Annotated in this window: 82 protein-coding genes and 1 riboswitch (2 of these 83 only partly in view); of the genes, 5 read left to right on the plus strand and 77 right to left on the minus strand. The window is 71.1% G+C overall.

The genetic code is table 11. The features are described from left to right. The 53 genes from ACTWPW_RS00625 to ACTWPW_RS00885 form a co-directional block, all read right to left on the minus strand. Nucleotides 1-129: the start of a hypothetical protein gene (locus tag ACTWPW_RS00625; RefSeq protein WP_443167628.1), read on the minus strand. The gene continues 348 nt to the left of window position 1, outside the view; the window shows 129 of its 477 coding nt (coding positions 1-129); it begins with the start codon at nucleotides 127-129; the stop codon falls past the left edge of the window. Beyond that, the gene (locus tag ACTWPW_RS00630; protein ID WP_443167629.1) at nucleotides 119-253 is read right to left on the minus strand and encodes a hypothetical protein; all 135 of its coding nucleotides are present in this window, start codon (nucleotides 251-253) and stop codon (nucleotides 119-121) included. Before ACTWPW_RS00630 ends, ACTWPW_RS00625 begins: the two co-directional genes overlap by 11 nt. Before the next feature lie 88 nt (nucleotides 254-341). After that, a complete protein-coding gene (locus ACTWPW_RS00635; protein WP_443167630.1) occupies nucleotides 342-833 on the minus strand; it encodes a hypothetical protein in 492 nt (163 codons plus the stop codon). Further along, the gene (locus ACTWPW_RS00640; protein WP_443167631.1) at nucleotides 826-1410 is read right to left on the minus strand and encodes a hypothetical protein; all 585 of its coding nucleotides are present in this window, start codon (nucleotides 1408-1410) and stop codon (nucleotides 826-828) included. The genes ACTWPW_RS00635 and ACTWPW_RS00640 overlap by 8 nt, the downstream gene beginning before the upstream one ends. Continuing rightward, nucleotides 1403-1597, minus strand: a complete 195-nt coding sequence (locus ACTWPW_RS00645; protein WP_443167632.1) for a DUF397 domain-containing protein — start codon at nucleotides 1595-1597, stop codon at nucleotides 1403-1405. The genes ACTWPW_RS00640 and ACTWPW_RS00645 overlap by 8 nt, the downstream gene beginning before the upstream one ends. After that, on the minus strand, nucleotides 1594-2145 hold the full coding sequence (locus ACTWPW_RS00650) for a hypothetical protein (RefSeq protein WP_443167633.1): 552 nt from the start codon (nucleotides 2143-2145) through the stop codon (nucleotides 1594-1596). The genes ACTWPW_RS00645 and ACTWPW_RS00650 overlap by 4 nt, the downstream gene beginning before the upstream one ends. Further along, the gene (locus tag ACTWPW_RS00655; RefSeq protein ID WP_443167634.1) at nucleotides 2124-2333 is read right to left on the minus strand and encodes a helix-turn-helix domain-containing protein; all 210 of its coding nucleotides are present in this window, start codon (nucleotides 2331-2333) and stop codon (nucleotides 2124-2126) included. The genes ACTWPW_RS00650 and ACTWPW_RS00655 overlap by 22 nt, the downstream gene beginning before the upstream one ends. Nucleotides 2334-2348: 15 nt before the next feature. Continuing rightward, entirely contained in the window at nucleotides 2349-2549 is a 201-nt protein-coding gene (locus ACTWPW_RS00660) for a hypothetical protein (protein ID WP_443167635.1), read from the minus strand. Beyond that, a complete protein-coding gene (locus ACTWPW_RS00665) occupies nucleotides 2542-2718 on the minus strand; it encodes a hypothetical protein (RefSeq protein WP_443167636.1) in 177 nt (58 codons plus the stop codon). The genes ACTWPW_RS00660 and ACTWPW_RS00665 overlap by 8 nt, the downstream gene beginning before the upstream one ends. After that, nucleotides 2715-2942: a hypothetical protein gene (locus ACTWPW_RS00670; protein WP_443167637.1), complete on the minus strand. Its 228-nt coding sequence runs from the start codon at nucleotides 2940-2942 to the stop codon at nucleotides 2715-2717. Before ACTWPW_RS00670 ends, ACTWPW_RS00665 begins: the two co-directional genes overlap by 4 nt. Then, nucleotides 2939-3247: a hypothetical protein gene (locus ACTWPW_RS00675; RefSeq protein ID WP_443167638.1), complete on the minus strand. Its 309-nt coding sequence runs from the start codon at nucleotides 3245-3247 to the stop codon at nucleotides 2939-2941. Before ACTWPW_RS00675 ends, ACTWPW_RS00670 begins: the two co-directional genes overlap by 4 nt. Next, on the minus strand, nucleotides 3244-4335 hold the full coding sequence (locus ACTWPW_RS00680; RefSeq protein ID WP_443167639.1) for an RNA ligase: 1092 nt from the start codon (nucleotides 4333-4335) through the stop codon (nucleotides 3244-3246). Before ACTWPW_RS00680 ends, ACTWPW_RS00675 begins: the two co-directional genes overlap by 4 nt. Then, nucleotides 4332-5039, minus strand: a complete 708-nt coding sequence (locus ACTWPW_RS00685; protein WP_443167640.1) for a hypothetical protein — start codon at nucleotides 5037-5039, stop codon at nucleotides 4332-4334. Before ACTWPW_RS00685 ends, ACTWPW_RS00680 begins: the two co-directional genes overlap by 4 nt. Beyond that, nucleotides 5036-5533, minus strand: a complete 498-nt coding sequence (locus tag ACTWPW_RS00690; protein ID WP_443167641.1) for a RusA family crossover junction endodeoxyribonuclease — start codon at nucleotides 5531-5533, stop codon at nucleotides 5036-5038. Before ACTWPW_RS00690 ends, ACTWPW_RS00685 begins: the two co-directional genes overlap by 4 nt. Continuing rightward, nucleotides 5530-6639: a DNA-methyltransferase gene (locus ACTWPW_RS00695; RefSeq protein WP_443167642.1), complete on the minus strand. Its 1110-nt coding sequence runs from the start codon at nucleotides 6637-6639 to the stop codon at nucleotides 5530-5532. Before ACTWPW_RS00695 ends, ACTWPW_RS00690 begins: the two co-directional genes overlap by 4 nt. Continuing rightward, nucleotides 6636-8039 (minus strand): helicase-related protein, encoded by a 1404-nt coding sequence (locus ACTWPW_RS00700; RefSeq protein ID WP_443167643.1) that lies wholly within the window; start codon nucleotides 8037-8039, stop codon nucleotides 6636-6638. Before ACTWPW_RS00700 ends, ACTWPW_RS00695 begins: the two co-directional genes overlap by 4 nt. Then, entirely contained in the window at nucleotides 8036-8569 is a 534-nt protein-coding gene (locus tag ACTWPW_RS00705) for a hypothetical protein (protein ID WP_443167644.1), read from the minus strand. The genes ACTWPW_RS00700 and ACTWPW_RS00705 overlap by 4 nt, the downstream gene beginning before the upstream one ends. Beyond that, nucleotides 8566-8964, minus strand: a complete 399-nt coding sequence (locus ACTWPW_RS00710; protein WP_443167645.1) for a hypothetical protein — start codon at nucleotides 8962-8964, stop codon at nucleotides 8566-8568. Before ACTWPW_RS00710 ends, ACTWPW_RS00705 begins: the two co-directional genes overlap by 4 nt. Next, nucleotides 8957-9157: a hypothetical protein gene (locus ACTWPW_RS00715; protein ID WP_443167646.1), complete on the minus strand. Its 201-nt coding sequence runs from the start codon at nucleotides 9155-9157 to the stop codon at nucleotides 8957-8959. The genes ACTWPW_RS00710 and ACTWPW_RS00715 overlap by 8 nt, the downstream gene beginning before the upstream one ends. Beyond that, nucleotides 9157-9600, minus strand: coding sequence for a hypothetical protein (locus ACTWPW_RS00720; RefSeq protein WP_443167647.1), 444 nt, complete (start codon nucleotides 9598-9600; stop codon nucleotides 9157-9159). The genes ACTWPW_RS00715 and ACTWPW_RS00720 overlap by 1 nt, the downstream gene beginning before the upstream one ends. Continuing rightward, a complete protein-coding gene (locus tag ACTWPW_RS00725) occupies nucleotides 9600-10259 on the minus strand; it encodes a 3'-5' exonuclease (RefSeq protein WP_443167648.1) in 660 nt (219 codons plus the stop codon). Before ACTWPW_RS00725 ends, ACTWPW_RS00720 begins: the two co-directional genes overlap by 1 nt. Then, on the minus strand, nucleotides 10256-10501 hold the full coding sequence (locus ACTWPW_RS00730; RefSeq protein ID WP_443167649.1) for a hypothetical protein: 246 nt from the start codon (nucleotides 10499-10501) through the stop codon (nucleotides 10256-10258). The genes ACTWPW_RS00725 and ACTWPW_RS00730 overlap by 4 nt, the downstream gene beginning before the upstream one ends. Then, the gene (locus ACTWPW_RS00735; protein WP_443167650.1) at nucleotides 10501-11517 is read right to left on the minus strand and encodes a hypothetical protein; all 1017 of its coding nucleotides are present in this window, start codon (nucleotides 11515-11517) and stop codon (nucleotides 10501-10503) included. Before ACTWPW_RS00735 ends, ACTWPW_RS00730 begins: the two co-directional genes overlap by 1 nt. Continuing rightward, complete coding sequence (locus ACTWPW_RS00740) at nucleotides 11507-11812, minus strand: HNH endonuclease (RefSeq protein WP_443167651.1); 306 nt, start codon at nucleotides 11810-11812, stop codon at nucleotides 11507-11509. Before ACTWPW_RS00740 ends, ACTWPW_RS00735 begins: the two co-directional genes overlap by 11 nt. Continuing rightward, complete coding sequence (locus tag ACTWPW_RS00745; protein ID WP_443167652.1) at nucleotides 11812-12147, minus strand: hypothetical protein; 336 nt, start codon at nucleotides 12145-12147, stop codon at nucleotides 11812-11814. Before ACTWPW_RS00745 ends, ACTWPW_RS00740 begins: the two co-directional genes overlap by 1 nt. Beyond that, the gene (locus ACTWPW_RS00750; protein ID WP_443167653.1) at nucleotides 12147-12440 is read right to left on the minus strand and encodes a WhiB family transcriptional regulator; all 294 of its coding nucleotides are present in this window, start codon (nucleotides 12438-12440) and stop codon (nucleotides 12147-12149) included. The genes ACTWPW_RS00745 and ACTWPW_RS00750 overlap by 1 nt, the downstream gene beginning before the upstream one ends. 332 nt (nucleotides 12441-12772) lie before the next feature. Continuing rightward, nucleotides 12773-13201, minus strand: coding sequence for a helix-turn-helix transcriptional regulator (locus tag ACTWPW_RS00755; protein WP_443167654.1), 429 nt, complete (start codon nucleotides 13199-13201; stop codon nucleotides 12773-12775). Then, a complete protein-coding gene (locus ACTWPW_RS00760) occupies nucleotides 13198-13437 on the minus strand; it encodes a hypothetical protein (RefSeq protein ID WP_443167655.1) in 240 nt (79 codons plus the stop codon). The genes ACTWPW_RS00755 and ACTWPW_RS00760 overlap by 4 nt, the downstream gene beginning before the upstream one ends. A gap of 73 nt (nucleotides 13438-13510) precedes the next feature. Further along, nucleotides 13511-13969: a hypothetical protein gene (locus ACTWPW_RS00765; RefSeq protein WP_443167656.1), complete on the minus strand. Its 459-nt coding sequence runs from the start codon at nucleotides 13967-13969 to the stop codon at nucleotides 13511-13513. After that, nucleotides 13966-14469, minus strand: coding sequence for a hypothetical protein (locus ACTWPW_RS00770; protein ID WP_443167657.1), 504 nt, complete (start codon nucleotides 14467-14469; stop codon nucleotides 13966-13968). The genes ACTWPW_RS00765 and ACTWPW_RS00770 overlap by 4 nt, the downstream gene beginning before the upstream one ends. Further along, complete coding sequence (locus tag ACTWPW_RS00775) at nucleotides 14466-14687, minus strand: hypothetical protein (protein ID WP_443167658.1); 222 nt, start codon at nucleotides 14685-14687, stop codon at nucleotides 14466-14468. Before ACTWPW_RS00775 ends, ACTWPW_RS00770 begins: the two co-directional genes overlap by 4 nt. Next, complete coding sequence (locus ACTWPW_RS00780; RefSeq protein WP_443167659.1) at nucleotides 14680-14901, minus strand: hypothetical protein; 222 nt, start codon at nucleotides 14899-14901, stop codon at nucleotides 14680-14682. Before ACTWPW_RS00780 ends, ACTWPW_RS00775 begins: the two co-directional genes overlap by 8 nt. Next, on the minus strand, nucleotides 14898-15050 hold the full coding sequence (locus ACTWPW_RS00785; protein WP_443167660.1) for a hypothetical protein: 153 nt from the start codon (nucleotides 15048-15050) through the stop codon (nucleotides 14898-14900). Before ACTWPW_RS00785 ends, ACTWPW_RS00780 begins: the two co-directional genes overlap by 4 nt. Then, entirely contained in the window at nucleotides 15047-15277 is a 231-nt protein-coding gene (locus ACTWPW_RS00790) for a hypothetical protein (protein WP_443167661.1), read from the minus strand. Before ACTWPW_RS00790 ends, ACTWPW_RS00785 begins: the two co-directional genes overlap by 4 nt. Further along, nucleotides 15274-16215, minus strand: a complete 942-nt coding sequence (locus ACTWPW_RS00795) for a hypothetical protein (protein ID WP_443167662.1) — start codon at nucleotides 16213-16215, stop codon at nucleotides 15274-15276. Before ACTWPW_RS00795 ends, ACTWPW_RS00790 begins: the two co-directional genes overlap by 4 nt. Next, nucleotides 16212-17084: a PD-(D/E)XK nuclease-like domain-containing protein gene (locus ACTWPW_RS00800; protein ID WP_443167663.1), complete on the minus strand. Its 873-nt coding sequence runs from the start codon at nucleotides 17082-17084 to the stop codon at nucleotides 16212-16214. The genes ACTWPW_RS00795 and ACTWPW_RS00800 overlap by 4 nt, the downstream gene beginning before the upstream one ends. After that, nucleotides 17084-17380, minus strand: a complete 297-nt coding sequence (locus ACTWPW_RS00805) for a hypothetical protein (RefSeq protein ID WP_443167664.1) — start codon at nucleotides 17378-17380, stop codon at nucleotides 17084-17086. Before ACTWPW_RS00805 ends, ACTWPW_RS00800 begins: the two co-directional genes overlap by 1 nt. After that, nucleotides 17377-17850, minus strand: a complete 474-nt coding sequence (locus ACTWPW_RS00810; RefSeq protein ID WP_443167665.1) for a hypothetical protein — start codon at nucleotides 17848-17850, stop codon at nucleotides 17377-17379. The genes ACTWPW_RS00805 and ACTWPW_RS00810 overlap by 4 nt, the downstream gene beginning before the upstream one ends. Then, a complete protein-coding gene (locus ACTWPW_RS00815) occupies nucleotides 17847-18185 on the minus strand; it encodes a hypothetical protein (RefSeq protein WP_443167666.1) in 339 nt (112 codons plus the stop codon). Before ACTWPW_RS00815 ends, ACTWPW_RS00810 begins: the two co-directional genes overlap by 4 nt. Further along, the gene (locus ACTWPW_RS00820) at nucleotides 18182-18496 is read right to left on the minus strand and encodes a hypothetical protein (RefSeq protein WP_443167667.1); all 315 of its coding nucleotides are present in this window, start codon (nucleotides 18494-18496) and stop codon (nucleotides 18182-18184) included. Before ACTWPW_RS00820 ends, ACTWPW_RS00815 begins: the two co-directional genes overlap by 4 nt. Further along, nucleotides 18496-18900, minus strand: a complete 405-nt coding sequence (locus ACTWPW_RS00825) for a hypothetical protein (RefSeq protein WP_443167668.1) — start codon at nucleotides 18898-18900, stop codon at nucleotides 18496-18498. The genes ACTWPW_RS00820 and ACTWPW_RS00825 overlap by 1 nt, the downstream gene beginning before the upstream one ends. Continuing rightward, on the minus strand, nucleotides 18900-19337 hold the full coding sequence (locus ACTWPW_RS00830) for a hypothetical protein (protein ID WP_443167669.1): 438 nt from the start codon (nucleotides 19335-19337) through the stop codon (nucleotides 18900-18902). The genes ACTWPW_RS00825 and ACTWPW_RS00830 overlap by 1 nt, the downstream gene beginning before the upstream one ends. Continuing rightward, nucleotides 19334-19591: a hypothetical protein gene (locus ACTWPW_RS00835; RefSeq protein ID WP_443167670.1), complete on the minus strand. Its 258-nt coding sequence runs from the start codon at nucleotides 19589-19591 to the stop codon at nucleotides 19334-19336. The genes ACTWPW_RS00830 and ACTWPW_RS00835 overlap by 4 nt, the downstream gene beginning before the upstream one ends. Beyond that, nucleotides 19588-19878, minus strand: a complete 291-nt coding sequence (locus tag ACTWPW_RS00840) for a hypothetical protein (RefSeq protein WP_443167671.1) — start codon at nucleotides 19876-19878, stop codon at nucleotides 19588-19590. The genes ACTWPW_RS00835 and ACTWPW_RS00840 overlap by 4 nt, the downstream gene beginning before the upstream one ends. Beyond that, nucleotides 19875-20246, minus strand: coding sequence for a hypothetical protein (locus tag ACTWPW_RS00845; RefSeq protein WP_443167672.1), 372 nt, complete (start codon nucleotides 20244-20246; stop codon nucleotides 19875-19877). The genes ACTWPW_RS00840 and ACTWPW_RS00845 overlap by 4 nt, the downstream gene beginning before the upstream one ends. Then, entirely contained in the window at nucleotides 20243-20623 is a 381-nt protein-coding gene (locus ACTWPW_RS00850; protein ID WP_443167673.1) for a hypothetical protein, read from the minus strand. The genes ACTWPW_RS00845 and ACTWPW_RS00850 overlap by 4 nt, the downstream gene beginning before the upstream one ends. Continuing rightward, nucleotides 20623-20991, minus strand: a complete 369-nt coding sequence (locus tag ACTWPW_RS00855) for a hypothetical protein (protein ID WP_443167674.1) — start codon at nucleotides 20989-20991, stop codon at nucleotides 20623-20625. The genes ACTWPW_RS00850 and ACTWPW_RS00855 overlap by 1 nt, the downstream gene beginning before the upstream one ends. Then, entirely contained in the window at nucleotides 20991-21620 is a 630-nt protein-coding gene (locus tag ACTWPW_RS00860) for a hypothetical protein (RefSeq protein WP_443167675.1), read from the minus strand. Before ACTWPW_RS00860 ends, ACTWPW_RS00855 begins: the two co-directional genes overlap by 1 nt. Beyond that, nucleotides 21617-21817, minus strand: coding sequence for a developmental transcriptional regulator BldC (gene bldC, locus ACTWPW_RS00865; protein ID WP_443167676.1), 201 nt, complete (start codon nucleotides 21815-21817; stop codon nucleotides 21617-21619). The genes ACTWPW_RS00860 and bldC overlap by 4 nt, the downstream gene beginning before the upstream one ends. Before the next feature lie 111 nt (nucleotides 21818-21928). Next, entirely contained in the window at nucleotides 21929-22396 is a 468-nt protein-coding gene (locus ACTWPW_RS00870; protein ID WP_443167677.1) for a lamin tail domain-containing protein, read from the minus strand. A gap of 77 nt (nucleotides 22397-22473) precedes the next feature. Then, nucleotides 22474-22680, minus strand: a complete 207-nt coding sequence (locus ACTWPW_RS00875) for a hypothetical protein (RefSeq protein WP_443167678.1) — start codon at nucleotides 22678-22680, stop codon at nucleotides 22474-22476. 14 nt (nucleotides 22681-22694) lie between these two features. Next, complete coding sequence (locus ACTWPW_RS00880; protein ID WP_443167679.1) at nucleotides 22695-22862, minus strand: hypothetical protein; 168 nt, start codon at nucleotides 22860-22862, stop codon at nucleotides 22695-22697. 84 nt (nucleotides 22863-22946) lie between these two features. After that, nucleotides 22947-23207 (minus strand): helix-turn-helix domain-containing protein, encoded by a 261-nt coding sequence (locus tag ACTWPW_RS00885; protein ID WP_443167680.1) that lies wholly within the window; start codon nucleotides 23205-23207, stop codon nucleotides 22947-22949. Nucleotides 23208-23356: 149 nt separating this feature from the next. Here ACTWPW_RS00885 and ACTWPW_RS00890 point away from each other — a divergent pair, with 149 nt between their 5' ends. The 3 genes from ACTWPW_RS00890 (at nucleotide 23357) to ACTWPW_RS00900 (ending at nucleotide 25175) form a co-directional block, all read left to right on the plus strand. Beyond that, a complete protein-coding gene (locus ACTWPW_RS00890; RefSeq protein WP_443167681.1) occupies nucleotides 23357-23842 on the plus strand; it encodes a hypothetical protein in 486 nt (161 codons plus the stop codon). Between the two features lie 110 nt (nucleotides 23843-23952). After that, nucleotides 23953-24408 (plus strand): hypothetical protein, encoded by a 456-nt coding sequence (locus tag ACTWPW_RS00895; RefSeq protein WP_443167682.1) that lies wholly within the window; start codon nucleotides 23953-23955, stop codon nucleotides 24406-24408. Further along, nucleotides 24405-25175: a hypothetical protein gene (locus ACTWPW_RS00900; protein WP_443167683.1), complete on the plus strand. Its 771-nt coding sequence runs from the start codon at nucleotides 24405-24407 to the stop codon at nucleotides 25173-25175. Before ACTWPW_RS00895 ends, ACTWPW_RS00900 begins: the two co-directional genes overlap by 4 nt. Here the strand turns inward: ACTWPW_RS00900 and ACTWPW_RS00905 are convergent. The 4 genes from ACTWPW_RS00905 to ACTWPW_RS00920 all read right to left on the minus strand — a co-directional run bounded on the left by ACTWPW_RS00905 (nucleotide 25122) and on the right by ACTWPW_RS00920 (nucleotide 29271). Continuing rightward, nucleotides 25122-26663 carry a recombinase family protein gene (locus ACTWPW_RS00905; RefSeq protein WP_443167684.1) on the minus strand — a complete coding sequence of 514 codons (1542 nt, stop codon included), beginning with the start codon at nucleotides 26661-26663 and terminating at the stop codon, nucleotides 25122-25124. The genes ACTWPW_RS00900 and ACTWPW_RS00905 overlap by 54 nt on opposite strands. A gap of 63 nt (nucleotides 26664-26726) precedes the next feature. Further along, nucleotides 26727-28013, minus strand: a complete 1287-nt coding sequence (locus tag ACTWPW_RS00910) for a dicarboxylate/amino acid:cation symporter (RefSeq protein WP_443167685.1) — start codon at nucleotides 28011-28013, stop codon at nucleotides 26727-26729. 74 nt (nucleotides 28014-28087) lie between these two features. Further along, nucleotides 28088-28204, minus strand: coding sequence for a putative leader peptide (locus ACTWPW_RS00915; protein WP_443167686.1), 117 nt, complete (start codon nucleotides 28202-28204; stop codon nucleotides 28088-28090). Nucleotides 28205-28227: 23 nt separating this feature from the next. Then, nucleotides 28228-29271, minus strand: a complete 1044-nt coding sequence (locus tag ACTWPW_RS00920; RefSeq protein WP_375109248.1) for an LLM class F420-dependent oxidoreductase — start codon at nucleotides 29269-29271, stop codon at nucleotides 28228-28230. Between the two features lie 92 nt (nucleotides 29272-29363). On the opposite strand from ACTWPW_RS00920, the gene ACTWPW_RS00925 reads away from it, so the two are divergent. After that, a complete protein-coding gene (locus ACTWPW_RS00925) occupies nucleotides 29364-30251 on the plus strand; it encodes an endonuclease/exonuclease/phosphatase family protein (protein WP_443167687.1) in 888 nt (295 codons plus the stop codon). Here the strand turns inward: ACTWPW_RS00925 and ACTWPW_RS00930 are convergent. The 4 genes from ACTWPW_RS00930 to ACTWPW_RS00945 are packed head-to-tail and all read right to left on the minus strand — an operon-like array spanning nucleotide 30237 to nucleotide 33819. Beyond that, nucleotides 30237-30803 (minus strand): nucleotidyltransferase family protein, encoded by a 567-nt coding sequence (locus tag ACTWPW_RS00930; protein ID WP_375109246.1) that lies wholly within the window; start codon nucleotides 30801-30803, stop codon nucleotides 30237-30239. The two genes, ACTWPW_RS00925 and ACTWPW_RS00930, sit on opposite strands and share 15 nt — an antisense overlap. Then, nucleotides 30800-31891, minus strand: a complete 1092-nt coding sequence (locus ACTWPW_RS00935; RefSeq protein ID WP_375109245.1) for an XdhC family protein — start codon at nucleotides 31889-31891, stop codon at nucleotides 30800-30802. Before ACTWPW_RS00935 ends, ACTWPW_RS00930 begins: the two co-directional genes overlap by 4 nt. Continuing rightward, nucleotides 31884-32960 carry a vWA domain-containing protein gene (locus ACTWPW_RS00940; RefSeq protein ID WP_443167688.1) on the minus strand — a complete coding sequence of 359 codons (1077 nt, stop codon included), beginning with the start codon at nucleotides 32958-32960 and terminating at the stop codon, nucleotides 31884-31886. Before ACTWPW_RS00940 ends, ACTWPW_RS00935 begins: the two co-directional genes overlap by 8 nt. Next, nucleotides 32953-33819, minus strand: a complete 867-nt coding sequence (locus ACTWPW_RS00945) for an AAA family ATPase (RefSeq protein ID WP_375109243.1) — start codon at nucleotides 33817-33819, stop codon at nucleotides 32953-32955. Before ACTWPW_RS00945 ends, ACTWPW_RS00940 begins: the two co-directional genes overlap by 8 nt. A gap of 285 nt (nucleotides 33820-34104) precedes the next feature. Here ACTWPW_RS00945 and ACTWPW_RS00950 point away from each other — a divergent pair, with 285 nt between their 5' ends. Further along, nucleotides 34105-34353, plus strand: coding sequence for a hypothetical protein (locus ACTWPW_RS00950; protein WP_364118383.1), 249 nt, complete (start codon nucleotides 34105-34107; stop codon nucleotides 34351-34353). On the opposite strand, the gene ACTWPW_RS00955 is transcribed toward ACTWPW_RS00950, so the two are convergent. From ACTWPW_RS00955 to ACTWPW_RS01030, 16 genes are all read right to left on the minus strand, one after another. After that, nucleotides 34350-34802 carry a PH domain-containing protein gene (locus tag ACTWPW_RS00955; RefSeq protein ID WP_375109242.1) on the minus strand — a complete coding sequence of 151 codons (453 nt, stop codon included), beginning with the start codon at nucleotides 34800-34802 and terminating at the stop codon, nucleotides 34350-34352. The genes ACTWPW_RS00950 and ACTWPW_RS00955 overlap by 4 nt on opposite strands. A 19-nt stretch (nucleotides 34803-34821) precedes the next feature. Continuing rightward, the gene (gene ribH / locus ACTWPW_RS00960) at nucleotides 34822-35289 is read right to left on the minus strand and encodes a 6,7-dimethyl-8-ribityllumazine synthase (RefSeq protein WP_364134904.1); all 468 of its coding nucleotides are present in this window, start codon (nucleotides 35287-35289) and stop codon (nucleotides 34822-34824) included. Then, nucleotides 35286-36503, minus strand: a complete 1218-nt coding sequence (locus ACTWPW_RS00965; RefSeq protein ID WP_375109241.1) for a bifunctional 3,4-dihydroxy-2-butanone-4-phosphate synthase/GTP cyclohydrolase II — start codon at nucleotides 36501-36503, stop codon at nucleotides 35286-35288. Before ACTWPW_RS00965 ends, ribH begins: the two co-directional genes overlap by 4 nt. After that, on the minus strand, nucleotides 36500-37159 hold the full coding sequence (locus ACTWPW_RS00970; protein WP_443167689.1) for a nicotinamide mononucleotide transporter family protein: 660 nt from the start codon (nucleotides 37157-37159) through the stop codon (nucleotides 36500-36502). The genes ACTWPW_RS00965 and ACTWPW_RS00970 overlap by 4 nt, the downstream gene beginning before the upstream one ends. Further along, on the minus strand, nucleotides 37156-37746 hold the full coding sequence (locus tag ACTWPW_RS00975) for a riboflavin synthase (RefSeq protein WP_375109239.1): 591 nt from the start codon (nucleotides 37744-37746) through the stop codon (nucleotides 37156-37158). Before ACTWPW_RS00975 ends, ACTWPW_RS00970 begins: the two co-directional genes overlap by 4 nt. Further along, on the minus strand, nucleotides 37746-39266 hold the full coding sequence (gene ribD / locus ACTWPW_RS00980) for a bifunctional diaminohydroxyphosphoribosylaminopyrimidine deaminase/5-amino-6-(5-phosphoribosylamino)uracil reductase RibD (RefSeq protein WP_443167690.1): 1521 nt from the start codon (nucleotides 39264-39266) through the stop codon (nucleotides 37746-37748). The genes ACTWPW_RS00975 and ribD overlap by 1 nt, the downstream gene beginning before the upstream one ends. A gap of 107 nt (nucleotides 39267-39373) precedes the next feature. Continuing rightward, a riboswitch (FMN riboswitch) is annotated at nucleotides 39374-39504 on the minus strand. Between the two features lie 77 nt (nucleotides 39505-39581). Then, on the minus strand, nucleotides 39582-40343 hold the full coding sequence (locus ACTWPW_RS00985) for an oxygenase MpaB family protein (RefSeq protein WP_375109237.1): 762 nt from the start codon (nucleotides 40341-40343) through the stop codon (nucleotides 39582-39584). An 83-nt stretch (nucleotides 40344-40426) separates the two neighbouring features. Continuing rightward, nucleotides 40427-41089, minus strand: a complete 663-nt coding sequence (rpe, locus tag ACTWPW_RS00990; protein ID WP_364134922.1) for a ribulose-phosphate 3-epimerase — start codon at nucleotides 41087-41089, stop codon at nucleotides 40427-40429. Nucleotides 41090-41101: 12 nt separating this feature from the next. After that, nucleotides 41102-42115, minus strand: coding sequence for a phosphatase PAP2 family protein (locus ACTWPW_RS00995; protein WP_443167691.1), 1014 nt, complete (start codon nucleotides 42113-42115; stop codon nucleotides 41102-41104). A 186-nt stretch (nucleotides 42116-42301) separates the two neighbouring features. Then, nucleotides 42302-43798 carry an RsmB/NOP family class I SAM-dependent RNA methyltransferase gene (locus tag ACTWPW_RS01000; protein ID WP_375109234.1) on the minus strand — a complete coding sequence of 499 codons (1497 nt, stop codon included), beginning with the start codon at nucleotides 43796-43798 and terminating at the stop codon, nucleotides 42302-42304. 16 nt (nucleotides 43799-43814) lie between these two features. Beyond that, on the minus strand, nucleotides 43815-44339 hold the full coding sequence (locus tag ACTWPW_RS01005; protein WP_443167692.1) for a PspA/IM30 family protein: 525 nt from the start codon (nucleotides 44337-44339) through the stop codon (nucleotides 43815-43817). Then, a complete protein-coding gene (gene fmt, locus ACTWPW_RS01010) occupies nucleotides 44336-45262 on the minus strand; it encodes a methionyl-tRNA formyltransferase (RefSeq protein WP_443167693.1) in 927 nt (308 codons plus the stop codon). The genes ACTWPW_RS01005 and fmt overlap by 4 nt, the downstream gene beginning before the upstream one ends. A 4-nt stretch (nucleotides 45263-45266) precedes the next feature. Then, nucleotides 45267-45815 (minus strand): peptide deformylase, encoded by a 549-nt coding sequence (gene def, locus ACTWPW_RS01015; protein ID WP_375109231.1) that lies wholly within the window; start codon nucleotides 45813-45815, stop codon nucleotides 45267-45269. 81 nt (nucleotides 45816-45896) lie between these two features. After that, entirely contained in the window at nucleotides 45897-47249 is a 1353-nt protein-coding gene (locus ACTWPW_RS01020; protein WP_443167694.1) for a hypothetical protein, read from the minus strand. A 37-nt stretch (nucleotides 47250-47286) separates the two neighbouring features. Beyond that, nucleotides 47287-48756: a hypothetical protein gene (locus ACTWPW_RS01025; protein ID WP_443167695.1), complete on the minus strand. Its 1470-nt coding sequence runs from the start codon at nucleotides 48754-48756 to the stop codon at nucleotides 47287-47289. A 49-nt stretch (nucleotides 48757-48805) separates the two neighbouring features. Further along, nucleotides 48806-49449: the end of a primosomal protein N' gene (locus ACTWPW_RS01030; protein ID WP_443167696.1), read on the minus strand. Its footprint extends 1465 nt past the window's final position; the window shows 644 of its 2109 coding nt (coding positions 1466-2109); the start codon falls outside the window, past its right edge; it ends in the stop codon at nucleotides 48806-48808.

The following is a 49449-nucleotide window of genomic DNA, read 5'->3' on the forward strand; positions in this document are numbered from 1 at the left end:
CGCCATGAGAGCGGGCGCGGCAGCCCTGACGGCGGCCTCGGCCAGCAGGGTGTCGTTGCCGTTGAGCAGGTGGTGCTCCATCGCCGTCTCGGCGGCGGCCACTGCCGCGCGGGGCAGGTCAGTCGTCATCGTCGCCTCCGCAGCACTCGGCGACCCAGCCGCCCTCGCCATCGGCGCGGATCTGGTCGCCCTCATCGAACGACGCGCCGCAGGCGCATTCGCCGGGGTAGCCGGCGTGGAACCAGGGACCCATGGATTTCCTCTCGGGGGTCGGGTCGGGAACGTTCCTGCAGTGCGCGCACTGCAACTTGATTAGTTCGGTTAGGTCGCAGCGAGGCTCATCAGACATCGGCCACCTCCCTGCAGCAGGGCCGGTCGGTGGCCGGGCATCCGTTCAGGCAGTAGGCGCACCCGCGCTCGATGCAGTGGTCACCGCTCTCATCGGTCTCGCAGTCGACGGCGAAGCAGCGGCAGCAGTCCGGCCGCGGCTGGCCGTCGCTGATGCCGCTGACGGCTCGGGCGGTCTTGGTCGCGTACGAGTAGGCCAGCGCGCCGCGCGGCTCCAGCCCCTCCTGCGCGAGGAGCGTGGCCATGACCTCCAGCAGCGTGCGCAGCGGGCCGCGGGCGTTGAGCAGCGCCACCATGAGCACGGCCAGGCCCTCGCTGCCCGCGTCGAACCAGTCGCAGGCCTTGCACACGATCGCGGGCTCGTCGTGGCCGGCGCAGACCCGCACGAACGTCCCGTCGACCACAGCGGCCACGGCGTACGGGTCGTAGGCGTCGCGCAGCCACAACGCGGCGGCCCGCATCTCCTTGACGGGCTGGTCAGCCACGGTCGGCCTCCAGCGCTTCCAGCATCACGTGGACGGCCTGCTCGGCGAACACGCCGTCGAGGTCAGGCCACGCTTCCAACAGCGCCCGCTCGGCGCGCTCCCGACGGGCGTCACGGGCGGCATCCGGAAGGAGGTCGCGCAGCGCCTGACCCCACGAGGTGAACCGCACCCCGCGGTCGTCCAGATAGGCCACCGCCGGGGGCTTGCGGTTCGTGATGAGCAGGGCGTCCCTCCGCGTCCAGAAGGTCAGCAGCCCACTTCCCTCGCAATCCCCGCACGGGTCCTCCACGTCCCAGGCGCCGGGCTGACCGTCGATCGGCTCGGCGCGCCCACCCGCCCCCAGGCATCGGCCGCACGTATCGTCCGTAGCGACGTCGAACCCGCACCCTGCCAACCACTCGGCGGCCTCGCCCGCGCTGCGGGTGGTGTGCACGAAGACGGCGTAGTGCTCCATCAGCGCCCGCAGCCCGTCGAGCGCTCCGGCTATCGGGGCGTCGTAGATGGTGCCGTCGTGCCACCCCTGCGAGTAGCGGTGGATGACGCCGTCGAAGTCCACCGCGATCGTCTTGTCAGCCACCGAGGCGCTTCCGGTCGAACTGCCCGTTGCGGACGCCCGCGAGGAACGCGTCCCACTCCGGGCCGGTGAACTGCAGGACAGGGCCGTCCTGATGCTTGCTGTCCCGCACGGCCACGCCTTGATCGGTCGGGGCGACCTCGACGCAGTTGCTGTTGCCGTAGCTGAAGGTGCTCTTACGGAAGTTCATGATCGGTCCTTGATCGCGGCGAGCGCCTGACTCAGCTCGCCGGGGTCCTCGGTGGCCAGCGCGCCGTGCACCGCCTCGAGGAGGGTGTGGGCCCAGGTGAGCTCGCCGGTCATGGCGGCCGCGGTGGCGTCGGCGCGGGCATCCTTGGAGAGGTCGGCCCAGCCGTCCGGGTCGGTGCCGTCCGGATGGCCGGGCCCGAGTCCCCAGCGGTGAGTGTGCGCGTCGATCGCCGCGGCGATGTCGGGGAGCACGCCCGGATCAGGGTCGGGGGCGGCTTCCTCGCCGAGCACGACGCCCTCATACTCGACCGGCTCCGGCGCGGGGGTCTCGCCGAGGCGTAGGGCCAGGGCGCGGTGGGCGGCCTGCCAGATCAGCCACGGCGTCATGACGGTGAACGCCTGGCCGTCGTCTGTGAGGACGCCGAGGCGGACGAAGTGCTTGACGCCGACCGGCTCGACGGGCGTGAGGACGCCGACGCGCTTCAGGTCGCCGCCCGCGCCCTTGTAGTCGTCCCAGTCGTCGGGGCTCAGGTCGAGTTCGAGGCGCACGCGTCCTCCTTGGGGGTTGCGGTGATCTCGTAGCCGAGAAAGTCGGCGAGCCGGAGGAAGTAGCCGAGGCCGGGAGTGCGCAGGCCGTTCTCCCAGGAGCAGAGCGTCACCTGGGCAACGCCGATCTCCTCGGCGACGTGCATCTGCGAGAGGCCCAGTTCGAGGCGGCGGTTGCGGAAGGCCGTCATGAAGCAGCGGATCTCTCATGCATCGTCGTCCACCCCCGCCGCGTCGAGGATGGCCTCGCAGATCTCCCACGCGTCCTCCGGCGGGATGTGCACGGAGGTGTAGACGCCATTCGTCGACAGCACAGCCAGCGCCGCGTGCGGCACCCCGTCATAGTCGACGCTGCGCACGTCCAGCTCGTCGCCGTCGCGATCGATGTACCCGTACACGTCATCCACGGGTGACTCCCTCCAGGAAGCGGGCTCCAGCGTCCACAGCGCTCGCGGCCCCGCCGATCACGGCGCGGACGACGGCGGCGGCCGACTCGGGGCGCGAGAACATGAACCACACCACCGAGGCGACGACGAACACGGCGACGATCCGCAACAGCAGGAGTCTGAGGGTCACGGCTGCTCCCGGGTGGTGATGACGAGGCCCTCCAGGCCGGCGGAGCGCGACATGATGTGGCTGACCGCGTCCGCGTCCGCGAGCGCCTCCACGGCCGGTTCGCCGAGCTGCGCGGTGAGCTGGTCGGCGATGCAGGGGCACACGTACCAGCGACGCAGCACGATCGACCCGTCCGGCTGTCGGGTGACGATCGACAGCGCGGCAGGGCTTCCGTGGCCGCTCACGACGCTCCCTCCGTGCAGGCCGGGTACGTCTCGCCCTCGGCGCACGCCTCGTACGCGGCCTGAGACACGTCCACCTCGGTCGTGCCGTCGCCGGCCCGGAGCGTCAGCTCCCACTCGGCGGGCTTGTACACGGACGTGTTCTGGCACGTGGTGCGCTTCTTCGCGCCGGTGCCGGTGGTGGAGCACACCTTCTTCGGCTTCGTCTCGGGGGCGTCGTACTCGTGCCCAACCACGACGCCGGACGGGGGCGGGCCGCACGCCGCCACGGCAAACACGGTGGCGGCGAGAGCCGCGAGCGCCCTCATGCCGAATCCTCGGAGGACGTGACGGGCCGAAGGTCACCGGCCGGGCGCAGCGTCTTCCAGATGCCAGGCCGCGGGTCGCGGCCGTCAAGGAGGTTGAACAGCCAGGCCGGGCTGGCACAGCGGGTGGCCCACTCGGCGTAGTGCTTGCGCTCCCAGCCGTCCGGGTAGGCCTGGTCGAGCTTCTCCACGATGTTGGCGTGGGTGGCCCGCGCCGCCCCGTACGCCATGTCGGCCTGCACCTGGAGGCCGCCGGCGAGGTCGCGCACCCACTGGTGAAACTCGTCGGGCAACGGCTCGCAGATGTCAGCGACGGTCTTGCCGTCGCCGAGCAGCTCCCACACGCCGCGGGCATTCAGGCCAGTGATGACCTTGTGAAGGGCCACGTAATCGGCCTGCTTGAGCTTCACCATGCGGCCCGACTCGACCAGCCGGACCACCACGCCCTCCGCGCCGGGACGCGGCGGCAGCGCCAGCGCGTCGGCCAGCGTGCGCACGCTGAACACCGTCGCCCGCGGACCCGACCACCCGGACACCCAGTCCGGGCCGACCACGTACCCGTTCGCCTTGTCCACCGCGCCGAGCAGGAACAGGTCGTCGGCACCCGCGTAGTCGACGACGATCCGGTTCTCCGGGTAGACGACCTCGAACAGGACCGTCATCCCCGGCGGCGGCGTGAAGTCGCCGTACCGCGCGTGCAGCACCTCGGTCGCGTGCACCGCTTGGGCGGAGGTGAACGAACCGCGCGTGGCAATCCGGTACCCGCGCATCGTCGGGTACATGATCCCCAAGGAGCCGTCCAGCTTGTCGATGACCTCGGCCGGCGCCGACAGGTCGAGCTCCCCCGCCATGGGATCGCCGTAGTTGAAGAACTTGGCGAACGGCCGGGCCATCACCAGGCCGTCGGGGCCGACGATGAGCCCGCGGCAGGTGGTGGTGATGGCGTCCCAGGCGCCCTCGTACTGGGTCTTCTCGGTGTAGTTGTAGATGAACAGTGGCTCCGTCGGGTGCTGCTGGACCCGCACGTACCCGTCGGCGATGCGCTGCTCCAGGTGCGCCAGGTCGAAGAGGTCCTCGATGCGCGGCATCATGCCTCCGCAGCGACGCTGATGGGCATGGGCAGCTCGTCGCGCCACGGGTTACCGTCCAGCAGGTCGCCGTCGGCGTCGAGGTGGCCGGCGGGTGTCCACACGCCGACGAAGTGCTGCTCGACGGTGATGAGGAGCTGATCGGACGGATCCGGCCCGCAGAACACTGTGAGCCGCTCGCCCTTCCCGGCGGCCTTGGACCAGCGGGGCAGCATCGCCGGGGTCAACAGCAGCGCCGGGGCGCCCACGCTTTGCTGGCGGTGCAGCACTCGGCCGAGGATCTTCCGCCAGCCGTCCAGGGCGGTCGGCTGGCCGGGGACGCGCCGATCGTGGAGCACGAGCCGGGTACCGTCCTCGGAGTCGATCCGGAGCGCGAGCGCCGAGATGCTGGTGTGCTCCAGTGGAACGCTCACCTGGTCGAGGACCAGCACCAGGCTGGGATCCTCTTCCTTGGTGAACTTGAAGAGCTTGAGCATGGCCGCGGCGTCGGTGCGGTCGATGTGGATCACAACGTCGTCGGTAAACCCGACCGGCTGCCGGGTGGCGGCCATCGTGACGCGGTCGGTCGCGATCGCGTGCACGGTGGAGCCGCTCGTCTCGAAGCGGACAACGTTCAGCTCGGGCAGGTCCGCGCTGGTGCAGGCGTGCGGCAGCACGGGCGCGATCAGCGCGTGCAGATCCCGCGTGGTCAAGTCGATCCTGGTCATGAGGTTCCTTCGATAGCGATGGGCCAGATCTTGATGACGGCGCCCGGCTGATCCAGGGCGTCGGAGTGGATACGGGGGTAGGTCGTGATGGCCCGGCCGTCACAGACCTGGGAGTCGTCGGCGTAGGCCACGCCGGTCAGCGCGTCACCAATCGCTCGAGCGAAGTGGTCCCAGTCGCTCGAGCTGCGGGTGATCGGCCAGGCAGCGCTGACCGACTTCGGCCGGGCCACCGTGACCACTGCCTCCAGGCGGACTGGCCCGAGCAGCGCGGCGTGCACCTTGGCCGGGCGGTCGCACAGCACGCACTCCTGGCTGCCGAACGGCTGCCGCTCGTGCTGGCCGGTCGCGAGGACCGCGGCCTGGCGGACCTTGCCGCGCCACTCCGCGAGCTCGGCGCCGTTCGCGTGGCGGAGCTTGCCGTGCCGGGTGCCCTTCAGGTTGCCTTGGCCTGCCGGGGTGCCGTACACGGTGAAGGTGAAGTGCGGGGCCGTCATGCGCCGGCCCCGAACAGCGTCGGCTCGTCGTCCTGCTCACGCTGGGCCGCGGCGCTACGGAGGTTGCGGGCGGCCACCCGGAAGTAGCTCGGCTTCAGCTCGACCCCGACGAAGCGGCGGCTGTGACGCAGCGCGCCCACGCCTTCCGAGCCGATCCCGGCGAAGGGGCTGAGTACGGTCTCGCCCGGTGCCGACCAGAGCCGCACGGCGCGCTCGATCACCGGGAGCTGGAGCGGGCACAAATGGCGCTCGTCGTCGTTGTCGCGGGCCTCGCGCACGCCGAGCACCTCGGTCTCGCGGATGCCATACCACACGGGGTAGATCCAGTCCTGGGTCGCAGGGTCGATCAGCCCGTCGCCGGTCGGCTCGCCGATCGCCCACACTGGGCGGGCGAGCTCGATCCACTCGTTCTGCCGCTCCTCCGGCGTACCGCCGAGCGTGACCTCGCCGGGGATGCGCGTCTCGTTCTTGCCGGGCGCCCGGAACAGCAGGAGGTAGTCGGCCCAGGCCTGCCACATCGCCGCAGAGTCGCGTTCGAGCTGGGCGAACAGGAGACCCTTGGAGTGGGTGCGGATGGCCTGCGCTTGCGGGTTCTTGTCGATGGTGATGCGGGAGTGGTAGTGGAACCCCATCTCGGTGAAGTGGCGGATCGTGTCGCCGGAGAAGTCGCGGCGGCCGGAGAATCCGTGCTTCACCTCGTAGGCCGGGAGGTCGGCGACATGGACGGCGACGATCCGGCCCGGCTTCATGAGACGCAAGAGCTCGCGGGAGACGTAGGCGAACTGCTGCCAGAAGACGTCGTCGCTCGGGACGTTCCCGAGATCGCGGTCGCTCGGCGAGTACGTGTAGGTGGAGGAGAAGGGCGGCGAGAACACCGACAGGTCGATGCTCGCGTCGGGCAGGCCAGGCAGCACCTCGGCTGAGTCGCCGTTGAACAGGGCCCAGTTGGGTCCGTCGGCCTGGTCCATGATGCGCGGCCGGTGGAACCGCTCGACATGCTCATCGAACGAGGGGTTCACGAACGCGGTCCGCGGGTCGATCCCGTCGGCGAGCGCGGCGCGGCAGATATTGCAGGCCGTGTCGTCGATGACGCGGTCATTGATCATGCGGTCTTCAGCCAATCGGGGATGGTGAGTGGGCGGGAAGGTTCGTAGCCGTCACCCTTGGAGGTGCCGGCGAACAGCTCTCGCCGGTTCTCCGCGGCGATCGCGGCAACCAGGCCGGTGGTGATGTCACCTGCGAGGCGCTCCTTGGAGCGGACGTTGTCAGCGATGACGTGCTCGACGTCGGCGAGCACGATGTGCGCGTGCACTGACCGCTGCTGGCCGAACCTGTAGCACCTGCGGATCGCCTGGTAGTACTGCTCATAGGAGTCGGACAGGCCGCAGAAGACCATGCGGGCGCACGACTGCAGGTTCAGGCCGTAGCCTGCGATCTTCGCCTTGGTCACTAGGACGCGGGTGCGGCCCTGGGCGAAGTCGAGCAGCGCCTGAGCCTTGAACTCGGGCGAATCTGAGCCTTGAACGTTGACCGCGCCGGGGATCGCCGCGGTGATGGCGTCGGCTTCGTCGTTGAGCCCGGTCCAGGCGATCCACTGTTCGTCGGGCTCGCTTCCGATGAGCTCGACGGCGGCCTTCACGCGGCTCGGCAAGGTTTCCCGGCGGACCTGCGCGCGCTGCGTGATCCCGGCCAGCTTGGTCGTGAACAGCTCGCCCTCGGCCGACCAGCTCGTCGGCACCAGGTGGTCGCGGATCTCCAGCGGCGGCAGCTCGTAGGCCGCCCCGTCGAAGCCGAGGTCTTCAGGTGTGCGGCAGGCGATCGCCCACGTGGCCAGCCAGTCGAAGAACGCATCCTTGGCATGGCCCTTGATCCGGTACTTCATGAACTCGCCGCGGGAGTCGGCGATGAAGAACGTGCTCCGCATCTCGTTCGGCGACATCACGCCAAGAAAGTCGGCGTGGTTGCACAGCTCTTCGAGGTCGTTCGGGGCCGGGGTCGCCGAGCACGCGATTCGGTAGGGCGTGCGCTCGAACGCTTTGACCAGGGCGCGCTTGATGGTGCCGCTGAAGGCCTTGAGGATCGAGCTCTCGTCCAGCACCACGGCGATGTACCGGGCGGGGTCAAACTTGTGGAGCCGGTCGTAGTTCGTGACAACAATCCGGCCGGGCGCCTGGTCGGCCTCCGCTTGGTCGCGCACGTAGGTGACCTCGACGCCGATGGCCGCGGCCTCGCGCACGGTCTGCTCAGCGACCGCGAGCGGCGCCAGGATCAGCGCTCGGCCGCCGACGTTCCGGGTGACGATGTCGGCCCAGGCGATCTGCTGGCGGCTCTTGCCGAGGCCCGTGTCGGCCCAGATCGCCGCACGCCCGCGCCGTACAGCCCAGGCGACGATGTGCCGCTGGAAGTCGAACAGCCGCGGGTCAACGTCGTCGGCCTGGCACGCGATGCCCGAGCTCGGCGGACGGCGCCGCTTCGAGGCGAGGAACGCCTGATAGTCGAGCGTCATGCGGCCACCTCCGGCAGCGGCGGCATCCCCTCGGTGCGGACCGGTAGCAGCCCGGCAACGGCGGGCATCCCGTCGATGGCCCAGACGAGGATGCCGTTCGGGCCGCCCACCTGGTAACCCGGGCCACCTCGGCTCCACGCCTGCAGGAGCTGGGCGTCTACCACCACGCGTTGACCGTCGGAACGCTCCAGAAGGCGGCGCATGAGCGTGCCGTCCTCGTAGAACCAGCGGGTCGCGTACACGTTCGTCCGGTCGGTCGCGGCCAGCAGCGGCAGCATCTCGCGGCGCACGAGCTCCGGCCCGAACGACTGCTCGGCCTGCACGGGCGTCAGCGTGTCGCCGCGCAGCTCGTACGCGCCGTCCACCGGCCAGCAGAGCTCCCGCCACAGCGGGACACCGAGCTCGGCGCAGCCGTACGACCACGCCGCCCACCGGCGACCGTCCGGGCCGGACACGACCGTCAGCCGCCGCTCCCGCCCGCCGGCGGCGCTGGCGAGCCGGCGCAGCCGGGCCAGTGTAAGGCCGCTCATGATGCCGCCTCCGTAAGCGCGGTCTTCAGGGCGGCCATGCGGCGCTCACCGAACCCTTGAAGCGCCAGCAGCTGCTCATCGGTGAACGAGGCGACAGCGGCGATGGTCCGGAGGCCGGCCCGCTCAAGAGGCTTGGTGAGGTGCCAGGTCGCCCCAGGCACCGACGAGATCGCAGCGTCGCCGGGCAGGCCAGCGCGGGCGATCAGCGCGGCGACGGACTCGTGCACGGCCTCGAACTCGATGAGCGCGGCGACGAGCTTGCGCAGCGGCTCCAGCGATCCGGCGGTGGCGTGGCCCAGGATGCGGGTGCCGTTGAGGGAGCCGTCGAGGTCGAGCCGCCACCGGCCGCCACCGATGTCGGTGACGGTGGCCCAGGTCGGCCAGGTCTCAGGCAAGGGACACCTCCGGCTTGGGCGCGCCGTTCTCGTGCCACTCGCGGTGGGCCTCCTGCTGGAAGCGGGCGCTGTCGATGTGCTTCCACGTCCGGCCGCGCCACGGACCGCCGTCCTCACCGGCAGTGCACTCCTCGTTGCGGCAGACGGCCTGGTAGAGGCCACCATTGGCCAGCTCGATCGCGACACGCGCCATCACGACACCTCGCAGAGGTCGGCCACGATCCGGGCGGCGAGTTGAAGCGGAACCACGACATCGACCAGCGACAGCCGACCACGCCGGGCACGCACCAGCAGCAGCTCCCGACCGTCGGTGGTCGCCGCGTCGAGCAGTTCGGTCGCGATCCGGTCGGCTCGCTCAGGGGGGACGTACCGCTCGACCACGGCCAGGCCGTGGTCTGAGACCCACTGCACGGTGATCTTCTCCGTAGCCATCACGGACTCCTTCTCGGGAATGGGCCGCTGGGCGCGGTGCCACTGCCGGTGGGCGCGGGCCTCGTCCTCGGCGCCCGCCTTGACGACGTGCACGCCGGATTGCCACAGGCGACCCTCCGGCCCCTCCGTGCAGTCGTGGGTCTGGCAGAACGCCTGGTGGCCGCCCTCGACCGGGCGTACCAGCACGGCGACGCGGGGCGCCATCAGGCACCGCCCGTGATCGCGTCGTTGACGGCCCTGACGAGCCGTGCGTCACCGAGCGCGGTATGGGCCTCGAACTGGTCGGGATCGACGCCTACGGCGCGGTACAGCGCGGTGGACTTCCATGGCAGCTCCGCAACAACGCCAGGCACCTGAGCCAGAGCGTCGTGCGGTTTGCCCTCGGCCGCGAGCTGATCAGTGGCCTGCCGTACCACACCGTGCAGGTAGCCGACTGCCAGCGCCTCGATGTCGATCAGGTGATAGTGGGCGGTCCAGCACTCGTTGTGCTTTCGCAGGAAGCGCCGCAGGAACCGGAAGTCGAAGTCCGGCACCGCCCCCACTACGTGCGCGCCGTCGAGCATCTCGGCGAGCATCTGCGCCACCCTGTAGGCGCTGGTGATCGCTGGCGGATCGCCCGACCCCAGGTAAGGGGCGGTCACGACGGCCGCCTCGCCAGGCGCATGCTCGCCATGGACGCGCCGTTCGTAGTAGCGGCCGATCTTCAGTGACGTCGGGTCGGCGTTGCGCAGATTGGGCCGGATCTGCCAGAGGTGCTCGGTGTCGCCGCCGCCGTTGCGCACGATGGCGCCGATCTCCCACACCTCGCCGCGCTCGTCGTCGAGGCTGGTCGTCTCGCAATCTACGAAGACGATCCTGGTCATCGGGCTTCCTCTCGGGTTCGGGTGAGCGCTGCCTTGCGCTCCAGGTACTCGGCGGGCAGGCCCTGGGCCGGCCGGGAATCGGGCGGCGGCTTCAGCGCCTCCACAACGCGCCAGCCGTGCCCGCGGACGATGTGCACGAGCTCGACAGCGCCAGTCGCCGGGTCGGAGTGGCCGTGGTCGGCCAGCCAGCGGGCGATCACCGACTGCAGTCGGCTGACGTCGGCGGCGTACGGATCACTCATCACGCCTCCTGGGCGAGTTCTTGGTCGGTGGGTCTCAGCGCGTCGAGGGCGCGTTCCAGCGCGGCCTGATCGTCCGCAGTCCACGCCCGACCGGCTTGCTCGGGCGTGACGCAGCAGAAGGACCCCTCAGGGTCGCGGGCGCACGTGGCGCAGGCGTGGCCCAGCTCGACGTCGCGGCCGAGGCGTCTCAGCGCGTCGCGGAACTCCGGGATGTGCTGCGCGTCCTGGAACCGGCCTTCGGCGATGACCATCCCGGCGTAGTTCGTGATCGCCTCACGGCCGAAGCCGGCGGCGAGCGCGGTGGCGGCCATCGGCGCCAGGTGCTTGGACTTCACCCAGCCGGGCGCGGTCCGGAAGCGCGGGATGCTCGCCACGAGGGAACGGGCGATGAAGATTTCCGGTTGCGCCGAAGGCGCCGCCTCGCGCGCACGCACGTAAGGGTCAGGCTCTTGGCCTACGGCAACCGGAGAACCATGTTCCCTGCTACCTGCAACCTGCCCCCTGCTACCTGCAACATAAGAAAGCGACAACTCTTCCGCGTCGGGCGCAGGCTCGTCCGAGCCTCGCGCAGACTTCTCTGCGCCGGGCTCGGGCGGGCTGTCGTTAGGGCCCTCCACTTGCGGCGGAGCGGGCAACCGACTCGGCACCTTGGCCGTCTCCAGCCGCTGATGCTTGGCCAGCTTCGGCAAGAACAGGTACGGGTCGCCCTGCATGTAGTACCGCTGCACCCGGCCCGTCGCGACCAGCTCATCAAGGAGACGTTCCGTGCCGTCGTAGTCGATGTCGTCCTCGTACGGCAGGCACTGGCCCTTGATGAACCGGGGGTCTCCCTGAAGGCGGCCATGCTCGTCGGCCTGGCCCCACAACGCGACGTAGAGGAACCGCGCGTCGCGGGACAACTCACGGGCGATCTTCCGCTTGGTGAAGTACTCGGGCTTGATGCTGCGGATGCGGGCCAACGGGTTCCCCTCTACTTCGTCTGTTACAGCGGTTGGTGCGAGCACGTCAGCGCGCATGTCTTCGCCCCTCGATGAGGCGGCTGCCCTTGCGGCGATTGCACGGTCGGCACGCGAGCACGAGGTTCTCGATCGCAGTCGAGCCGCCCTGGGCTTCAGGGATGACGTGGTCGATCTCGTGATCAAAGGAGACCCAGGAGCTCGGTTGGCCGCTGCGCAGACGCCACCACCAGATCTCGCCCAGGGCGCCGCAGTAGTGGCACGGCACCTTGATCGAGGCGCCTGGCGGGCAGTGGTACTTCACCGCCACCTGACGGCGGATGGCGGACGTGATGCTCTTCTTGCGGTAGGCCATCACGCCACCGCCCGTCTTCGCGCCGCGCGGGTGCGGGCCGCGTTGGTGCGGTGGTGCTCGGCGTCGTACGCGAGATGGCACGGAGCACACCAGGCGGCCAGGTTGTCGTCGGCGCAGTTTTCCGGCTGGTGGTCGCGATGGCCGGTGGTGAGCACGGTGGGTTTGCCGTTGGTCGGGTGCGGCTCGCGGTGGCGGGCCTGGCATCGGCCGCCGTGGTCGTGGCCGCACTCCCCGATGCACTCGCACCGGCCGCCGGCGCGCTCGAACCTGATGCGCCGGCTGATCTGCTTCCAGTCGGCCGGGTACCTCAGGCGGTTCTCGGGGCGGATGGGCATCACGCCACCGCCTGGGCAAGTCGGCGGCGCTCCAGCGGGCTGAGCCCGCCCCACATCCCGTAGCGCTCGTCATGCTCCAGGGCGTAGTCGCGGCACTCTTGCCAGACGGGACAGCTGCGGCAGACGCGCCGCGGCTTGCCGTAGACGCTGCTCATGCCGTCGCTCTGGTCGTCCCTCGTGGGGTACCAGAGGTCAGGGTCTGCGAGGCCCTCCTCGATGAGCTGCCTGCAGAGGGCCCGGTCGGTCCAATGCGGGCCGCGGGGTGTGTCGAGTCCGTGGTCGCTGCGTCGCACGTGGCACCTCCGTGTTGGGTGGCCCCGGCCGGGCTCGCGCTTCCCAGCCGGGGCCTCGGTCCGTCTCCGCCCCCGAGCGGCTACGGACGTGCAGTCCCGGGCCAGGGCGCCCCCCAGATCCCTGGCCCGGGAGTTTGTGGCCTGCCTCGCCCCAGCCCCCCAGCTGGGGCGAGGCAGGCTGCCGAGCAGCGGGGAAGTGCTGCCCGGCGCGGCGGAGCGCTGGAACGCTCCGCCGGGTGCCTGCGCGGCCGCCAGCCCATACGGCGCGCAGGCGTCGCCGCTGCCGGAGCTGCCCGAAGGGCGCTCGACGGCGGCGGCGAGTTTGTGGGTGGTCATCGTGCGGCCTCTGCGTCTGCGAGGGCGCGGCGGATGGCGAACGCGGTCTTGCTGGTGCCGCTGGTGAGGCCGCGTTCGATCTGGCTGACGGCCATGCCGGTGGCCCCGGCGCGGCGGGCGAGCTGGGACTGTGTGAGTCCGAGAGCTTGCCGGCGTTGGGCCACGTCGTCGCCGGCGATGGCGGCTTGGAGTTGCTGCCCGTTGGGCAGTCCGTGGCCGCGCAAGCCGATCGATTTGACCTTGAGCGGCCGGAGCCAGTGGTCGTCGAGGTTGAGCTGTCCGTTGACCCATGCCTCGATGAGCTGGGTGGCGGCTTCAACGCTGGCTTCGCTGCCGAGCTCGAACGTCATGACGATCCGGGCGGGCGCGGTCGGCTCTGGTTCGCCCGTGGGCTTGGGCGCGCGGGAGTGGCGGCTCTTGGTCATCGCCGCCCCCTGAGGATCTGGCGGGCGATGGTGAGCGGCGTGACCCGGGCCGGGGTGGTGGCCGGCTGGGTGGCGCGCACGAGCGCCTCCAGGTCGTGAGCTGGGATCTTCTGCTCAGGCGAGGGCCAGGGGCCCTGCTCCAGCTCGTTGGCGAGGGCGTACAGCTCCCGCCAGACGTAGGTGGGCCGCTCTCCGGCGAGCTCGCGCAGGCGGGCGACGATCTGGGCTGTCGTCATGGCCGGCCTCCGAAGACGTGGCTGATGGGCCGGATGGTGAGCGTCGGCGCGGGCGCGGTACGCATGTACCGGGTCATGACTCGCTCCGGGTGTATCCAGCGGCCAAGATGGCGCGGGCGTTGGCCTCGGCTGTCGCCCACGGGTCGATCAGGGCCGTGAGCCGCTCGACCTCCTGGCGTTCCGCTTCCGCGCGCTGCCGTTCGGCTTCCGCCTCGACAAGGTCGGCGGCCGAGGCGTACCACGAGCACAGATCGCGGATGTCGTCAGGCGTCATCAACTCGCCAGGGGTGAGCAGCGTACGGACGTACCCGCCCTCCGTGACCCACGACATCTCGGGACTGAAGCGCGGCAGGAGGATGGGCGGCTCCTGCCTCGCGGCCTTGTACAGCTCGGCGACGATCGTCGGCAGGTCGGCGACCGCCACGAACGCGCCACTGTCCGAACTGACGAACGTGGCGGCCCCAGGCTCGACGTTGTCCGACTCGATGGTCAGGCGATCGCCCTCGCGGTCGGTGTAGGTGAACTTGCTCATCTCCCCTCCCGGGGGCGGATGCGGTAGGTGCGGTCGAGACTGATCGGCAGACCCGGCCAGGTGGGGCCGCTGCGGGCGACGCGGGCGCCCTTACCAAGCACCTGGTCGAGGCCGCCCACGTACGGCTCGAAGTGGGTGATCGGGTACTCGCGGCCGACGTGGACCAGCACGTCACCGACGGCCAGCTCGCCGCCGAGCACGGGCACTCCCCAGGCGGGGTCCTGCCAGCCGGGCGGGTGCGGCGAGTACGGCCGGATGTACATGCGGCCCATGCCCGGCGCCGGCCGCTGCTGCGGGTGCGACGACCGTTGCAGCTTCGGCCTGACTTCGGCCTTCGTCTTGGCCGCGACCGGGCCGCGCTTGGCGGCCTTGAGCTTCGCGCTGTGTAGGCGGCATGCCTCCCGGCAGGCGTCGCACATCTCGACCTCGCGGTGCAGGTGCTGCTTGTAGCCGCCCCAGGTGCCGTGCTTGATTCCTTCGGCCTGGCCCTTGACGCTCACGACTCACCCCGCCAGAGCTGCTCGTACTCCTCGGCACGCCGGAACTCGGCCTCGTAGTCGCGGAGCGTTCGCTTGTCGGCGCGGTGACGGCGCCAACGCCGGACGTCGGCCCGCAGCTCACGTACGGCCCTGGCCAGCGCCTTGCAGGCGGCGACCTCGATGAGGCCCAGCACGCCGCACATGAACAGGAAGGCCAGGACGCGGCCGATCTCAGCCATCGGCCACCCCCGCAGCCGCGCGCCACGCCTTGATCTCGGGGTCGTCGAGGTAGCCCGCCCCGTGCCCGGTCAGCGCCGTGGCGGCGACCAGGGCGAGCGTCGCGTGCGCCTGGGCCTCGGCTATGGAGTCCGTCGCCCTGTCGTCACCGTGGGGAAGGTCGGCAACGTAGGTGAGGAGCTTCTCAGCCTCGCGGTAGTGCTCCGGTCCGGTCACTTCTTGCCTCCCTTCGGCTCGGGCTTCGGCTTGGGCATGGTGCGGACGGTGCGGCCGGTCCTGATGGCCTCGACGCGAACGTCGTCGCTGACCTCTTCGGCCAGGTGCATCAGCGCGTCGATCAGGTCGTTGGGCTCGCTGGTGCTCACGCGCCCTCCTCAGCCGGGTCGATCCACTGGACGCGGGTCTTGCCGCCGTGACCGTGAATGGCCTCCACGTCGCCGATGGAGCCGTAGATGGCGGTCGAGGTGCGCTCCGACAGCCAGCGCAGCGCCACGGAGCCGTCGCTGAACTCGACGCCCTCGACGATCACGCCGGTGCCCGAGACTCCGGTCTCGTCTTCCAGACGGAACAGGTGGAAACGGCGCGGGATCATGCGCCCTCCCCTGGCCTCACGGCGGCCGGCCAGCCGTCATCGCCCTCGGCGGGCGAGTCGGCTGCGGGCGGCTCCGGTGCAGTGGGGGTCGCAGCTGGGGACTGATCGCTCTTGCCTGCCTTGGCCTTCGCCGTCCTGCCGACCACCTCATCGGTGCTCACGCGCGGCGGCGGGAACTCCTCCTCGATCCGCAGCTCGCCGCGGCGCAGGCTGTTGAAGGTGATGCCGAGCTGGGCGACGTCGTACTCGGTCCACTTCGCCGTCGGCCGGCCGACCCGCGTCTCCAGCTGGTCGGCCGTGACGCCGAGGCCCTCGAACATGGCGACCGCGTCAGCGATGCGCTGCGGGAGCGGCTTGCCGCCGCCGTCGGAGAGCGTCTTGTGAGCGAGGTCCTTGGCCTCCTCGACGAACCAGGGCGGGAGGATGGAGAAGATGACCTCGCGCAGGCGGCGTGCGCCCATGTTGGCGTTGTTCTCGTAGATGTCGCGCATGTCGGTGAGGGGCTTGGGCCCGCCGGAGACGTCGCGCTTGTGCGGCACGATGAACGTCGTCGAGCTGCGGGAGTTGGTCTGGACGTCCCACGCCCACGCCTGCATCTCGCTCTGGTGGTAGTCGTCGTCCCGTCGGAGCTCGACGATCCCGTACTGAACGTTGCCCCAGCAGCGGGCGAGTTCGCGCGCCATATGCACGCTTGGGCCGTTCACGGTTGTAGTGCCGCGCCGGTAGCTGTAGAACGCCCGGTCGGCCAGGCCCTTCTGTGCGCACGACTGGCGCATCTCACGCTGCGCGACCTGGATGTCACGCGGGCACTGCTGGGCGACGATCACGGCTGCCTGGACCTCGGCGACCGCCCGGGACTGCTCAACCGCTGTCCCCTGCCCGACGCGGCCAGGCGCGGCCAGGCGCTGCTGCATCGGGGCGATGTCGCGCGTGCTCACGAAGCCTCCTGAAGGAAGTGGTTCTCCGCCCAGCCGGGCAGGGAGATGAGTTCGATGTCGTCGCTGTGCGCGGGCCAGTGATCGGTCGCCACGCACTCGGCGTAGACCTCCAGCGCCTGGCGATTGCGCTCGCGGCCGACGCGGAGCGCACTCCGCGTCAGCTCGACGACGGTGATCAGGTAGGGGGCGTCCTTGGACTGGACGACGAACAGGAAAGCCGGGTCCTCGCCGAGCCCGAGCGCCTCAGCGCCGGTGTTGTACCAGTCGGCCTGCTGGTAGTAGCCGAACTGGTAGACGGTGCGGGCGATGGCGCCGGGGTCGGCGGAGTGGCTGGTCTTGTAGTCGGGGATGATGAGCCGGCCGTCGCCGTGGTGCGGTAGCCAGTCGAGGCGGGCGCGCCGCCACACTCCGGTTGGCCGGTCCTGCCAGATGAGGGTCTGCTCGGGCAGGCCGTGCTCGGGGTCGAACAGGGCGCTGGCGATGCGGTGGCGGCGGATGGCGTCGGCCATGTCGTGCACCTGCTGGTACTCGCCTGGCTTGAGCGGGATGGCGCCGTCGGCGCGGACGGCCGCCACCTCCTCCTTGACCTTCTTGGTGTCCCACCGTTCGGCGTCGATGCGCATGAGCTCGGGGCCGCTGCCGAGCACCAGCTTGTGCGCCGCGTGCCCGATGTCGAACTGCTTCTTGGGTGCGGGCGGGTTGTCGCGCTCGTGCTTGAAGATGGCGGGGCAGTGGGGCGGCAGGAGTTTGCGGGCGCCGCTGGACGACAGAGAGCCGCCTTCGACGGGGTCGAGGTGGTACAGCCCGTCGGGCATGTCGTAGACGCCGGCCTCGCTGACCTTCTCCGCCAGCTCGAGCCCAGTCCCCATCACACGTCACCTGCCTCGATGTACTCGCCAGCCAGCAGACCGATCAGGGCGAGGTTCTGGGGATCTACGTCGGGGCGCTCAGTAGCCAGCGCGCTGAGATGGGAGGCGGCTCGCATGGTGACCCAGCCGACGATGGTCGGGTCGAGGTCGGGGAATTCCGAGCGGAGGTGGCCGCCGACATCACCGGCCAGGTCGCGGATGGCATCCCGCAGTTCGTCGTTCAGGTCGGCCTTGAGTCCGTCGATGACCTCGCGGGTCTTCGTGTCCCAGCCGGGCCACAGCGGTGCGTACGTCATGCCCCGCACCCCGCAGCACATCCGGGCTCGCACGGCTCCCCGGCGGCCATGCGGGTCATCTCGGGCTCGTCAGGCCAGGCCAGGCCGAACCCGGCCGCGAACGCCTTGACCATGGGCGCGCCATACTGCCCGTACTCGACGGCGGCCATCGCCGCCACCACGTCGTCGCGACAGAGCAGCCAGGCGAACTCGCCGAGCTTGTCTACGGAACGGCTCGCGGAGATGCCACGGTGGTCGCGGATCTTTCCGAGCGCGAAGCCGTAGTACGCCTTCGCCTGGGCCAGAATGCTGGGGTGGTCGAGGGCGGGCCGCCACTCATCGGCGGTCACGTCCGGCTTGAGGAACTCGCGGGCGTGCTCGAAGCCGAGCGCGTCGATGAGGACCTCTCGGCGGAAACCGAACCAGTCTTCGGTGGCGACTTCGGCGATGCGGGCAACGATCTCTTCCTGCGTGCGGACGGCGGCGCTCATGACTGGCCGCCCTTCAGGATGGTGTCGATGATGCGGCGGCCCGGGTTGTTCGGGCTCTCGCCCTCGTTGGCCTGGTCCAGCTTCAGCAGTCCGGCCAGCCCGGTGGGCAGGGTGACGCTGTGCTTGGCCAGTTCCGCTTCGAGCGCCTCGACGGTCGGCACCTCCGCCGGCATGACGCCGACCCAGAACACCTCGACCTCATCGTCTTCGAGGTCTCCGGAGGTCGGCGGGTCGAAGGCCATGCCGAAGAAGGTGCTGAGCGGGGCGTCCCACCCGACGGTCGTCTCGCGGCCGCGGGGCGAGCCAGGGGAGCTGGGGATGATGCGGCGGCTCATCGGCTTCCGCCCTTCGCGAGAGCCTTGCGCAGGCGGCGCGTGGCGCTGCTGACCCGGTTGGCCAGCAGGAGGCGGCGCTCACGCATGGTGTGCCGGATGCTGCGTTCGACCCGGGCGCCGCCGGTGCGGAGCGGCTTCATCCACTCCTCCGGCGTCATCTCCTTGCGCGCCTGGTCGTACGCCGCGACGTCGGCCGCCGTAATCGCGGGCATGCTGGACGTCGCGGGCTCGGGGTTGATCGGCGGCGATTCGCGCCGCACGGGCCGCATGGGTTCGGTGAGTGCCTCGGTGGCGCGGTGTTTGCCAGCCATCAGAGCTCGCCCTCCTCTTCGGGGTCGCGCTGCGCGTCGGCCAGAGCAGCGACGCGCTCGACGGCGGCGTCGAGCTTGGGGTCGGGTGCGGCGATCTGCTCGGCGAAGGTGGGCTCCGGCGCCGGAGTGGGGTCCTGAACCGGCGCCGGAGGGTCTGCGGTGTGGGCGTCCTCCTCGTGCTGGAGGCGCGCCTCGATGGCGGCCAGGTCCGACTCCCAGAAGCCGGCCTGGGCGGAGATGACTCGGGCGAGCTCGCGGGCTGCCCTGACTTTGGTGACGTCGCCGATGGAGACGGTGGCGCGGAAGGGTCCGTAGTCGAACGTGGACCACTTCTCGTCGAGGCGGTGCACGATCTCGTCGGGCGCGATGGTCACGTAGATGTGGCCGGTGAGCTGGACTTCCATCAGGACGACTCCGGGCAGGTGGTGGTGTGGATGCCGCCGGGCACGGGCGCGCCGCAGGGGCAGAGGTGAACGCCGCGGTCGATCAGTTCGGCCTCGATGGCGGACCTGATCACGCGCTCCAGCTGCACGGCGGTGCCCGCGTTGGCGTACGCGGTCATGTCGTTGTGCATGGCGATCAGCTCGTCGGTGGCGAGCTGGCGCGCGTTGGCCGCGATCACGGCCCACGGGTCGGGGTCGTCGTCCACCACGGCAGACCTGGCCTTGGCCCGTCGCGGAGTCCGAATGATCAGCCGGAGCAACGTAACGAGCACGGCCAGACTGCCGACACCGATGGCGATCGACCACGGGAGTGGGCTCGTCATGGCCCAGATCGGGCCGCCGATCAGCACGATCATGTAGGCGATCGACAGCAGCGCGACGCGGAGATTGGCGTTCACCAGCGCACCCCCACCCGGATGAGCAGCGTCAGCGCGGCGCCGGCGGCGGCGACGACCCCGGCGGGTGACCAGCCGTAGCCGATCGCCCAGCCGGTCGCGGCGGACGCCTGGGCGAGGCCGGCCACGAGGAGGAGGCCGGGCCCGAACCGACGCGGCAGGCGGAAGGCGAACCCGCGCCTCCGGGTCGGCCGGTGGCGGCCCGTCACGCGCGGCTGCTGGCCGGTGGTGCGCACGAGGTCCGCGAGCGCGGTCATGACCCCTCCACGGTGTTCAGGAGGGCGGCCAGCTCAGGCGAGTCCCAGCCCGCGTACCGCGTCTCGTGCTCGGCCCGGGCCACGGCGGACTCCAGGTCGCGGTCGCGGCCGGCCAGCGGTCGCCACTCCCCCGCTTCCAGCCGGAAGGCCAGGTACGTCATCGAGCGGTGATCGTGCGGGGTGGCGGAGACGACGACATCGAGCGTGCCGCCGGGCCGGTGGCCGATGTACTCGGCGCTGTACGTCTCGTGATCGCCGACGAGAGTGCGGCACGCGGTGAGGATCATGCCGCCTCCTCGCACAGCTCGGCGACGATGAGGCGCAGGTCGGGCAGCGTATTGCCTGCGTAGAAGAGCCGCCCGGCCTGGTCGTCGCTCAGCCCGAGAACCTGCTCAGCGCGGAACTCCGCGTGGACCAGGCGCACCGATGAGTCGCTCTCGGGGGCGAAGCTGCGCGCCTCGCCCGGCTCGGCGATCAACGCCTCACCAAGGGCCGCGTCCGCGTTGTCGGAGTACCAACGGCCGCCCGCGAGCTGAACCGCCCACCCGGCAAAGCACAGGCCGGTCCCACACCGGTACTGCTTCTGGTCCCACTCGCTCGGGTTGGCCTCGATGTGGGCGAGGGTCTGCTTGAGCAGCTGCGCGTTGATCGTCATGCCGCCGCCTCCGAGCACAGGTCGCTGACGATCGTGTAGAGGCGGGGCAGGTCGTTGCCCACGTGGAAGAGGCGGCGGGCCTGCGGCTCGTCCAGCCCCAGGACGCGGCGTGCCCGGATCGGCACCGGAACCCCGCGCAGCAGCGGGCCGTCCCAGCCCTCAGCCGCGCCATACACCAGCACGTCGCCCTTGCGGTCGCCTCGCACCGGCTTGAGCACCCGCGCCAGCGCGTGGTGCGGGTCCTGGACCGCCCACCGGCCGCCCGCCAGGATCACGGCGTGCCCGGCGAAGCAGTCCCTCCAGGAGCCCTGGTGCCAGTCGGTGCGGTTCCGGTCGATGTGCGTGAGCGTCGTCATGAGCAGCTCGGCGTTCGGCATCACGCCACCTCGCACAGGTCGTGGATGGCCTGCCGGAGGTCATCGAGGCTGTTGTCCGGGGCGAACAGCCTCCTGCCCTGGCGCTCCGTGATGCCGAGCAGCCGAGCAGCGCGCTCCCACACCCAGACGGCCTCGACGACCTGGCCGCCGGGCAGCAGGAGGAACCGCTGGTCGCACACCTCGATCTCGTCGGCCGTGGCCACGACAGCGAGGCTCGCCATCTCGGTGACGTCGTCGGTCACCCACTGGCCACCCGACGCGGTGACGACGTGGGCGGCCAGGCAGCGACGCCAGTCGCCCTGATCCCAGCTCTCGGGATGCGACGCGACGTGGTGGAACGCACTCTTGAGAAGGGTCACGTTGGCCATCACGCGGCCTCCGCCCTGGACAGGCGATCCATCGCGGCCGGGTCAACCGGGTCGATGTAGTCGACGCCGAGCCGGTCGGCCACCACGCGGGCGTGAGCGCGCAGCCGCTTGGTCGCGATACCGCGCTCGCCGCCGTGGAACATCGGCGGCTCGTCCGGCCGCCACTCCATGACCTCCAGCGGCGCGCGGCCGTCCGGCAGCGCCTCGCCGAGGATCAGCTCGTCGTCCGGGACGACGCGGATGGTGACGTGGCGCACCTGGCCGATCAGATCGGCGACCTGCTCGCGGAGCGCGTCGAGACCGTTGATGCCGTCGAAGAGGGCGTACGCCTGGTCGTCGTCGAGCCCGAGCACCCGCCTCGCCCGATCGTGGACGGAGACGAAGCGCGACCCGTCGCGCGCCACCATGGCGAGCTCGTCGTCCTCGGCAGCCAGGAGCATGCCGCGCGGGTCGAGGGCCTGGCCGCCAGCGAGGCGGGCGGCGTGGTTGGCGAAGCAGGCAGCGTAGGTGCGCTGGTTCCAGTCGTCGGGGTTCGCCTCGATGTGCGCCAGCGTCTTGCGGAGCAGCACGGCGTGGGGCGTTGGCCCCGTGATGAGAGCCTCGGCGGTGATCCTCTGGCAGGTCATCATGCACCCGCCTGCTGCGGCCCGCCGGCCAGCAGGGCGCGCACTTCGATCTCGCGGTAGCGCCGGTGACCGCCGAGGGTGCGGATCGACGTGAGCTTGCCGGCCTTGGCCCACCGGGTAACGGTCTTGGGGTCGACCCTGAACATGGTCGCGACCTCAGCGGGGGTGAGCAGTGCCTCGTGCTGCGGGGTGGTGGCCATTGGAGGTGTCCTTCCGAATGAGAGGTGGAGCGGTAGGGTGAGATCGCCGGGGTGTCCTTCCGGCGGGCCCGGGCTGGTTGCACAGCCCGGGCCTTATGCGTGCTCGGGGTGCTACGGCCGGATCGTGAAGTCGTTCCAGCTCACGCGGTCGATGCGGTTGCCGCCGCACTCCAAGGTCACGCTGTCCGTGGAGTTGCCGTACTGGTGGCTGGTGCGGTTCCAGTAGAGGTTGGGACCGGTGTTCCACCACGAAGCCGGGTTCACCGACGGGCTCTTGCCGGTGCGGACGTACACATACGCGCCCGCCGCGAGGTTGAAGCTGGACGGGAACCGGTACGTGTGGCCGGTCAGGTCCTCCAGCGTGCAGCCGGTCATCGAGGCCGACTCGGCACCCAGGTTCTTGACCTGGATGGACTCCTGGTAGGCGTTGGCCGCCGTGTCCACGCCCTTGACGTTGTTGTCCACGCGGGTGATCTGGACCTTGCCCGTGGCCTGCTCGTCAGCCGACGCGGCGGAGACACCGAAGGTCAGCCCGAGGGCGGCCACGACGGCGACGAGCGAAAGGATCAGCTTCTTCATCTCGATCTTTCTGTGAGGTTGGGACCGGTGACCCGGCCATGTGCCGCCCCATCTGGAGCGGACGACTGTGGGCCCGCTCAGACGGCGGGGAGGTACGCGGCGCGGCGAACCCGGCGGGCCGCGCTCAACGCCCGGGCGGCGGCCGACCGGCTCTCGCGGGCGAACGCGGCGTCGGCCGACTGGTGGTTCCGCTTGTGCTTGACGCGGCGCCGCTGCGGCGCGGTGAGCTGTCCGCGGCCGGTCTGCACGAAGTAGTTGGTGATGCGGGCGGTGTCGTCGAGCATCGGAGTCCTCCGAGTCATGCCGCCTTTTGAGCGGGACGGAAGTTCTTGGCGCGCTCTGCGCGGACGGCGCGGAGGCGGGGGGCGAAGACGCGGGAAAGGACCTCAAGCTCCTCGGCGGAGAAGGGGCCCCAGTCGTCGGCGATCTGCTGCGCGTAGGCGAGGACCGCCGGGTCGCGGGTCATAGGTCCGCCTGACAGTTCCGACACTTGCGACGCGAAGGCTCGTTGCCGGTGCCGCAGTAGCCGCAGCGCTTCAGCGGCTGCTGGTCAGGCTGCGGGCTGCGAGTGCGTCGGATTCTCCTCACGGCGGCCCACCTCCTCCGGCATGAGATCGGCGATCTGGCAGTTGAGGGCCTGCGCCAGGCGCTCCAGCACGGGGGGCGATGCGTTGTTGTGACCGCGCTCGATCCTCGACAGCGCGCTCTTGCTGATGCCGACACGGCGGGCGAGTTCTTGTGCCTCCAGGCCCGCCGCGACGCGGCGGCGCCGGAGCCGGACTGGGTCGTGGTCGAGGCGGCGCTCTTGCATGGAGGTAAAACTACGCACAACCGAAGAGAACTGCAATGCAGATCTCTGCTTTTTTCTTCAGGTAAGACGGGTCTTACCCGCATGCCATGTTCTGACCAGCTCAGTTGACTAGAGTTTCGTGTAGTTTCCCCGCGAGAACAGGGCAGAACATGAGCACGGCAGAGCAGGCACCACCTGAGGGCCGCCTCATCCGAGTAGCCCGCAAAGCCCGAGGTCTGACCGTCAAGAAGGCCGTCGACCTGGTCCGCGAACGCGCACCCGACATCCGCCTCGGCGAGTCGAGGTGGTACCACATCGAGGGCGGAACCGAAGGAAAAGACAAGATCGTCATCGCCCCCGAGGACACCCTCGCCCACATGGCCCACGTGGTGGGCCTCACCCCGGACCGGCTCACGGAGGTGGGCCGCGAGGACGCGGCGGAAGTCCTGGAGGAGATCATCCGGCAGGAGGCCAGTGCGCAGTCGGCGCCCTCGACCACCCCCGCCGACTCTCAGCTGGCCCAAATCCTGCGCACCTGGCCGCGACTGCAGCAGTGGCAACGGAACACCGTGGCCGGCGTCCTGGAGCAACTTCTCAGCCAATCCCCAGAAACGGCAGGTAAACCCGCGCGAGCGGAGGAGCGTCGCACAGGGTAACAAAGACGTCACAACTACGTGCGAGGGCTAGAAAGTGACGCCCGTGAGGATTGCTATGGATGCCGACGCCTGGGACGCATAACACCTCAACGGGGAGGCCAGACCGTCACATGCACCCTCAGCACCATGAGCCCGCGGGGGGCGAGCTCACAACCGAACACCTCATCACCACCCTCCAGGCGCGCGCACGGCGCGCCACCACGGCCGCACGCTGGGCCGCACGCTACCGCTCCAAAATCGAGGAGTTGCGCACCGAACTCGCCGCGGCAATCGCCGAGCGTGCCGTCCTGCATGAGGAGGTCGTCTTCTGGCGACGACAGGCAGCCCAGATCGTCGGCCTGGACCCCGACGACACGCCGCCGCGTAACTACGTCGAGGCGCTTCGCACCGCGCAGCTGGAGCCATACCGCGCCGTAAACGTCGACATCGACGGCCTTCCGTGGATCATCGGCTTCCGCCGGCATCAGGGTGCCAAGCCGGACCCGCTGCGCGAGCTCACCGCCTGGCAGCAGCTGGTCGCCGCCGTGCGTGAGGCGCGCGGCGGCAGCACGGCGGCTGAGGCATGATCTCCCGGCTACCCCGCATCGTCTACGGACCACTCCCCGCAGGTCAGGACTGGAGCATTGCCAGGGAGAACGACGAGCGGATCATCATCATCAACGAGGCACTCGACAACGGCGACCGCAAGGCCGCCCGGCGGGCCGCCCTCGCCGCCACACGACAGGGCCCGCTCGCCTGGCTGCCCGTGCCCGTGCTGCTCGGCATCAACTGGACGGAGCGCCAAGTCCGCGGCCCATTCGGTTCCGCGGCCATCGCCAGCACCATGACCGTGGGCGCCTTGTACGGCGTCGGCCAACTGCGCAACGGCGAACAGCCCCTGGCGGAACCGCCGCCTTCCGTTGTCACGGTCCACGTCACGCCGACCGCCGACCCGACCACGCCGCCGCCATCGGCGCGACCCACCCGCACCCGACCGCCCGAGACGCGCGCCGGGGACCGCGGGGACACCACAGCGCAGCCCACCAGGCCGGCGCCCACCGGCTCCCCACCACGGGGCGACCCAGCACCCACGCAGCGCCCCTCACGCACACCCCCGGCGCCGGACCCGACCACACCCGGGTCAGCAGCCGAGGAGGCCGAGGAGCCGACCCCCACCCCACCCACCACCGCCGACGACCCGCCCACCACCCAGGCCGAAACGGAGGAGACGGAGACACCGGCCGCGACAGAGGATCCGCCTCAACCGGCCGCCACCGAGGCCGCATGCGGCGGGATCGGACTAGACGCCGATCTCGGCGGCCTCGGCGACCTCGACCTCTGCCTGCTCGGCTGATTGAGAACGGGCCCGGCGCCGCACGATCACGGAATCCTGCGGCGCCACGGCTCGCTGTCCCTTCCCGACGCGGAGGATCCGCACCTCGAGGAGGCCGCGCACGACTTCGCGCCGTTCCGGGATGGACATGGCCTTCCAGGCCGCCTCGACCTCCTCCGGCGTGTCCCTGATCAGGCCCCGCAGGTTCGGCGGGATCCGCACGTTCTCGATGCGGCGCTCCAGCGCCCTGATGTCGGGCAGCATCGCGGCCTCCACGGCGGCCAGCCCTTCGGGCGTCAGCTTCCGCTTGGCCGCCATCGCATAGTGGCCCTTGAGCGCCGTCTTCAGCTCCACCAGCTCGCCCTGGAGGCGCTCCAGCTGGGCGAGCGCCTGCTCATCGTCCGAGCCAGCCCACTGGGCGGCGTCGGGGCGGGACAGACGGACGAACAGCACGGTCTCGACGACCTGGTCCACCTTCCGGATCGCGCGGCCGACATGAAACCCCGGTTCACCATCGCTCCCGTTGGCGACGCACGCGTACAGCTGGTAGCCGCCGTTCTTCAGGTACTTCACCGGGGACTCGCACACGTCGCAGATCGCGATCCCGGTCAGGAGGTACTTCACTGCGGAGTCCCTGCTGTGCCTGCGCCGTGGGTCGGTGAGCACGGCCTGCGCGCGGTTCCACGCCTTGCGGTCTTCCGGATCGGCGACGATGGGCGGCCAGATCGCCGGGTAGTAGGTCGTCGCGCCCGTCTCCTCGATGCGGTGCGACCGCTCACCGAGGTAGGCCCGGTTCATCGCGATGCGGCGCACCGTGTTCCGGGCCCAGGCGCCGCCCTTCGGCGAAGGGACCCCGCGGGCGGTGAGGTCGTTGGCGATGGCCATTACCGGTTCCCCTGCCGCAACCCGCCGGACAATTTCCAGGATGACCTGCGCGCACTCAGGGATGGCCACGACGGCCTCCAGATCGCCCGTCTCGGCGTTGTAGAGCCGCCGGTACCCGTAGGTGCCAGGACCGTGCGGGCGGCCCTTCACGGCGTTACCTCGGGTCGTGACGAGGACCTGGCCGCGCAGCTGCTCCACCTGGTCCTCGGCGAGCAACGCGTCCAGGCCTGTCATCAGCCGGTCCTCGCGCTTGGACAGGTCATAGACGCGGCCGCCCCAGCACCACAACACGCCGTGTTCCCAGCAGGTGTCCCGCAGCCGCACGTAGATGGCCAGGTCGCGCTGGAGCCGCGACGACTCCCGGCAGATCACCACGTCCCCGCGCTGGACCCGGCCACGCTCGATGTCGGCCACCAGGCGCTCGAAGTCCTCCCGGTCGTGCGTGCGGTAGCGCGACGCCGAGCGGGAGTCGTCGACGTACTCGTCACCGATCGGCCAGTCGCGCGACGCGGCTTGCTCGCGCGCCCACTCCAGCTGGGTGGTCACCGACGACCCGAGGTACTCGGGGTCGTTCCTCTTCCGGCGATACTTCGACTTGCGCACGTACGGCCACGCGGTCGGCATGAGGTCCTCCAGACAGCACGAAGGGTGGGAAGCCGCCCGCTTCCCACCCCTCGTTCCCGGAGGTCAGGCCGCAACCGGCTCCGGTGCCCGCAGCGTCCCGGCCGGCTCGTTGTCGAGCGGCTGGGGCGGCGCGTTGAAAACTTCTCGGTCCAAACGCCTTTCGCTGGCGGCCACCACAACACATACTGTCAGTTGTCCGGCAACGTTGGTCGCGGTGCGGATCATGTCGAGGATCGGGTCGATCGCCAGCAGCAGGCCGACGCCCTCAAGCGGCAGCCCCAGCGTGCTGAGCGTGAGCGTCAGCATGACCGTGGCGCCGGTCAGGCCCGCCGTGGCGGCCGAGCCGACCACCGAGACGAACGCGATCAGCAGGTAGTCACCCAGCCCGAGCGGCACCCCGAACACCTGGGCCACGAAGATCGCGGCCAGCGCCGGGTACACCGAGGCGCAGCCGTCCATCTTGGTCGTGGCCCCGAACGGCACGGCGAACGAGGCGTAGTCGCGGTCCACGCCGTTGCGCTCGATCGTGACCCGCTGCGTCAGCGGCAGCGTGCCGACCGACGAGCGCGAGACGAAGGCCAGCTCGATCGCGGGCCAGGCGTTGCGGAAGAACCGGACGGGGCTGACCTTGCCCCACACCGCCAGCACCGTCGGGTAGACGACCAGCAGCACCACGAAGCAGGCGACGTAGACCCCGGCGCTGAACTTGGCCAGCGGCGCCAGCAGGTCCCACCCGTACGTGGACACCGCCTTGCCGATCAGCCCCGCCGTGCCGATGGGGGCCAGCCGGATGACCCACCACAGCGCCTTCTGCACCAGCTCCAGCACGGAACGGGCGAGGCTCAGGAACGGCTCGGCCTTCTCGCCGGCCGCCAGGGCCGCGGCGCCGAGCACGACTCCCAGGAAGACGATCTGGAGGACGTTCACCTCGGTGAAGGCGGTGACGACGTTGGTCGGCAGGATGCCGGTGACGAAGTCGAGCCAGGTGCCGGCGTTCTCGGGGGCCTTGGCGGCGCCGGTGTCGAGGGTGACGCCCCGGCCGGGGTCGATGAGCAGGCCGAGCCCGATCGCCAGGGACACCGAGACGAACGCGGTGACCAGGAACCACAGGAGCGTCTTGGTGGCCAGCCGGGCCGCGCCGTTGACGTTGCGCAGGTTGGCCACGCTGACCAGCACGGCGGTGAAGACCAGCGGCGGCACGGCGAGCTTGAGGAGCTGCACGAAGATCTGGCCGACCCGGGTCAGCGTCTCGGCCAGCCAGGTCACGTCCCAGACCTTGGCCACGAATCCGAGCGCCACGCCGATCGCCAGGCCCAGCAGCAACTGCAGGGAAAAGGAGAATCTCTTCACGGAGAGGGAAGCCTTCGAAACGAGGGCATGCCGGAGGCAGCCCGTGAGGGTATGGATGAACGCGGGCGGAGCGGTCAGCGACAGATCGATCCGTGCAACCGGCACAGATCGATGTGCAGCCGCTCGACGAGCCACACGAACACCAGGGAGAACCTCACGAGCTGCAACAACGGCCGTGAAAAGCGCGGCATTCCCCTATGAGGGGTGATTCACCTCACTGTCCGGCGATCTCCTTGATCGTCTCGATCAGCCGCACCCGCTCCTCGTGCGTCCTGCCCAGCGGCGTCACGTTGAGGGTGGTCACGCCCGACTCCTTCATGGCCTGGACGCGGTCGCGGACGAAGCCCTCGCTGCCGACCAGCGACATCTTCTCCAGCAGCTCGGCCGGGACCAGCGCGGCGGCCTCGTCCTTCTTGCCCTCGAGGTAGAGGTCCTGGATCCGCTCGGCCTCCTTCTCGTAGCCGTAGCGCCTGGCCAGGTCGTTGTAGAAGTTCCTGCCCTTGGCGCCCATGCCGCCGATGTAGAGGGCCGCCATCGGGCGGCCGAACTCCAGCAGCCCCGCCACGTCGTCGCCGATCGCCAGCGTCGCCTGGGCGATGACGTCCAGCTCGCCCAGCTCGGGGTCCCGCTTGGCCTTCCCGGCGGCCAGCGAGGCGCCCCAGACGTCGGCGGCCTTCTCGGGGACGTAGAAGATCGGCTCCCAGCCCTCGGCCAGCTCGGCGGTCAGCTCGACGTTCTTGGGGCCGATGGCGGCCACCACGACGGGGATGCGGGAGCGTACGGGACGGTTGATGATCTTCAGCGGCTTGCCCAGGCCGGTGCCCTGGCCGGGCGCGAGCGGCACCGTGTAGTGCCGGCCGTCGTACTGCACGCGCTCGCGCCGCCACACCTGGCGGCAGATCTCGATGATCTCCCTGGTACGCCCGAGCGGCGCGGTGAACGGCACCCCGTGGAAGCCCTCGATCACCTGCGGCCCCGAGGAGCCCAGCCCGAGCGTGAAGCGCCCGTCGGAGACGTAGTCGAGACCCGCGGCGGTCATGGCCAGCAGCGTCGGCGTGCGCGAGTAGATCGGCAGGATGCCCGAGGCGATCTCCAGCCGCTCGGTCTTGGCCGCGATGTAACCCATCTGACTGACGGCGTCGAACGAGTACGCCTCGGCCACGAACACGATGTCGAGTCCGGCCTTCTCGTAGTCGGCCAGCTCGGCCACCGACTCCTTGAAGCCGCCCGAGTAGTTGAGTGCCATACCGATACGCATGCCGGGCTCCCATGAAACCGAATGATGTTCTGTCGCGACGGGAACATGTTATCGCGCCGGGCCGCCGGGCCCGAGCCGCTAGCCTGGCTCGGGTGCTGAGTCGCGTCGTCATCGTCGTGTCCGCCTTGGTGGCCGTGGCCCTGGCGGGGCACCGGCTGATCCCCGCGTTCGTCGGGTTCACGCCCGTCCTGGAGAGCCTGCTGCCCTGGATGGGCCTGGCCGTGCCGCTGCTGCTGGCCGCCGCCGCGCTGGCACGCTCCACGACGGCGGCCGCCGCGGCGCTGGCGCCGGGAGTGGTGTGGGCCGTGATGTTCGGCTCCACGCTGCTGCGCACGCCGCCGGGCGGCCCCAGCGACCTGGCCGTCGGCACGGTCAACGTGGGCGTGCGCAACAGCGCCTCCGGCGAGGCCGTGCGCGTGATCGCCAAGGACCTCGACGTCCTGGCGGCCCAGGAGCTGACCAGCGGCGGGCCCGCGGCCAAGCAGCTCAACAAGATGTTCAAATACCACTATCCGGTCAGCACGGTCGGCCTGTGGAGCCGCTACCCGATCAGCGAGACCAAGCCGCTCGACGTCGGCCTTGGCTGGCCGCGCGCCCTGCGCGCCGTGGTCAGCACCCCCAAGGGCAAGGTGACCGTCTACGTCATGCACCTGGCCTCGGCCAGGCCCGGCCAGACCAGCTCGCGCGACGCCTCGCTGGCCCACGCGCGCAGGCTCATCGACGCCGACCGCAGCAAGCGCATCCTGCTGCTCGGCGACCTCAACACCGCCACCACCGACCGCGGCATGCTTGGGCTGACCCCGCCGCTGACCGACGCCCAGAGCGCGGCCGGCGAGGGGTTCGGCTTCACCTGGCCCGCCGAGTTCCCGATCACCAGGCCCGACCACATCCTGTTCAGGGGCATGACGGCGACCAAGGCGGGGGTGGCCCCGGCGACCGGCAGCGACCACCGGGCCGCGATCGCCTCACTCCGGCTGTAGCCGGACCAGGTCCTCGGGCGTGTCGATGTCGGCGGGGTCGCCGTGCCCGTCGCACGGCACCTCGGTGACCAGCTCGGGATGCGCCTTCATGAACGGCCGCGCCCCGACGTCGCCTTCGGCCAGCCGGGCCACCGCGGCGAAGTGCTCGCGGGCGATCAGCACGGGGTTCCTGCGCCGGCCGCCGTACGTCGCGACCGCCAGGCCGGCGCCCGAGCCGATCAGCTCGCGTACCGCGCCGGGGCGGATCAGCGGCTGGTCGACCAGCGCGACCACGACGGACTCCGCCTCCTGCGGCAACGCGGCCAGCCCGACGCGCAGGGAGGAGCCCATGCCGGCGGCCCAGTCCGGATTGCGTACGGTCACCGCCCCTCGCACCTGAACCGTGGCCGCGCCGAGCACGACCACCACCGGGTGGCAGCCGCCGTCCTCCAGCAGCCGCACGCCGCGGTCCACCAGCCGCTCGCCCTCGTACTCGACCAGCGCCTTCGGCCGGCCCAGCCGGGACCCCTGCCCCGCGGCCAGCAGCAGCCCGGCCACCTTGGAGGCCCTCACGGCGCCTCGTGGTGGATGCGGCCCTCCGTCGTGGACAGCGGGCGGCCGGAGCCGCCCCAGCGCAGCTGGATGAGCTCGGCGGCGATCGACACGGCCGTCTCCTCCGGGGTGCGCGCGCCGAGGTCGAGGCCGATGGGCGACCTGAGCCGGGCCAGCTCGTCCTCGGTGAGGCCGGACTCGCGCAGCCGCTCCAGACGGTCCTCGTGCGTACGGCGCGAGCCCATGGCGCCCACGTACCCGGCTCCGGTGCGCAGCGCCACCTCCAGCAGCGGCACGTCGAACTTGGGGTCGTGGGTCAGCACGCAGATCACCGTACGCTCGTCCACCGGCACGGAGGCCAGGTAGTCGTGGGGCCACTTGACCACGACCTCGTCGGCGTCGGGGAAGCGCTTGGCGGTGGCGAAGATCGGCCGCGCGTCGCACACCGTGACGTGGTAGCCGAGGAACTTGCCCACCCGGGCCACCGCCGCGGCGAAGTCGATCGCCCCGAACACCAGCATCCGCGGCGGCGGCGCGAACGAGTGCACGAACACCGCCAGGTCGTCCAGCCGCCGCTCCCCCTGGCCGCCGTAGCGCCTGATGCCGGTCAGTCCCTGGGCCAGCATGCCGCGGGCGTCGTCGTCCACGGCCTCGTCGAGGCGGTCGACGCCGAGGGTGCCCGTGGAGCGGTCCGGCCAGATGACGCGGCGGGCGCCGACCTGGCCGGGGCCGGAGATGACGGTGGCCACGGTGACCGGCTCGTGCGCGTCGATGGACGCCGCGACGTCGCCGAGCTCGGGGAAGGTCTCGATCGAGACGGGCTCGACGAGGATGTCGATGATGCCGCCGCAGGTGAGCCCGACGGCGAAGGCGTCGTCGTCGCTCACGCCGTACCGCTGCAGGACGGGCGCGTCGATGTCGGCGGCGAGCTCGAACACCGCGCCCTCGACGCATCCGCCGGACACGCTGCCGACCACCTCGTCGCCGCGCACCGCCATGGCCGCGCCCGGCGGCCTGGGGGCGCTGCTCCACGTGCCCACCACCGTGGCCAGCCCGAACCTGAGCCCGGAACGCCACCACTTCATGATCTCCGGCAGCACGTCACGCATGCGCGAGCCTTTCGCTGAGTTGCTCGTAGGCGGCCAGGCTGTGCCCGGCCACCAGGTCGTCGAGGTGAGGCAGGGCGGCCCGCATACCGCCGGTGAGCGGCTGGTAGTCCTCGTATCCCTTGTGCGGGTTGACCCAGATCACTCGGTACGCCTGCCGGGCCAGCCTGGCCATCTGCGTGCCCAGCAGCTCCGGGTCACCACGTTCCCAACCGTCCGAGGCGATCACCGCGATCGCCCCCCTGGCGCTGTAACGGGCCAGGAACTCCTTCAGTTCCTCCCCCAGCCGGGTCCCGCCGCTCCAGTCGGGGATGGTTTTGGACGCCTCGTTCAGCGCGGTGCCGGGGTCGCGGTGGCGCAGCTCGGCGGTGATCGGGGTGAGCCTGGTGCCGACGGAGTAGACCTTGGTGGCCCGCGGCTCGCTCCTGACCAGGGCGTGGGCGAAGCGCAGCAGCGTCTCGGCATAAGGAGCCATCGACCCGCTGACGTCCACGAACAGCACGACCGGGCGCGGCCGGGTGGTGTGCCTGCGGTGGCGGAGCCGGGCCACCTCGCCCTTCCTGAGCGCGTCGCGGATGGTGCGCCGCTGGTCCAGGACGCCGCGGTGGGCGGATTCGTACCGGCGCGAGCGCCGCCGCGCCCGGCCGGCCCTGAGCATGGCCAGCATCCGGTGCACCTCGGCCCGCTCGGCCTCGCTCAGCCGGGCGACGTCCCGGTGCCGCAGCACCTCGGTCCGGCTCGCGGTGGCCGGCGCCGTCGTGCCGTCGTCGTCCCCGGCCTCGCCGCCGGTGTCCTGCTCGGCCAGGTGGCGGGTGACGCTCGTGGTCGCCGCACGCGCCGGGGTCGCCCGCCGGCCGGCGAAGTAGGCGGCGAAGCACCGGTCGTACCGGGGCAGGTCGTCGGGCGTGGCGCACAGCGTCAGCCGCCCGGCCCAGTAGACCTCGCCGGAGTCGGTCACGTCGAGATGGTCGAGCGCCCTGAGCAGGTTCTGCGTCCGCTCGTGGTCGGCGGCGACACCCGCCGCGCGCAGCGTCCTGGCGAACCCGGTCATGGTGGCGGCCAGCTCATCCATGGGTGAGCAGCCCGTTGCCGACCACGGCCGCGACGTCCTCGCGATATTTCAGCGCCGCGCCGAGCGTGGCGGCGGCCAGGCCGGGGTCGAGCTCCTTGGCCCCCAGCGTCAGCAGCGCCTCCGTCCAGTCCAGCGTCTCGGCCACGCCGGGCGGCTTGACCAGGTCGGCCTGCCGCAGCCGCTCGGCCGCCCGCGCCACCTGCATGGCCAGCGTCTCGGTGCACTCGGGCAGGCGCCGCAGCAGGATCGCGACCTCGCGGTCGAAGCCCGGGTGCTCCAGCCAGTGGTAGAGGCAGCGCCGCTTGAGCGCGTCGTGCACCTCGCGCGTGCGGTTGGAGGTCACCACGACCACCGGCGGCGTCCTGGCCTTGATGGTGCCTAGCTCGGGGATGGAGATCGTGAAGTCGGAGAGCACCTCGAGCAGGAACGCCTCGAACTCGTCGTCGGCCCGGTCGATCTCGTCCACCAGCAGCACGCTGGGCTGCGTCTCGATCGCCTTCAGCAGCGGCCTGGCGATCAGGAACCGCCGGTCGTAGATCTCCCCCTCCAGCCTGCTCACGTCGGTGACCCCGGCGGCCTCGGCGGCCTTGAGGTGGAGGAGCTGGCGGGCGAAGTCCCAGTCGTACAGGGCCTGGGCCGCGTCCAGCCCCTCGTAGCACTGCAGCCTGATGAGCGGCGCCTTCAGCAGCGCGGCCAGGGTCTTGGCCAGCTCGGTCTTCCCGACCCCGGCCTCCCCTTCGAGAAACAGCGGCCGCCCCATCCGCAACGCCAGGAAGGCGGCCGTGGCCAGCCCTTCGTCGGCCAGGTAGGCGTGCCGGTCGAGCAGCTCGATGAGCCGGTCCGGCGAGTCGATGTCCATTGCCCTGATTGTCCGCCGCAGCACGCCTTCAGGCTACGTCCACACCTCGCCTCCGCGATATTCACCCGGAGCGGCCGTCACGAACTGTAAGCTTACGCTCACCGAACGAGAGGACGAACAAGGCATGCCCCCACGCCTTGCCCGAGAAGAAGCTGATGCCCCGCCTCTTCTCCCACGGCTTCCTTCGCACACAGCTCCATGACCACGTCCGCCACCACCTGGAGGAATGATGACCGTGTACGCCGCCACGGCCACCACGACGGCCGAAGTCCTCGGCGAGAACTGATGTCCGCGCAGTTCAGCACGCCGGAGCCCTGGGACCGCTATCCCGTGTCCCCGGAAGCCCGGCAGCAGAGCAAGATCACCGCAGCGCGCCGGGCGATCGACGTCGCCCTGCAGTCACGCTTCCTCTGGATCAGCCGCGAGCAGCGCGAAGCCATCTCCGCCTGCGAGGACCTCGACATCCTGCAGGCGTGGCTGATCCGCATCCTCACGGTCGACACGGTGGACGAGCTCTTCCCCGAGCCCGGCTAACCCTCGCGCGCCTCCCCGCGCTCCCGGATCAGGGCCCGCAGTTCGGCCGTGGCCCGGCGGGCGCGGGCCTTCTCCGAGCCCTGGATCCCCATGGCCCCGACGGTGTGCCCGTCGGAGAAGTCGATCCGCGGCCACGGGTCGCCCACCAGCAGCGTGACGTCCAGGATCTCCGGCCACGAGTAGCGGTGGGTGCGGACGGCGTTGACGACCGTGAGGCCCTTCTCGTCGGCCTCCACCCGCACCCGGCCCAGCAGATGCAGCACCCACGCCACCCCGCCCCCGAAGGCCACGATCGCCACCCGGTCGGCCAGCTGGAACGGCTGGGCGATGAAGATCGCCATCACCACCGCCCCCAGCACGATCAGCACGGCGAAGCCATAGGCGACGAACCGTCCCCGGCGAGGGCGCCAGGTGACGGGCAGGGGCGGAGGGGACACGGGCTCTGACACGAGGGAAACCTACCGTAGGTCAGCCGAGGTCTCTCAGGAGGAGTGCGGTCTCGAGCGCGGCGATGGCCGACTCGTAACCCTTGTCCTCCTTGCTCCCTGGCAGACCCGAGCGGTCGAGTGCCTGGTCCATGGTCTCGCACGTGAGCACGCCGTTGCCGACCGGCGTCTCCTCGTCCAGCGAGATCCGGGTCAGGCCCGACGTCACCGAGTCGCAGACGTAGTCGAAATGCGCGGTGTCGCCGCGGATGACCGCGCCCAGGGCCACCACCGCGTCACAGCGGCGGGCCAGCGCCTGGGCGACCACCGGGATCTCCAGCGAGCCAGGCACCCGCACCACCGTCGCCGTGGCGCCGCTGTCGTCGCACGCCTGCACGGCCCGCGACACCAGCTGGTCGGTGATCTTGGCGTGCCAGCTGGCCGCCACGACCCCCACCGTCAGCCCCGACGCGTCCGGCGCCGCGACGCCCGGCCGTCCTTCCCCACTCATGACGCCTCCGAGATGTCGTGGCCCAGGCGATCGCGCTTGGCCTTGAGGTAACGCTCGTTGTACGGGTTCATGGCCACGGGCATGGCCTCGCGGCCGAGGACCTTGATTCCGTAGCCGTCCATGCCCTTGAGCTTGGCCGGGTTGTTGGTGAGCAGCCGCACCGACTTGACGCCGAGGTCGGCCAGGATCTGCCCCGCGTTGGAGAACTCCCGCGCGTCCACCGGCAGCCCCAGCTCCACGTTGGCGTCCACGGTGTCGCTGCCGTTGTCCTGCAGGCTGTACGCCTTCAGCTTGGCCAGCAGCCCGATACCCCGGCCCTCGTGGCCGCGCAGGTAGACGATCACGCCGCGGCCCTCCTGCGCGACGGCCGCCATGGCGTGGTCGAGCTGCACCCCGCAGTCGCAGCGCAGCGAGCCGAACACGTCGCCGGTCAGGCATTCGGAGTGGGCTCTGACCAGGATGTTCTCGCCTCCGGCCAGGTCGCCGAGGACCAGCGCGACGTGCTCGCCGCCGTCGAGCGCGCTGGCGTAGCCGTACGCCCGCCACATCCCGTACGCGTTCGGCAGCCGCGTCTCGGCGACCCTGGTGACCATGCTCTCGGCCCGCCGGCGGTAGTCGACGAGCTGCTCGATGGAGACCAGGGCCAGGTCGTGCTCGTCGGCGAAGCGGCGCAGCTCGGGCAGCCTGGCCATGGTGCCGTCGTCGTTGACCACCTCGGCCAGCGCGCCGGCCGCCGACAGCCCGGCCAGCCTGGCCAGGTCCACGGCCGCCTCGGTGTGGCCGCGCCGGGCCAGCACGCCGCCCTCGTGGTAGCGCAGCGGGAAGATGTGCCCCGGGCGGACGAGCTCGTTGGGCTCGGTGGCCGAGTCGGCCAGCGTGCGGATCGTCCTGGCCCGGTCGGCCGCCGAGATGCCCGTCGTAACGCCGTCGCGGGCGTCCACGGTGATCGTGTACGCCGTGCGCATGCGCTCCTTGTTGTGGAAGACCATGAGCGGCAGGCCGAGCCGGTCGAGCTCCTTGCCCTCCATCGCCACGCAGATCATGCCGCTGGTGTGCCGGATCGTGAACGTGCACAGCTCCGGCGTGGCCTTGGCCGCGGCGAAGATGAGGTCGCCCTCGTTCTCCCGGTTCTCGTCGTCGACCACCACCACGGGCTTGCCGGCGCGCATGTCCTCGATGGCGCGCTCGATCGGGTCGAGCTTGATGTCGCTCATTGCGCCACCGCCAGGCCGAGGGAGGAGGTGCGGTATTCGCGCAGCCACTTCACGAACCCGATGATGACCAGGACGAAGAAGATGCCGTAGACGTAGCCGGAGACCACCAGGCCCGAGCTGAACGCCAGCGGCACCCCGACCAGGTCCACGGCCACCCACACCATCCAGAAGTCCACCAGCGCCCTGCCCTGCGCCCACGTGGCCACCGCGCTGCCGACGAAGATGTAGGCGTCGGCGGCCACCAGGAACGCGCCCTTCGGCAGCGGCTCGTGAGCGCCCCACGACAGGCCGGTGACGTAGAACAGCACCCCGACCACGGCCGTGCCCACCAGCATGACGCCGATCAGCAGCGACCGCTCCCGCCACTGGGCGGGGCGCACGGCCAGCTGCTTGCCGTCCTGGGTGCCGCGCCGCCACGCCCACCACCCGTACACCGCCAGGGCCGCGAACAGCGCCTGCTTGAGCGCGTTCCCGGTGATGTGGGCGTTGATCGAGGCGACGAACAGCAGCACCGAGCCGGTGAGCTGCACCGGCCACGTCCACATCGACTTGCGCATGGCCAGCAGGACCGTCGACAGGGCGGCGATGTTGCCCACCAGGTCGGTCCAGAGCACGTGCGTGCCGAATATCTCAAATCCGGCGTTGGCCCAGTTCACTGCCTGACCACCAGCCTTTCAACGTACTTCGCGATCACGTCGACCTCGATGTTCACCACGTCGCCCACCTGGCGTTCGCCCATGGTGGTGAGCTTCAGCGTGGTCGGGATGAGACTCACGCCGAAGCTGTCGTCGTCAACCGTCGTGACCGTCAGGCTGATTCCGTCGATCGCGATCGAGCCCTTCTCCGCCACGTAGCGGCTCAGCGCCTCGGACAGCGAGAACCGCAGGTCGTCCCAGTTCTCGCCGGGGTCGCGCGACAGCAGGACGGCGGTGCCGTCCACGTGGCCCTGCACGATGTGACCGCCGAGGCGCTGGTCGGCGCGTACGGCCCGCTCCAGGTTCACCGCCGAGCCCTCGGAGAGGTCGCCCAGGGAGCTGCGGTCGAGCGACTCCCTGATCACATCGACCGTGAAGACGTCGCCCTTGACCTCCACGACCGTGAGGCACACGCCGTTGACCGCGATCGAGTCACCATGCTTGGCGTCGGAGGTGACGACCGGGCCGCGCACCGACAGCAGAGCGCCACCGCCCGCCTGGTCGATGGCCACCACTTCGCCCTTCTCCTCAATGATTCCGGTGAACATCACTTCTCCCTGCCTGGTTGTGTGGTGGGCCGGGCAATCAGCCGTACATCCGGCCCGATGGGGGAAATTTCGTCAAATTTCAGGTGATGGAGCTCGCCGATCGTCCGCACCCCGGCCGCGCCGAGCGCGGCCCGCCCGGACCCCAGCAACGCCGGCGCCAGGTACGCCACCACGCGATCGACCAGCCCCTGCTCGACGAACGCGCCCGCCAGCGTCGGGCCGCCCTCCAGGAACACGCTCACGACCCCTCGCGCCGCCAGCTCGCGGAGCAGGGCGTGCAGGTCGAGACCGCCGCCGTCGTGGCGGGGCAGGCGCAGGAGGTCGGCCTTGAGGTCGGTGTCGACGTCGTCGGCCACGGCGACGAGGGTGGGGGCTTGGTCGTCGAGGACCCGGGCGTCCCGGGGCGTCCTGGCGGACGGATCGACCACGACCCGCAGCGGCCCCCGCACCACCGCCCCCGGCGAACCGGAACTGCCACCGGTCACGCCGAACCCGGCGTCCGAGACCAAGCTGCCGCCCCCGGCACCCCAACGCCCCACCCCGGCGCCCTCGCGCCCCGCGCCGTCAAGCCGTGCGCCGTCAAGCCGAGCGCCGTCAAGCCGAGCGCCGTCAAGCCGAGCGCCGTCAGGCCCTGCGCCATCGGGTCCTGTGCCCGGGACGTCGCGCACTCCAGGCACGTCACCACGCGCAACCGCTACCAGCCCTTCGTCACCCGCTCCCGCTCCAAGAACGTGGCCGCCCGCACCCGTACTGCCGCGCACTCCGGGTGTGTCGCGGCCGGGGACCGTGGGGCGGGCGTCGTGCGCGGAGCCCGAACGGGCCATGAGGCCAGGGTTGTGCGCGGAGCCCGGGCGGGCCACGAGGCCGGGGTTGTACGCAGAGCCCGGGCGGGCCGTGAGGTGGGGGTCGTCTGCCAGCACCGTGCCGATGCCGGCCACGATCGCGTCGGAGGCCGCCCGGAGCCGGTGCACGTCGGCCCTGGCCTCCGGCGAGGTGATCCACTTGCTGGTGCCGTCCTCGGCCGCCGACCTGCCGTCCAGCGTCGCGGCGAACTTCCAGGTCACGTGGGGTCGCCCGAGCCGCGCGTACGTCAGCCACTCCTCGTTGACCCGCTCCGCGGCCTCGGTGAGGACCCCGGACGTGACGGCGACGCCGTGGGCCCGCAGCCGCGCCGCACCGCCCGCCGCCTTCGGGTTGGGGTCGGGCACCGCGATCACCACGCGCGCCACCCCGGCCTCCAGCAGGGCACGGCTGCACGGCCCCGTCCGGCCGGTGTGGTCGCAGGGCTCGAGCGTCACGTAGGCGGTGCCGCCCCTGGCCCGCTCGCCGGCCTGCGCGAGCGCGACCACCTCGGCGTGCGGCCCGCCCGCGTACGCGTGGAAGCCCTCGCCCGCGACCCGCCCGTCGGCGTCGAGCACGACGCAGCCGACCACGGGGTTGGGGCTGGTGGTGCCATGTCCGTGTCCGGCCAGCTCGACGGCGCGCGCCATGTGGGCGGCGTCCTGCGCGGGTATCTCCACCCCGGGTCTCCTACTCGCCAGTAGCTCTAAGCCACGGCGGGCCCCGGGGGATTCGCCATGATGCACAGATGCACCACGGCAGGCGCCCGGCTGGGACACCGGACACCTCGCGCGCTTCCTCCCATCCGGACTTTAACCGTCGGTCCCGGAATTTCACCGAGTCAACCGGCCGATGGCATCGGCCGGGTCGCGGACTGTCACCGCCGGTTCGGACTTTCACCGACCCCGGAGCACGCTAGCTCTCTTTCGCTACCAGTTTGCCATGCCCCGAACCGAGCATGCGACCGCCCCTCCCAACTTGACCAAGCGCTCGCTTCAGGCGGCCATCAGCCGGTGCGCGCGACGGGCCGCCGGGCTGTAGCGGACATGCCCCGGGACCAGGCCGATCCCGGTGTGCAGGGTGCGCAGCGTCGCCGTGGCCCACAGGTCGCCGACCGGCGTGGCGGGCAGCCCGTACAGCCGTCTCGCCCAGCGCGGCAGCGTGGCGAACGCGAGAAGCGTCAGCGCCGGCATCGCGGGCTTGAGCGGGGTCAGCAGGCGCGGGAGCGGGGCGTTGAGCGACATGCGCAGCGGGTGGGCGGCCTCGGGGACGAAGCGCAGCCCCGGGCGTTCGGCGTCGATGTAGTCGCGCAGCTCGGCGACCGAGCCGGGCACGTCGTCGGGCGCCAGCCCGACCACCTCGGCCGCCCGCTGCCACTCCGCCACGAACGTGTCCGCCTCGTCGTCCGTCAGCCGCACTCCGGCGCGGCGGGCGACCGACAGGTACGAGTCCACCTCGCCCACGTGCACCCAGCGCAGCGCGTCGGGGTCGTCGAGGTGGAAGGTGACGCCGGTGTCGGGGTCGTGGGCGGTCAGCTTGGCGTGGATCTTGCGTACGCGGCGGCCGGCGCGCTCGACCTCGGCGTGCGTTCCGTAGGTGCGTACGCGTACGAACTCGGTGGTCCGGACGAACCGCGACCACGCCTCCTGCGGATCCATGAGCGCGGAGTTCTGCAGCACGCCGCGCATCGCCCTCGGATGCAGCCCCTGCATCAGCAACGCGCGGATGCCGCCCACCAGCAGGATCGGCTCGCCCATCACCCGCCACGTCACCGAACGGGGCCCAAAGATCCCATGGTCACCCATAAGTGAATAGTTACCCAGGTGATGGGGGGTTCATGTCAGGAAATGGCGTGATTGGCGGCGGCTCTGAGGGCGTCGATGGCGGCCACCGGATCGGAGGCCCCGTAGACGGCGCTGCCCGCCACGAACACGTCGGCCCCCGCCTCGGCGCAGCGCTCGATGGTGCCCGCGTCGACTCCCCCGTCGACCTGCAGCCAGACCCGCCCGCCGTGCCGCCCGATGAGCTCACGCGCCCGCCGGACCTTCGGCAGCACGACGTCGAGGAACTTCTGCCCGCCGAACCCCGGCTCCACGGTCATCAGCAGCAGCATGTCGACCTCGCCGAGCAGGTCTTCGTACGGCTCCACGGCCGTGGCGGGGTTGAGCGCGAGGCCGGCCCTGGCGCCGAGGGAGCGGATCTCCCGCAGCGTACGGATCGGCGCCTTGGCCGCCTCCGCGTGAATGGTGACGCTGCCCGCCCCGGCCTCCGCGTACTGCGGCGCCCAGCGGTCGGGGTCGGCGATCATGAGATGGCAGTCGAGCGGGGTGTCGGTCGCCTTGCGCAGCGCCTCCACCACGGGCAGCCCAAGGGTCAGGTTGGGCACGAAGTGGTAGTCCATGACGTCGACGTGCAGCCAGTCGGCGTTGGGCACGGCGGCGGCCTCGTCGGCGAGCCTGGCGAAGTCGGCGGCGAGGATGCTGGGCGAGATCTGTACGGCCATGATTCCCCAAGTCTAGTGATGATCCCGCCGCCGCATCGCCCGGGACGATTCGTGAACGGGCTGCGGCTGCTTCGCCCGGTCCATCAGCCCGAGCCGGATGAACAGCACGGGCGCGCCCACCTGCACCCAGAGTGCCAGCAGCGCGTACCCCGCGTACGTCGCCGCCGCCGTCTGGGGCAGCGCTTCGCGCTCGGCGTACCAGATGAGCACCGCCACCACCGTGCCGAGCGCCCAGCGGGCGGCACGCACGCCGAGCGGCCCGCCCGCGTCGAACCAGCCCAGCCGGTACATGACCGATGTCCCGGCCAGCGTGCCGAGCAGCACGCCCGACATGGTGACGATCGTGTCCAGGCTCTCCGGATCGATCGCGCCCGCCGAGCTCCAGCTCTGCGGCGGGGCCCAGCCGGCGTACGGTGCGTTGGCCAGCGCGGCGACCCCGAGCAGCGCGCCGGACAGCGCCACGGAGGCGGCGAGCTGCACCCACAGGGCCTGCCGCCGCCACCAGGCCAGCGCGGGCCGCTCCAGCCTGCTCACCAGCCACAGCACGGCCGCCCCGAGCAACACACCGGCCACCACGTCGGAGATGAAGTGCACCCCCAGGTACACCCGGCTCAGGCACACCAGCCCGACGAGCACCCCCGCCGCCCACCACGCCCACGGCCTGCCCACCGCCACCGCCAGCCGCCCCAGGGCGGCGGTGCCGATCTGGGCATGCCCGGACGGGAGCCCGAAGGCTCCCTCGATGGAGAACGGGTGGATCCTCGCGTCGATCCAGTACGGCCTGGGCTGGTGGGCGGCGAACTTGCCGATCGCGTTCGTGGCGGCGGCCAGCAGGACGACGAAACCGAGACGCAGGCCGAGCGCCGGATTGACGCACCAGTAGAGGAGGGGCAGGCAGAGCAGGAAGAACGTGTCCGTGCCGAACACCGACACCAGCTCCAGCACGGGACGGACGGCATCGGGCCACCCCTGGAGCCAGACGATCGGCTCCAGCTCCGCCAGGTGAAGGTCATCCAGAAAGTCCACGCCGTCGATCGGACCACATGCACCGCCCCAAGTGCGACCCCGACCCAGACCAGACGCAGAACCAGAATCAGACCCAGAACCACGATCACGCCCAAGAGCACCGTCAGGCGGCCAGGCCCGCAATTCAAGCCAGGACCGCAGACCGCGATCAGGCCCCGCAGGCTCCCACGCCCCGCCGGCCCAGCGTCAGGGGCGTTTGCGGAGCAAGGCCAGGAACATGGCGTCGGTGCCGTGCCGGTGCGGCCAGAACTGGGCGTGCGGCCCGTCGCCGAGCTCGTCCACCTCGGGCAGGTAGTCGCGGGCATCGAGTTGCTCGAGGTCGTTCCTGCGCGCCATCAGATCGCCGACCACCACCCGCGTCTCGGCCAGGTGCGGAGAGCACGTGACGTAGGCCACGACGCCGCCGGGGCGCACGGCGTCCAGCGCTGTGTCGAGCAGGCGCCGCTGCAGCTTGCCCAGCTCGGCGATCCCGGCCGGATCGCGCCGCCAGCGCGCCTCGGGCCGCCGCCGCAGCGCGCCGAGCCCGGTGCAGGGCGCGTCGAGCATGACCCGGTCGAACACGCCCGGCCGCCAGGCAGGCTCGGTCCCGTCCACGGTGACCACCGACGCGTCCCTGGTGGTCTCCCAGACCAGCCGCGCCCGGTGATACTGAACGTCGGCGGCCACCAACCGCGCCCCACCCGGAAAAGCGTCGACAGCGGAAGCCCTCGCCGCTCCTTCCGGCGGTGCGGGCTCGGCGGTGCGGCGGCCGGCTTCGTGGTCAAGCGCGGCCAGGTCACCATGGACGGCGATGGCGTCCAGGAGCCCCGCCTTGCCGCCGGGCCCCGCGCACATGTCCAGCCACAGCTCGTCACCGTCCCCGTCGACCGGCACGCGGGTCAGGGCGAGCGCCACCAGTTGGCTGGCCTCGTCCTGAACGGCGGCACGTGTCTCGGCCACCGCCTCGATCTGCCCGGGATCGCCTTCGCGCAGGTATGCCGCGTACGGCGAGTAGCGGCCCGGCATGGCCCCCGAGTCCTCGAGCTCCTCCACCGAGCTGCGTCCCGGCCGCGCGACCAGCGTGACCAGCGGGCGGGCGTTGTCGGCGTCGAGCAGGTCGGCCAGCTCGCCCGGCCCGCCCAGGGCGTCGCGGAAGGCGGAGACGATCCACCGGGGGTGACCGTAGGCGACGGCGAGGTGCCCGACGGGGTCGTCGGCCGGGTCGGGCGCGACGATGGGCACCCATTCCTCGAGCGTCCTGGAGCCGATCTTGCGCAGCACCGCGTTGACGAACTTGGCGGCACCGGCACCGATGCGCAGGCGTACGAGATCGACGGTGGTGCCGACGGCCGCGTGCGGGGGCACGCGCATGCGCAGAAGCTGGTGGGCGCCGAGCCGCAGGGCGTCGCGCACGTCCGGGTCGGGCGCGCGGTCGCTGCACATCTCGATGATGGCGTCGTAGGTCCCGAGCCCGCGCAGCGTCCCGTACGCGAGCTCGGTCGCGAGCGCGGCATCGCGCCCCTTGATGCCACGCTCACGAAGGAGGCGCGGCAGAAGCAGGTTGGCGTACGCGTCGCGCTCGTCCACCGCCCGCACGACGTCGAAGGCCGCGTTGCGCGCGGGATCCCGCGCCGGTTTCCGCGGCCTCGGAGCACGGCCCTCGCCGCCTCTGCCGTTGGCCCCCTGGTGCCCCCTGGTCTTCATCCCCTCAAACTTTCACTCACGCCTTGGGTGGCAACCTGTCGAGCACATGACCGAGGAGCGCCTTGACGTCGACCATGCCGGTCTTGAGCTCGCTGACATCCGACTTCAGCTCCCTGACATCGGTCTTGAGCTCGCTGACATCTGTCTTGAGCACCGCGACGTCCGTCTTGAGCACCGCGACGTCCGTCTTGAGCTCGGCCACGTCGCCTTCGAGGACCGCGACCCGGCTGTCCAGGCCGTCGAATCGGCCGCTCAGGCCGTCGAACTTCTGACCGAGCTGCACGGTGAGCCCGAGAGCCTTGTCGGCCTTCTGCTCGATCCGGTCGACCTTGCCCTCCACCTTCGCCAGGCGGCGATCCATCCGCCGCACGTCGCCCTTGATGCCGCGACACTCGTCGCGCACATCGCAGAGCGTCAGCATGTAGGCGTCCTGGTCCTGGCGGAGGCTGTCCATCCGCTTCGAAAGAGCGAGCGCTTCGCTACTGGTGAGAGTCATGACGTCGATATTACTGTCCGAAACAAGATCAACACGCTCAGTCACTTGAAGGCCTCTTTACCCTCTGGGCGAACCCCGCGAGCCCACTCCCCGGCCCCCATCAACCGCTTGCCCTGCGGCTGCACCTCGCCCAGCTCCACCGCGTCGGTGGCCGTCCCGACCAGCACCGTCGTCTTCGTGGTGGCGATCTCCCCGGGTGCCAGGCGCTCACCCGGGACCATCCGCACCGGCCCCACCTTCACCCGCTGCCCCCGGAAGTCGGTCCAGGCCCCGGGGCCGGGCGTGCAGGCCCGGATCAGCCGGTCGACGTGCAGGGCGGGCTTGGTCCAGTCGACGCGGGCGTCCGCGACGGAGATCTTGGGGGCGATGGTGATGCCGTCGGCCGGTTGCGGCCGGGCCTCCAGGGTGCCGTCCTCGACACCGTCGAGGGTGGCGGCCAGCAGCCCGGCCCCCGAGATCGACAGCCGCTCCAGCAGCGATCCGCTCGTGTCGGAGGTGTGGATCTCCTCCGTCACCACGCCGTAGACGGGCCCGGCGTCCAACTCCTTGACGATCTGGAACGTCGTCGCCCCGCCGATCTCGTCGCCGTGCAGGATCGCGTGCTGGACGGGGGCGGCCCCGCGCCAGGCGGGCAGGATGGAGAAGTGCAGGTTGATCCAGCCGTGCCGAGGCACGTCGAGGGCCGACTGCGGCAGCAGCGCACCGTAGGCCACCACCGGGCAGCAGTCGGGCTCCAGGGCGCGCAGCCGGTCGAGGAACTCCGGTTCGCCGGCCTTCTGCGGGCGCAGCACCTCGATGCCCGCCTCCTCCGCGAGCGCGGCCACCGGCGACGGGTGGACCTTGCGGCCCCGGCCGGACTGGGCGTCGGGACGGGTGACGACCGCCACGACGTCGTGCCGGGGGGAGTCGATCAGGGTGCGCAGCGACGGCAGAGCCGTCTCGGGTGTGCCCGCGAAGACCAGACGCATGCTCTCAGAGTGCCTTTCCACCGGTGGCGTGGGGCGAGACCTTGAACACGGGGGCGGCCAGGCCGCTCCACTCCGCCTCGCGCACGGCCTTCATGGCCAGCTTGCGCTGCTTGGGGTCCATCCGGTCGATGAACAGGACGCCGTCGAGGTGGTCGGTCTCGTGCTGGAAGCACCGGGCCATGAGGTCGGTGCCCTCCAGCGTGACCGGCTCGCCGTACATGTCGAAGCCCTTGGCCACGGCGCGGACGGCGCGCGGCGTCGGGAAGGACAGGCCGGGGAAGGACAGGCAGCCCTCCTCGCCCTCCTCGTCTAGCTCCGGCGAGAGGTCGAGGTCGGGGTTGATCAGGTGGCCGAGCTGGTCGTCCACGTAGTAGGTGAACACCCGCAGCCCGACGCCGATCTGCGGGGCCGCCAGGCCCGCGCCCGGGGCGTCCATCATCGTGTCGGTGAGGTCTTTGACCAGTTTGCGGAGCTCCTTGTCGAAGTCGACGACCGGGGCCGCCGGGGTGCGCAGCACCGGGTCTCCGAACAGCCGGATCGACTGGATCGCCAAGGGGGTCACTCCGTTTCTCAAGCGTGGATCAGTCAAGTTTAGTGTAGGTAGGGACCCCTCCATCGGCTCGTCAGCGGCCCGTCAGCGGCCGTGACCCGCCGTGTGCGGTCGCGCGTGCTCCAGCGAGCGGGCCTTCATCGCGGCCTTGCGCGCCGCCTTGACCACGGCCTGGTCGTCGTGGGCGGTGGCGAGCATGTCGAGCACGGCGATCGTGTCGGGGTGGCCGACCGCGGGCATCTCCCCGACCAGCTTGATCAGGTCTTCGCCCGGCTCCGGCGTGTCGAGCCGGCCGGCGGCGGCGCCCGACAGGTGCATGAGCGCGGCCAGGGAGTCGACCGCGATCCAGGTGTGGTCCTCGGGGCTGAGCGTCGGGGCCTGGAGGTCGCGGATGTGCAGCCAGGAGGCGGCGTAGCGGCGCATGAGCGGGTCGTCGAGGGCCTGCCTGACGGGGGCCTCGGCCTCCGGGCCCAGCTCCTCCAGGATCGCGCCCACCGCGCCGCGCTGGCCGGCCGTGCCGGACGCGGCGATCTCGATCAGGTCGCGGGCGGCCGACTCGGGCGAGCGGCGCTCCAGCCACCCGGCCACGGCGCTCTGCGTGGCGGCGCCCTTGACCAGCGCCTCCACCAGCTCGGCCGCGGACAGGTCGGCGAACACCTCCACCTCCGCGGTGGTCGGCGCGTCGTGGCCCTCGCGCAGCAGGTCGCGGCGGACGGCCCAGACGCCGAGCGGGGTGAGCGCGGTGCGACCCGCGGCGGTCTGCTCGACCAGGCCGCAGTAGGTCAGCAGCGACAGCGCCTCGAGGAGCTCGGCGGGCAGCGCGGCGGCGATCTTGCGCATCTCGACGGGGCCGGGGGCGCAGGCGACCTCGTGGGACTGGAGGATGCCGCGGGCGAGGTTGGCGGTGGCGACGCCCGAACGTACGGAATAGATCGTGGCCAGCATCTCGGCCAGGTGGCCGTCCACCACGGCCGAGCCGGTCAGCCCCTCGTCGGCGCGGTCGAGCACGTCCATGACCACGCCGTCCCAGAACTCCAGCGTGGCCTCGACCGTGAGCCGCATCGACAGCGGCCCCCGGGAGGCCCGGCCGCCGAGGATCTGCAACAGCCCGGTGTTGACGGCGACGATCCAGATCAGGCGGAGCCGGGCGGCGGGCAGGCCGAGCTCCTCGGCCGCCGCCGCGGCGTCGGCGTCCGCCAGGTGTCCCTGAGGGGTCACCTGGCGGTTGCCCGTCCAGGTGCTGAGCCTGATGGCGTCGGCCACGAGAGGCACGGCGGGCACCGCCCTGGCGAGCTCCGCGTCGGGCGCCAGCAGGACCGGTGGGAACGTCAGCGCCTCATGCTCCACGGGAGTCTCCTCAGGGGGCCGTGGCGGCACGGCGGCCTGCTCATCGATCAGCTTGCGCAGCTCGGCGAGGTCGAAGACATTGTTTGCCACCCACGAAACTTACTGCACAGCGGTCACAGGAGCGTACTCAACGGATGGCTCGGGACCGGGCTTTGAACGCGGCCTTGCGCGCCGCCTTGGCCACCGTGCCGTCGGTGATGGAGCGTCCGAGCAGTTCGAGAACCTCGACCACGTCGGGGTGGTCGACCCGCCACATCTCCTCGATCATGTGGGCGGTCGGACCGGAGGCGGCCATGTTCTCGGCGAAGATCTCGGGGTCCTCCTCGGCCGCGGGCATGGCCAGGGCCAGCATGTCGACGCTGACCCAGAGCAGCTCGTCCTGGGTGAGCGGCGGCGCGGGCAGCCTCCTGGCGGCCAGCCAGTGGATGGCGTGCGGCCGCAGCTCGTCGTCCTCGAGGTAGGCGCGCACCTCGGGCTCGGCCTCGGCGCCGAGCCGGTCGACGATGGTGATGGCGATGCCACGGGCCACGGCGGGCGCGCCGGAGGCGGCGGCCAGCAGCTCGGCGGCGGCCTCGCCGGGCCCCCGGCCGGCCAGCCAGCGGCTGATGTCGTCCTCGGCGAGCTCGGTCGGCACGCCTTCGAGCAGTCCCTCGATGAGCCCGCGCGCGTCGCCCTCGGCCAGGTCGGGGGCCTGGGGGGCGTCGACGCCCAGGGAGAGGTAGTGCTCGCGCAGCGCCCAGACGGCGGGCGGCGTGAGCTCCGCGGTGTCGCCGGTGACCCGGATCATGCCGCACCACTCCAGCCGCCCGAGCACGTCGACCAGGTCGATCTCGCCGTCGCCGGCGATCTCGCCGAGGTATTCGGCGATCACGGTGACGGGCACCCGCACCTGGAGGCGGTAGAGCATGTCGAACAGGTCGTAGAGGCCCTCGTCGAGCTCCGCGGAGCCGGTGATCGTGCCGCCGGTGTCCTCCTCGATCACGTGGGCCACGCGTGCCGCCCAGGCGGCCAGCGGGTCCTCCTCGCCGGGCAGCGGCTGCTCGGCCAGCATCGGCACGCTCTTCAGCGCGGCGCGCAGGTCGTCGGGCGCGGCCAGCCGTACGGCGGGCAGCGGGGTGCACCCGGGACAGTCGCAGGGCGCCTCGCCCAGGTCGGGCAGCTCGCCGGAGGGGATGGCGATCGACTGCTCGAGCGACTCGGGGCCGATGGAGCTGAACAGGCTCTTGGCCATGCCGAAGTTCGCCGGGTCGGCTAGGGCCTCGGGCATGCGGACCGCGATGTCGTCGAGCCGCTCGCGCATCCGCGTCACCGTGCCCTGGCTCACCCGGCCCGCCTCGCTGAGGTAGTCGACGAACGTGCGGGCGGCGGCGACGGTCTCCGGCGCGCTCTCCGGAGGGGCGATGACCTTGCGCGGGTAGATGGACAGCAGCAGCTCGTCGAAGGTCTCCGGAGTGAAATCACCCAGTTCGTTGACGTTGAGGTAGTCGCTGGCGTAGTCGCAGAGCAGGCGGACCTCGTCCGCGTCCACCTCGACTTCCCGCGCGCGGCCCCAGGCACGCAGGTCGTCGATGGCCCGGTTCACCCATTCGATCGACACAGGGGCACGCTAACGGCTGGCCCACGGATGAGCGAATCGGGGAAACGGTCTAAATCAGGTCGAGAGGGTCGACACTCACCCTCACGACATCTGGCGTCTTACGCGCCGCACGCACCCCACTGGCACCTTTGAGCGCGGCGGCCAGCGCCGCGCCGCCGGCCCGGCGTACCCGGATCATGGCGCGTTCCTGACCCGACTCGTCCACCGGCACGGGGCCGAGCACCTGGGCGTCGGGCGGGAGGCGTACCTCGTCGAGCATCTGCCTGACCGCGCTCGCGGCGCCGGTCAGCGTCGCCATCCGCACCGCGGGCGGGAACCCCAGCTCGGCGCGGTCGCCGAGCTCGCGCTCCGCGTGGGTGATCGGGTCCCACCTGAGCAGGGCCTGTACGGGGGGCAGCGCGGCGTCACCGAGCACCACCAGCTCGGCGGCGGGGCGGAGGAGGGCGGCGGCGTTCATCCACCGGCGTACCGTCTCCTCGGCCGCCCGCAGGTCCGCCCGGCCGAGCAGGGCCCACCCGTCCAGCAGCACGGCCGCCGCGTAGCCGCCCTCCGCCACCGGCTCGGCGCCCGGCGTGGCGACGACCAGCGCGCGGGTGGCGGGCACGGTGGCCAGGACGCCGTCGCGGCCGGAGGTGCGCACCTGGGTGGCGGGGAAGGCGCGGCCGAGCTCCTCCGCCGTACGCCTGGCGCCCG

The organism is Nonomuraea sp. KM90, assembly GCF_052246675.1.
Classification (GTDB): domain Bacteria; phylum Actinomycetota; class Actinomycetes; order Streptosporangiales; family Streptosporangiaceae; genus Nonomuraea.

Bases quoted from the DNA above. Each gene is read 5' to 3' on its own strand.
- ACTWPW_RS00810 (WP_443167665.1), bottom strand. From the start codon at position 17,850: ATGAGCGCCGCCGTCCGCACGCAGGAAGAGATCGTTGCCCGCATCGCC.
- ACTWPW_RS00630 (WP_443167629.1), bottom strand. From the start codon at position 253: ATGGGTCCCTGGTTCCACGCCGGCTACCCCGGCGAATGCGCCTGCGGC.
- ACTWPW_RS00725 (WP_443167648.1), bottom strand. From the start codon at position 10,259: ATGACCAGGATCGTCTTCGTAGATTGCGAGACGACCAGCCTCGACGAC.
- fmt (WP_443167693.1), bottom strand. From the start codon at position 45,262: ATGCGTCTGGTCTTCGCGGGCACACCCGAGACGGCTCTGCCGTCGCTG.
- ACTWPW_RS00950 (WP_364118383.1), top strand. From the start codon at position 34,105: ATGTCCGCGCAGTTCAGCACGCCGGAGCCCTGGGACCGCTATCCCGTG.
- ACTWPW_RS00645 (WP_443167632.1), bottom strand. From the start codon at position 1,597: ATGAACTTCCGTAAGAGCACCTTCAGCTACGGCAACAGCAACTGCGTC.
- ACTWPW_RS00755 (WP_443167654.1), bottom strand. From the start codon at position 13,201: ATGACCAAGAGCCGCCACTCCCGCGCGCCCAAGCCCACGGGCGAACCA.
- ACTWPW_RS00800 (WP_443167663.1), bottom strand. From the start codon at position 17,084: ATGGGGACTGGGCTCGAGCTGGCGGAGAAGGTCAGCGAGGCCGGCGTC.
- ribH (WP_364134904.1), bottom strand. From the start codon at position 35,289: ATGAGTGGGGAAGGACGGCCGGGCGTCGCGGCGCCGGACGCGTCGGGG.
- ACTWPW_RS00875 (WP_443167678.1), bottom strand. From the start codon at position 22,680: ATGCTCGACGACACCGCCCGCATCACCAACTACTTCGTGCAGACCGGC.
- bldC (WP_443167676.1), bottom strand. From the start codon at position 21,817: ATGGCCACCACCCCGCAGCACGAGGCACTGCTCACCCCCGCTGAGGTC.
- ACTWPW_RS00825 (WP_443167668.1), bottom strand. From the start codon at position 18,900: ATGGAAGTCCAGCTCACCGGCCACATCTACGTGACCATCGCGCCCGAC.
- ACTWPW_RS00965 (WP_375109241.1), bottom strand. From the start codon at position 36,503: ATGAGCGACATCAAGCTCGACCCGATCGAGCGCGCCATCGAGGACATG.
- ACTWPW_RS00850 (WP_443167673.1), bottom strand. From the start codon at position 20,623: ATGCCGAACGCCGAGCTGCTCATGACGACGCTCACGCACATCGACCGG.
- ACTWPW_RS00765 (WP_443167656.1), bottom strand. From the start codon at position 13,969: ATGAGCAAGTTCACCTACACCGACCGCGAGGGCGATCGCCTGACCATC.
- ACTWPW_RS00900 (WP_443167683.1), top strand. From the start codon at position 24,405: ATGATCTCCCGGCTACCCCGCATCGTCTACGGACCACTCCCCGCAGGT.
- ACTWPW_RS00920 (WP_375109248.1), bottom strand. From the start codon at position 29,271: ATGCGTATCGGTATGGCACTCAACTACTCGGGCGGCTTCAAGGAGTCG.
- ACTWPW_RS00790 (WP_443167661.1), bottom strand. From the start codon at position 15,277: ATGATCCCGCGCCGTTTCCACCTGTTCCGTCTGGAAGACGAGACCGGA.
- ACTWPW_RS00740 (WP_443167651.1), bottom strand. From the start codon at position 11,812: ATGGCCTACCGCAAGAAGAGCATCACGTCCGCCATCCGCCGTCAGGTG.
- ACTWPW_RS00715 (WP_443167646.1), bottom strand. From the start codon at position 9,157: ATGGCGCGTGTCGCGATCGAGCTGGCCAATGGTGGCCTCTACCAGGCC.
- ACTWPW_RS00945 (WP_375109243.1), bottom strand. From the start codon at position 33,819: ATGGACATCGACTCGCCGGACCGGCTCATCGAGCTGCTCGACCGGCAC.
- ACTWPW_RS00805 (WP_443167664.1), bottom strand. From the start codon at position 17,380: ATGACGTACGCACCGCTGTGGCCCGGCTGGGACACGAAGACCCGCGAG.
- ACTWPW_RS00870 (WP_443167677.1), bottom strand. From the start codon at position 22,396: ATGAAGAAGCTGATCCTTTCGCTCGTCGCCGTCGTGGCCGCCCTCGGG.
- ACTWPW_RS00655 (WP_443167634.1), bottom strand. From the start codon at position 2,333: ATGACGGCCTTCCGCAACCGCCGCCTCGAACTGGGCCTCTCGCAGATG.
- ACTWPW_RS00815 (WP_443167666.1), bottom strand. From the start codon at position 18,185: ATGAGCCGCCGCATCATCCCCAGCTCCCCTGGCTCGCCCCGCGGCCGC.
- ACTWPW_RS01000 (WP_375109234.1), bottom strand. From the start codon at position 43,798: ATGAAGACCAGGGGGCACCAGGGGGCCAACGGCAGAGGCGGCGAGGGC.
- ACTWPW_RS00835 (WP_443167670.1), bottom strand. From the start codon at position 19,591: ATGACCGCGCTCGCGGACCTCGTGCGCACCACCGGCCAGCAGCCGCGC.
- ACTWPW_RS00695 (WP_443167642.1), bottom strand. From the start codon at position 6,639: ATGATCAATGACCGCGTCATCGACGACACGGCCTGCAATATCTGCCGC.
- ACTWPW_RS00985 (WP_375109237.1), bottom strand. From the start codon at position 40,343: ATGGGCGAGCCGATCCTGCTGGTGGGCGGCATCCGCGCGTTGCTGATG.
- ACTWPW_RS00845 (WP_443167672.1), bottom strand. From the start codon at position 20,246: ATGACGATCAACGCGCAGCTGCTCAAGCAGACCCTCGCCCACATCGAG.
- ACTWPW_RS00735 (WP_443167650.1), bottom strand. From the start codon at position 11,517: ATGCGCGCTGACGTGCTCGCACCAACCGCTGTAACAGACGAAGTAGAG.
- ACTWPW_RS00885 (WP_443167680.1), bottom strand. From the start codon at position 23,207: ATGCAAGAGCGCCGCCTCGACCACGACCCAGTCCGGCTCCGGCGCCGC.
- ACTWPW_RS00760 (WP_443167655.1), bottom strand. From the start codon at position 13,437: ATGACGACAGCCCAGATCGTCGCCCGCCTGCGCGAGCTCGCCGGAGAG.
- ACTWPW_RS00905 (WP_443167684.1), bottom strand. From the start codon at position 26,663: ATGCCGACCGCGTGGCCGTACGTGCGCAAGTCGAAGTATCGCCGGAAG.
- ACTWPW_RS00860 (WP_443167675.1), bottom strand. From the start codon at position 21,620: ATGATGACCTGCCAGAGGATCACCGCCGAGGCTCTCATCACGGGGCCA.
- ACTWPW_RS00940 (WP_443167688.1), bottom strand. From the start codon at position 32,960: ATGGATGAGCTGGCCGCCACCATGACCGGGTTCGCCAGGACGCTGCGC.
- ACTWPW_RS00840 (WP_443167671.1), bottom strand. From the start codon at position 19,878: ATGATCCTCACCGCGTGCCGCACTCTCGTCGGCGATCACGAGACGTAC.
- ACTWPW_RS00675 (WP_443167638.1), bottom strand. From the start codon at position 3,247: ATGAGGGCGCTCGCGGCTCTCGCCGCCACCGTGTTTGCCGTGGCGGCG.
- ACTWPW_RS00700 (WP_443167643.1), bottom strand. From the start codon at position 8,039: ATGACGCTCGACTATCAGGCGTTCCTCGCCTCGAAGCGGCGCCGTCCG.
- ACTWPW_RS00855 (WP_443167674.1), bottom strand. From the start codon at position 20,991: ATGGCCAACGTGACCCTTCTCAAGAGTGCGTTCCACCACGTCGCGTCG.
- ACTWPW_RS00820 (WP_443167667.1), bottom strand. From the start codon at position 18,496: ATGGCTGGCAAACACCGCGCCACCGAGGCACTCACCGAACCCATGCGG.
- ACTWPW_RS00745 (WP_443167652.1), bottom strand. From the start codon at position 12,147: ATGCCCATCCGCCCCGAGAACCGCCTGAGGTACCCGGCCGACTGGAAG.
- ACTWPW_RS00890 (WP_443167681.1), top strand. From the start codon at position 23,357: ATGAGCACGGCAGAGCAGGCACCACCTGAGGGCCGCCTCATCCGAGTA.
- ACTWPW_RS00705 (WP_443167644.1), bottom strand. From the start codon at position 8,569: ATGAGCGGCCTTACACTGGCCCGGCTGCGCCGGCTCGCCAGCGCCGCC.
- ACTWPW_RS00975 (WP_375109239.1), bottom strand. From the start codon at position 37,746: ATGTTCACCGGAATCATTGAGGAGAAGGGCGAAGTGGTGGCCATCGAC.
- rpe (WP_364134922.1), bottom strand. From the start codon at position 41,089: ATGGCCGTACAGATCTCGCCCAGCATCCTCGCCGCCGACTTCGCCAGG.
- ACTWPW_RS00730 (WP_443167649.1), bottom strand. From the start codon at position 10,501: ATGAGTGATCCGTACGCCGCCGACGTCAGCCGACTGCAGTCGGTGATC.
- ACTWPW_RS00935 (WP_375109245.1), bottom strand. From the start codon at position 31,891: ATGCGTGACGTGCTGCCGGAGATCATGAAGTGGTGGCGTTCCGGGCTC.
- ACTWPW_RS00680 (WP_443167639.1), bottom strand. From the start codon at position 4,335: ATGATGCCGCGCATCGAGGACCTCTTCGACCTGGCGCACCTGGAGCAG.
- ACTWPW_RS00895 (WP_443167682.1), top strand. From the start codon at position 23,953: ATGCACCCTCAGCACCATGAGCCCGCGGGGGGCGAGCTCACAACCGAA.
- ACTWPW_RS00775 (WP_443167658.1), bottom strand. From the start codon at position 14,687: ATGGCTGAGATCGGCCGCGTCCTGGCCTTCCTGTTCATGTGCGGCGTG.
- ACTWPW_RS00880 (WP_443167679.1), bottom strand. From the start codon at position 22,862: ATGACCCGCGACCCGGCGGTCCTCGCCTACGCGCAGCAGATCGCCGAC.
- ACTWPW_RS00915 (WP_443167686.1), bottom strand. From the start codon at position 28,204: ATGCCGCGCTTTTCACGGCCGTTGTTGCAGCTCGTGAGGTTCTCCCTG.
- ACTWPW_RS00685 (WP_443167640.1), bottom strand. From the start codon at position 5,039: ATGACCAGGATCGACTTGACCACGCGGGATCTGCACGCGCTGATCGCG.
- ACTWPW_RS00720 (WP_443167647.1), bottom strand. From the start codon at position 9,600: ATGGCGCCCCGCGTCGCCGTGCTGGTACGCCCGGTCGAGGGCGGCCAC.
- ACTWPW_RS00690 (WP_443167641.1), bottom strand. From the start codon at position 5,533: ATGACGGCCCCGCACTTCACCTTCACCGTGTACGGCACCCCGGCAGGC.